This is a genomic window from Nocardioides panacis (genome assembly GCF_019039255.1).
In the GTDB taxonomy this organism is placed as follows: domain Bacteria; phylum Actinomycetota; class Actinomycetes; order Propionibacteriales; family Nocardioidaceae; genus Nocardioides_B; species Nocardioides_B panacis.
The window spans coordinates 4,788,442-4,844,753 of the sequence record NZ_CP077062.1; the positions used below are offsets into that span (position 1 = coordinate 4,788,442).

The window sequence follows — 56,312 nt, forward strand, 5'->3', positions numbered from 1 at the left end:
ACGGTCGCGGACGGCCGGGCGGTGATCCGCAGCCGGACCGTGCGGCTCTGCCCGGGGCGCAGCCGCACGGTCGCCGGGAAGGCCTGCACGTCGACGTCGGCGAGGCCGCGCTTGCGCACGGAGTAGGACTCCCGGCGGCTGCTCACGTTGGTGACCGTGCGGGTGACGGTGGTGGGGCCGACCAGGTCGCCGATCGCGAGGGACGGCGCGTTGACGTCGCTGGCGTCGATCCGCCCGGCGACGTACCGCTGCCAGGACGACGCCGGGGTGTCGAAGACCAGGCCCGGGTCGAGGAACGCCGACGGGTCGACGTGGCCGGCGCCCTCGACGAGCGGCCCGTGCGGGCCGTGCAGGTCGTAGGCGGTGGTCATCATCGCGGACTTGATGCGGGAGACCGACCAGTCCGGGTGCACGCCGGCGATGAACGCCGCCAGGCCCGCCACGTGCGGGGCGCTGGCCGACGTGCCGGACGCGAGGTCCCACGACCGGCCGGAGTCCGATGCCGGGGCCACCGCGCCGAGCACGCCCACGCCCGGGGCGGTCAGGTCGGGCTTGAGCACGTCGCCGCCGGCCTCGAGCGCCGGGCCGCGCCCGGAGAAGCCGGCCGCCGTGGGCACCCGGCTGTCGGAGCGGTCGCGCGGGTCGAGGCGGGCGGTCGCGCCGGGCTGCCGGGCATAGGCCCGGACCGCGGCCGACGCGGTCAGGTCCAGGTGCACGGTGGGCACGGCGTGCACGTCGGCGTCGGTGCTCTGCGGACGGGTGTTGGCCAGCACCATGCCGGCCCCGCCGGCGGTGGCGACGGTCGCGGACTTGTCCACGCGGGCGCCGTCGCCGCGGTCGCAGACCACGATCCGGCCCTGCGTCCGCGCGGCGTCGAGGCTGCCCGCCTCGCACAACCGGGCCGAGTCGGGGGTGGCGCCCGGGGCCGCGACGTCGGCGCCGAGCACCAGGCGGGTGGAGCGCACCGGCTGGTCGGAGACCATCGCGCCCACGAACGAGCGGCCGTCGCCGAGCCGGACCGCGCCCTGGAAGACGTGGTGGGTGCTCGCCGCCACCGTGGTGACCCACGGCGAGACGTGGCCGACGGAGTCCGCCGCGGGCCCGTCGTTACCGGCCGAGGTGGCCACGAAGACCCCGGCGGTGGCCGCACCCAGGAACGCGCGCTCGACGGCGTCGTCGACGCGGCGGCTGCCGGACACCGAGTAGTTCAGGACGTCGACGCCGTCGGACACCGCCTGGTCGACCGCGGCGACCGTGTCGGCGGTCGTGCAGCCGTCCTGGCTCGGGTCCGGGGCGGTCCAGCAGGCCTTGTAGACCGCGAGCCGGGCCGCCGGCGCCATCCCCGAGGTGGTGCCGAAGCGCTGCCCATCGACCTCGACGCGGACGTCGTGGTCGCCCGCGGCCGTCGACGCGACGTGCGAGCCGTGGCCGGTGCCGTCCCGGGGGGAGAGGTACTCCGCGCCGGCGACGTTCTCCTCGCCGAACCCGCTGACGAACCAGCGGGCCGAGACGACCTTGTCGTTGCAGTCCTCGGGCGCCCACTCCTCGCCGGCGGCGCAGGCGCCGTGGAAGCCGGGGAGCTGCGGCGCGGTGCCGGGGGTGCGCTGCGGCAGGCCGCTGAAGCTCGGGTTGTCCGGCCAGATGCCGGTGTCCACGACGCCGACCACGACCCCGTGCCCGGCGCGCTGCGGGCCGCCGTGCCGGGCCCAGACGCCGTCCGGGCCGGCGAGGCCGAGCAGGTTGCGCGAGCTGCTGCCGACGACCGGTGCGGCGGCGGCGCTCGACCGCACCCGGTCGACGTGCTGCTTGGTGCTGCGCTCGACGAGGGTGACCCCCGGCGTGACGCGCGCCTGCCGGACCTGGTCGCTGGTCAGCGTCGCCGCGAAGCCGTTCAGCGCGGTCGAGTAGCGGTAGAGCACCGCGGGGTCGCCCAGGGCGTGCACGACCCGGTCCTGCTCGGCGGTCAGCCGGGCGGTGTAGGCCGTGACGGCCGGCCGGGCCCGGTCGAAGCGCGCGCCGCCGGTGGGCCGGGTCGCGGCGTACGACGCGGCGGGCGGCGCGGTCAGCGTGACGACGTACACCCCGGGGGCCGTGGCCCGCAGCGGGTCGGGGATCGTGCCCTTGGCGGCGGCGGTGCCCGGTGCGGCGGCCAGGCCGGCCGTGAGCAGGGCGGATCCGGCGGCCAGCGCAGCGGCGCGGCGCACGAGGTGCGTTCGGGGGAACACCGGGCCGCCTCTCTGCGATCGCGGGGCGGGCGCCTCGCGGCCCCCCATCGTCGCAGGGGCCCCAGGCTGCTTCAACAGGAACCTCGACATACGCTCACCCCATGCCTGATCCCGCTCAGCTCGTCGTGGGTTTCGACCTCGACATGACGCTCATCGACACCCGCCCCGGGTTCGCGGCGACGCTGTCGGTGCTCGCGGAGGAGACCGGCACCGTCCTGGACGTCGAGGACCTCAGCAACCGGCTCGGCCCGCCGCTCGACCTGATGCTCGCGCCGCACTACCCCGCCGAGGACCTGCCGGGCCTGGTCGCGCGGTTCCGGGCGCACTACCCCGCGCACGCGATCGCGCCGACCGGGACGTTCCCCGGAGCGCACGCCGCCCTGGACGCCGTACGTCGGCACGGCGGTCGCAGCGTCGTGGTCACCGGGAAGTACCGCCCCAACGCGGCCCTGCACCTCGAGGCGCTCGACCTCGACGCGGACGCCCTGGTCGGCGAGGTCTGGGGGTCGGCAAGGGCGCGGTGCTGGTCGAGCACGGCGCGAGCGTCTACGTCGGTGACCACGTCCATGACGTCGAGGGTGCCCGCGCGGCCGGGGCGGTCAGCGTGTCGGTGCTGACCGGCGGCTGCACCGAGCAGGAGCTCCGGGACGCCGGGACCGACGTGGTGCTGCACGACCTGACCGAGCTGCCCGCCTGGCTGGACGCCCACGTCCTCGACGTCCGGCTGGCCGCGCTCGAGGCGGAGCTGCGGTCCTACGGGTCGGTGCTGGTCGCCTACAGCGGCGGAGCGGACAGCGCGTTCCTGCTCGCGGCGGCGGTCCGCGCCCTCGGCGCCGACCGGGTCGGTGCGGCCACCGCCTACTCCGACTCCCTGCCGCAGAGCGAGCGCTCCCCGGCCCTCGACCTCGCGGCGTCGCTCGGGGTCCGGGTCTTCACCCCGGAGACCCACGAGATGGACCGCGAGGGCTACCGCGCCAACGCCGGCGACCGCTGCTACTTCTGCAAGGCCGAGCTGCTCGACGTGCTCTGGCCGCTGGGCGAGGAGCACGGCTTCGCCCGGGTCGCCACCGGCACCAACGCCGACGACGCGGTGGCCGGGTTCCGGCCGGGCATCCGGGCCGCCGCCGAACGGGGCGCCGCCACCCCGCTGCGCGACGCCGGCCTCACCAAGGAGCAGATCCGGCTCGCGTCGCGGCGCTGGGACCTGCCCACCTGGGACAAGCCCGCCGCGGCGTGCCTGTCGAGCCGGGTCGCCTTCGGCATCGAGGTCAGCCCGTTCCGGCTGGCCCGCGTCGAGCGCGCCGAGGCCGGGGTGCGGGCGGCGCTCGACGCCGCCGGGATCGACGTACGGAACGTGCGGGTGCGCGACGTCGGGGACCGGGGCCGGCTCGAGGTCGACGCCGACCGGCTCGCCGAGGTGGACGCCTGCCCGGCGGTCCTCGAGGCGGTGCGGGACGCCGGCTTCGAGGAGGCCGAGGTGGACCGGCACGGGTTCCGGTCGGGCTCGATGAACGAGCTGCTGCCCGAGCCGGAGCAGTTCCGCTGACCTCCCGCCCAGCACAGCCCGACCCGGGCCTCAGCACAGCCCGACCCGGGTCTCGGACGTGCTGGATCGTCGACAGTGGGGGTGCCGGGAGGCATGGCGCTGCGCTCGGGGAACCGTTGACGAGGTGCGGCGACTCCGAAGCACTGTTCAGTGGGAGGAGATGGTGACGCGGTAGGTGCGCTGCAGGGGGCTGGTCCACTCGTAGGTGGTCTCGCCACCTGGCGGGTCGCTCAGCGGGTCCTCGGGGACGCGCCGGTAGGCCCAGCCGGCGAGGGTCTTCATCCGGTGGTGCCGCCGGCACAGGCAGGCCAGGTTCGCCGGGCTGGTCTGGCCGGGTGGTCCGCCCTGGTCGGGGGGGGAGGTAGGGCCGTAGGTGGTCCAGGTCGCAGGACCGGGCGTCGGTGCTGCAACCGGGGAACACGCAGTGCCGGTCGCGCAGCCGCACCAGCTCCCGCATCCACCCCGGCGCGTCGTGGCCGTCCACCGCGTCGGTGCGGGTCGGGACCAGGGCCGGTCGCACACTGACCCCGGCCAGCCGTTGCAGCCAGTCCCGCAGCAGGGCCAGGGTGGCGGTACCGAGCCGCTCCACCGACCCGCCACCGCGGGAGGGGTCGGCCAGGTCGGCGGCGTCCACGTGCAGGTAGAGGGTGCCGTGCGCCCCGTTGAGCCCCGGCGCGCCGGGGCCGGGCGACGTCTCGGGATCCGACTGCGGGCCGTGGGCCAGGGCGAGGGTGCGTTGCGGGTGGGCGAGCATCCCGAGCGCGGTGGCCCGCCGGAGGTCGAGGGGGCGGTGGTCGCCGAGCCGGCCCAGGGTGGAGGCGAGGTCGGCCAGGGTGGAGTCGAGGTCCAGGGCGTCCAGGGTGTCGAGCCGGGCGGTCATCGTGGTCACCGCGGTGGAGTCGCGGTGCTCGAACCAGACGCCGCGGTGCTCCAGGGCGAGCTGCTCGACGGCGGCGGCCTGGTCCGGGTCGCAGCGCAGCCGGGCCTCGTGCAGCACCGGGTTCAGCGCCGGAACCCGGTTGTGTCGGCCGGCCACCGCGAGGTGCCGGTCCACGAACGCCACCGACACGGAGCCCAGTCCGGTGGTGGCGCGGGCGACCTGGCGGGCCTTCCAGGCCTGCAGCCGGCCGTCTTGGACCAGCGCCACAGCCGGGGCAGCCGGAAGCACAGCTCGACGGCCTCACCGACCAGCCGCAGCCCGGCGGCGAAGGACAGGTCCAGTGCGGCGGCCAGCTCCTCCACGGCGTACTGCGCGATGCCCGGGGTGCCCGGCCCGGCCAGCGGGACCTCGCCGTCGAGGGCGAGCCCGTGCCCGAGCGGCCCGGGCCGGGTGCCGGCCCCGAACACCGCGGCCGGGGTCTGCTCGGTGACCGGGTGCAGGTCCACCCAGGCCACCGCCGCGGCCAGCAGCCGGGCCTCCTGCCGGTCCGCGGTGCGGCGCGCGGTGACCACCGCGTCCAGCACCGCGGACCGGTCCAGGTCCCGCAGCCCGGACACGTCGGTGTCCGGCTCGAACCCGGGATCTGCTGTCGTGGTCATGGGTCGAACCTAGACGCGACCACCGACAGTTTCTGTGCCGCGATGAGACAGAATTCCCTTGTCCACAAGGGGAAAGTCGAGAAGTCGTGGCATCGCCTCGGGGTGCTGGAGGATCCCGTGGAGCTTCAGGACCGAGTAGAGCATGACCAGACCAACGACGATCACCGCTCGCGGGCCCTGGCGGGCAGGGCGACGACTGGTTCCGTCGTCGGCGCCGTGTGTCTCCGGGTGGTCGACGGAACGCCGTAACGTGCCGATGACAGGTCGTTTGTGTGCAGTGTGACGTCCGGTCGCGTCCACCACGGGGACACTTTCGTCAACTCCGTGGCTGCCGGGTGCACCCCGGCCGTAGGCTCTTGCTGCTCGAGCAAAGAGCGACCGACTCACGTGATCACAAAGGGGTTCAGCCGTGCCGACTGGCAAGGTCAAGTGGTACGACGCCGACAAGGGCTTCGGCTTCCTGTCCAAGGACGACGGGGGCGATGTTTACGTCCGCGCCGACGCCCTGCCCGCGGGTGCCCCCGCGCTCAAGCCCGGCGCGCGCGTGGAGTTCGGACTGGTCCAGGGCCGCAAGGGCGACCAGGCCATGCAGGTCCGGCTGCTGGACCCGGTGCCCTCCGTGGCCAAGGCGGTCTCCAAGTCCCAGCGCAAGAAGCCGGCCGACATGGTCAACATCATCGAGGACCTCTACGGCCTGCTGGAGAACATCGAGCGGTCCTACCGCGGCGGCCGGCACCCCGACGGCAAGGTCGCCAAGCCGACGGCCAAGGTGCTGCGCGCCCTGGCCGACGAGCTCGAGCTCTAGGAGCCGGCGGCTGCGTGCCAGGCGCGCAGCAGCCGGGCCTCGTCCTCGGGCGCGCTGCCCCACTCCGCCACGGGCTCGGGCCCGGCCTGCTGCATCCACTCCCACGTGTCGGCGATGGTCTGCTCCAGCGGCCGCGTGCGCAGGCCGGCCGCGACCGCCCGGGCCGGGTCGGCGGCCATCACGTGCTCGGCCGCGCCCTCGGTCCACAGCGGCGCGCTCTGGTAGGTGCCGCCCTGCTCGGCGTACCACGCCGGGTCGACCCAGGTGAGCTGCGTGCCGGCCGGCCCGACCGCCGCGACGGTCGCGTCGAGCAGGTCGCCGAAGCCGTACGGCGGCGCCGGGGACGCCACGGTCAGCGGGCCGGCGGTGGCGTTCTCGCACACCCGGACGGCGAGGTCGCCCTGGTCGCGGGCGTCGATGACCTGCATCGGGGCGTCGTACGGTCCCGGCGCGAGCACCTCGCCGCCGGCCGCGACCCGGCGCACCCACCAGGTGAACCGGCCGGTGTAGTCGTGCGGGCCGACGACGTACGTCGGTCGGAGCACGGCGAGGTGATCGGCGCCGTAGGCCTCGGCGGCGGCCTCCTCGCAGAGCACCTTGAGCCCGCCGTACGTCTCGCCGGTGACCTCCTCGACGGTCGGGTCGTCCAGCCGGGCCAGCGGCGAGTCCTCGTCGTAGCCCGGGCCGGCCGGCTCGGCGTAGGCCGACACCGAGGAGACCAGCACGTGGTGGCCGCCGCGGCCGTCGAGGGCCGCGGCCAGCGTCCGCACATGGCGGGGGACGTAGGCGCAGACGTCGACGGTGGCGTCGAACTCCCGATCGGCGAGCACCGCCAGGTCGCCGTTGCGGTCGGCCAGCAGGTGCTCGACCCGGTCCAGGGCGGGGTCGTTGGTGACGCCCCGGTGCAGCAGGGTCACCTCGTGACCGGCGCTGAGGGCGGACTCGACCATGGCGCGGCCCACGAAACGGGTGCCGCCGACGAAGAGGATGCGCATGGCAGGACGGTAGCCGCCGCTCAGGAAACGCGGCGTGCGGCGGGCCCGCCGCGGCGCACCGCGCTGAGCGTCCACCCGCTCCACGCGACCAGGATCGCGGCGGCCACGCCCAGGCCGAGCTCGGGGTTCAGCGGCAGCACGATGCCGATGAACCCGCCCACGACCCAGGACAGCTGCAGCAGGGTCTCGGACTTCGCGAAGGTCCCGGCCCGGCGCCGCTCGGGGACCTCCCGCTGGATCAGCGCGTCGAGCGAGAGCTTGCCGAGTGACTGGGCGAGCCCGGCGGTCAGCCCCAGCAGCACCGCGGTCGGCAGCCCGTAGAACAGCGCGACCACCACCGCGACCGCCGCGTCGGCCAGCAGCATCACCACCACGGTCACCTGCGGGCTGATCCGGCGCAGCACCGAGCCGAGCGTGATGCCGATGGTGCTGCCCAGGCCGGCGGACCCGATCACCAGGCCGAGGAGCAGGGCGGGCTTGTCCTCCCAGCCCGGGAACGGCTCGTCGCGCAGCAGGAACGCCATGAACATCGTCAGGAAGCCGCTCAGCAGCCGCATCCCGGTGTTCGCCCGCAGCGCCACCTTCACGCTGTACGGGAGCGGCGGGCGCTTCGCCCGGCCCACTCCGGTCACCGCGGCGCCGTCCTCGCCGGCCGAGCTGTCCACCCGGGCCGGCAGCAGGATCGCCAGCACGGTCGCGCCGACGAAGACCAGGAAGGCGTAGCGCAGCGACCACTGCGGTCCGAAGGTCGACGCCCCGACCGCCAGCGGCGCGGAGATCGCGGCCCCGGCGACCGCGGACAGCGAGATGCGGGAGTTCGCCTTGACCAGGCTGAGCTGGCGCGGCAGCACCCGGGGCACCGCGGCGGCCCGGGTGACGCCGTACGCCTTGGACGCCACCAGGCAGCCCAGCGCCGCGGGGAACAGCGCGACCGAGTCGCCGGAGCGTACGGCGTCCGCGAGGACCCAGCAGAGGAACGCGCGCAGCGCCATCGTCGCGCCGATCGCCCACCGCCGGCCGTGGCTGAAGCGGTCCAGGAACGGGCCGATCAGGGGGGCGACGATCGCGAACGGCAGCATCGTCAGGCCCAGGAAGAGCGCGACCTGCCCACGGGCCTGGTCGGTGGGGACCTGGAAGAACAGGGTGCCGGCCAGCGAGATGGCCACCGCCGCGTCGCCGGCCCCGTTGAAGGCGTGCAGCTCGATCAGCCGGGACAGGCCGCTGTCGCCGGCGCCCTCGGCGTGGGTGGCGCGGCGGGCCTGGCGCAGCGTGTAGCCGGCCGCCCGGCCGGTGCCGGAACCTGCCCGGCGGGCGCCCCGGGCGGCGGCCCGGGCGGCGCGGCGGCTGCCGCCGGCGACCGAGCGGGCCCGCATCCTGGCCCCGGAGCGGCCGGGCAGCTCCTCGGTGTCGGCGTCCTCGCCGGGGCGCGGGCCCGCGCTCCCGCCGACGGTGCCGCCGGCGTGCCTGCTGTCCTCGGGCCGCATGTCCCCATCTTGCCTGTCGACACGACCCGGTCACGCCGGACGCCCCGAGGAGACATCCGGGCGCGCGTTAAGGAACAATCACGGACGTGATGACTGCAGCGAGGTCCGTCAAGCCCGACTCCGTGGGCGTGGGTGCGGTCGATGCTGCCCGCGAGGCGCTCCTCGAGCTCGTGGACGCCGCCGACGTGGGCGACACCCTGGGGTACGTCGCCGAGGCCGAGCGGGTCACCACGCACCTGTTCGCCTGCCTCCGGCCCGGCTACCGCGGCTGGCGCTGGGCGGTCACCGTCGCCCGGGCGCCGCGCATGAAGGTGGTCACCGTCGACGAGGTCGTGCTGCTGCCCGGCGACGACGCCATCATCGCGCCGCCGTGGCTGCCCTACCGCGACCGGATCCAGCCCGGCGACCTCAGCCCGGGCGACCTCCTGCCCACCGAGGAGGACGATCCGCGGCTGGTGCCCGGCTACCTCTCCGGCGACCCGGGCGACGACATCGTCGACCAGGACAGCGTGCGCGAGGTCATCTACGAGCTCGGCCTGAACCGGCTGCGGGTGCTGTCCCTCGAGGGCCGCGACCTGGCCGCCGAGCGCTGGCACGAGGGCAGCCACGGCCCGACGTCCCCGCTGGCGCTGGCCGCCCCGGCGACCTGCGAGACCTGCGGCTTCCTGGTCCGGCTGGCCGGCCCGCTGTCCCAGGCGTTCGGCGTGTGCGCCAACGCGCAGGCCAACGACGACGGCCGGGTGGTCTCCTGGGACCACGGCTGCGGCGCCCACTCCGAGGCGCAGCTGGCGGCCAAGAGCCAGCCGCAGCCGCTGCCCGACCCGGTGCTCGACACCCTCGGCTACGACGAGATCGAGACCTTCTGAGCCCGGGCTGAGCCGTGCTCAGCCCTGCTCCGGCTCCTGCTCGTGCTCCTGGCGGCGGTTCCTGCGCCGGCGGCAGTAGTCCCAGCCGATGACCCCGAGGCCGAACCCGGCCAGGCAGGTCCACAGCCACCAGGTCCGGTCGGCGTCGGCGAGCCGGCCGTAGAACGGCAGCAGCAGGAAGAACGCGACGAGGAACAGCACCGAGCCGACCGCCACGGTGCGGGTGCCGTCGACGTCGAGCGGGTCCACGTTCGCGACGATGTAGGTGCGGTTGCCGATCTCGTGGGTCTGGACGCCGTCGGTGGGCTGCTGGGGGTACTCGGGCTCCTGCACGCCTCGAACCTAGCCGACGACGGAGCCCGCGATCCGGCCGGGCAACATGCCCGTCACACCGCTCTGTCATGATCCGTCAGTGGACAATCTCACCAGGACCAGCACCAGTGGCTCGACGGTCGGCAGCCGGAGCGGCGTGGACAAGTACTTCAAGATCACCGAGCGCGGGTCGACCGTGGGCCGCGAGGTCCGCGGCGGCGTCGTCACCTTCTTCACGATGGCCTACATCATCGTTCTCAACCCGCTCATCCTCGGCTTCGCGCAGGACGCCGACGGCCAGTTCCTCGGCGGGGGGAGCGGCCCGAACCTGCCGCTGATCGCCGCGGCGACGGCCCTGGTCGCCGGCGTGATGACGATCCTGATGGGCGTCGTCGCCAACTACCCGCTCGCGCTGGCCACGGGCCTCGGGCTGAACGCCTTCGTGGCGTTCTCGATCGCCTCGGGCATGTCCTGGGCCGACGCGATGGGACTGGTGGTCCTCGAGGGCATCGTGATCCTGGTGCTGGTGCTCACCGGCTTCCGGAGCGCGGTCTTCCACGCCGTACCTGCCCAGCTGAAGACCGCGATCAGCGTCGGCATCGGCCTGTTCATCGCGCTCATCGGCCTGGTCGACGCCGGGTTCGTACGTCGCATCCCGGACGCCGCGAACACCACGGTCCCGGTGCAGCTGGGGGCCAACGGGTTCCTCGACGGCTGGCCGGTGCTGGTGTTCGCCTTCGGCCTGGTGCTGATGGTGACTCTCTACGTCCGCAAGGTGCGCGGCGCGATCCTGATCTCGATCATGATCACCACCGCGGTCGCGGTGGCCGTCGAGGCGATCGCCAAGGTCGGCCCGTCCGTGGACGGCAAGCAGGTCAACCCGAACGGCTGGAACCTCAACGTCCCGTCGCTGCCGGACAAGATCATCGCCGTCCCGGACTTCGGGCTGCTCGGCCAGTTCTCGCTGTTCGGGTCGTTCGAGCGGGTCGGCTTCGTCACCGCGGCGCTGTTCGTGTTCACCCTGATGCTCGCGGACTTCTTCGACACGATGGGCACGATGACCGCCATCGGCGCGGAGGCCGGCCTGCTCGACGAGGACGGCGTCCCCCCGAACAGCCAGCGCATCCTGATCGTCGACTCGCTCGCCGCGGCCGCCGGTGGCGCGGCCGGCGTCTCCAGCAACACCTCCTACATCGAGTCGGCCTCGGGCGTCGGCGAGGGGGCCCGCACCGGCCTGGCCAGCGTCGTGACCGGCGTGCTGTTCCTGCTGGCCACGATCTTCGCCCCGCTCGTCGCGATCATCCCCAACGAGGCGGCCGTCCCGGCCCTGGTCCTCGTCGGCTTCCTGATGATGCAGCAGGTCAAGAACATCGAGTGGGACGACCTGGAGATCGCGCTGCCGGCCTTCCTGACCATCGTGCTGATGCCGTTCACCTACTCCATCTCGGTGGGCATCGGTGCCGGGTTCCTGGCCTACGTGCTGATCAAGCTGGTCCGCGGCAAGCCCGGCGAGGTGCACCCGCTGATGTGGGTCGTCTCGGCGCTCTTCGTCGTCTACTTCTTCATCGACCCGATCCGGCAGCTCCTCGGCGCCTGACGTGTGACGCGCCCCGACCTGGGTAAGTCCTCCACGACGGCGCGCGCCGTCGCCCGACGACCAAGGGAGCCGCACATGAGCACCAGCCCGCAGGAACCCCTCAAGGACGAGGACATCGAGACCACCGGCTCCTCGCACGGGCCGGCCGACGCCGCTGACGCCGACGGCGCCGACGGCACGGACGCCGCGAACGACGGCGACGCCACGGACACCACCGACGGCGACTCGACCGACGGCGCGGACGCCGACGGCACCGACGGCGCGGACGCCGACGGCACGGACGGCTCGGACGCCGACGGCACCGACGCCTGACTCGTGTCCGCTCTCGACCTGCTCAGCGGTGACGCCCAGACCTTCCTCGCGAAGATCTGGGCGTCCCGCGTGCACGTGCACCGCACCGACCCGGCCGGGCTCGTCGACCTGCTGTCCTTCGACGACGTCGACCACCTGCTGACCGGCACGGCCATCCGCACGCCCGCCGTACGCATCGCGCAGGACGGCGCCGTGCTCCCCGCGTCGGCGTACACCCGGCACGCGACCCTCGCCGGGCAGACGATGACCGGGCTGCTCGACCCCGCGAAGGTCTTCGACCTCTTCGACGACGGCGCGACCGTCGTGCTGCAGGGGCTGCACCGCTACTGGGAGCCACTCGGTGCCCTGGTCGCCGAGCTGGAGCTCGCGCTCGGCCACCCCTGCCAGGCCAACGCCTACCTCACGCCGCCCGGCTCGCAGGGCTTCGCGGTGCACAGCGACTCCCACGACGTCTTCGTGTTCCAGACCCACGGCAGCAAGGTCTGGGAGGTGCACGAGCCCTCCGTCACGCAGGAGCCGCAGACCGTCGTGCTCGAGCCCGGCGTGAGCATGTACCTCCCCACCGGCACCCCGCACGCCGCCCGCGCCCAGGACACGGTCTCCCTGCACGTCACGATCGGGATCAACCAGGTCACCTGGAAGCAGGTCCTGGACCGGGCGCTGGCCGCGGCCCTCGACGAGGCCGGCGCCCAGCACCTGCCGGCCGGCTACCTCGACGAGCCCGGCCTGCTCGCAGACGGCCTGGCCGAGCGGCTGGAGACCCTCGCCGCCACCGTGCGCGGCCTGGACCCGGCCACGGTCGCGGACGCCGAGGTGCACCGGTTCCTCACCGGCCGCACGCTCTGGCAGCGCGGCGGGCTGCGCGACCGGATCGCGGCCCGCGACCTGTCCGACACCGCCCTGCTGCGCCGGCGCCCCGGCCACCCGTGCGTGCTGCGTCCCGCCGGCGACCGGGTCCGGCTGCTCCTCGGTGACCGCGAGCTCGTGCTGCCCGGCCACCTCGCACCGGTGCTCACCGTGGTCCGGGACGCCGGGCGGCTGCGCCCGGCCGACCTGGACCTCGACGAGCAGAGCCGGCTGGTGCTCTGCCGCCGGTTGGTCCGCGAGGGGCTCCTCGAAGTCGTCGGCTGATGGCCTTCCGCTGCGCCGCCGCCAGCCTGGCCCGCGACGAGCCGGCCGTCGGCACCGCCTCCACGGTGCGCGCGTTCCTGCTCGTCGAGAACGCCGGCCCGTGGGGCACCGAGGCCCTGCGGGACGCCCGGCTGCCCGCCGAGGTCAAGGACGGCCTGCAGGCCCGCTCGGCGGCCACCGGCGTTCGCGCGCTGCTGGTCCGCCGGCACGGCGGCGCCCCCACCGGTCCGGGGATCCGGGTGTTCGCGGCCTACGCCGACCCGGCCGCGCCCTGGATGGAGACCGCGACGCTCGCCGCCCCGGAGGTGCTGCTCGACCTCGACCTCGAGGCGCTCGGTCGCGGCCGTTCGCCGGGGCTGACGCCCACCGACGAGCCGGTGTTCTGCGTGTGCACGCACGGCCGGCACGACGCGTGCTGCGCCGAGCTCGGCCGGCCGACGGTGTCCGCGCTGGCGGCCCGGCACCCCGAGCAGACCTGGGAGGTCTCGCACATCGGCGGCGACCGGTTCGCCGCCAACCTGCTGGTGCTGCCCGCCGGCCTCTACTACGGCCGGGTCGCCCCGGCCGACGCGCCCACGGTGGCGGCGGCGCACCTCAGCGGGCACGTCGACCTCGACCTGCTCCGCGGCCGGTCCGGGTTCCCCTTCCCCGTGCAGGTCGCCGAGCTCGCCGTGCGTCGCGAGACCGGCGACACCCGGCTGGACGCGGTCCGGCTGGTCGGGCTCCGCACCGTCGGCGACGGCAGCGAGGTGACCCTCGACGTGGGCGGCGCGACGTACGACGTGCGGGTGCGGCGCACGACGGGGGAGCACGAGCGGCTCACCTGCCGGGCGACGCGGGACAGCCGGCCGGCGTCGTACGAGGTCGTCGGCCTCGCCCGGCGTTAGTCCCTTCGCCCGGGGCGTCCGGGGTGCCACGATGGATTCATGAGCGCTGCGATCTCGGTCTCCGGCCTGCGCAAGACCTTCGGGCGGACGGTCGCGCTCGACGGTCTGGACCTCGAGGTGACCACCGGTGAGGTGCACGGCTTCCTCGGCCCGAACGGTGCCGGGAAGTCCACGACCATCCGGGTGCTGCTCGGGCTGCTCCGGGCCGACGCGGGCGACGTACGGCTGCTGGAGGGGGACCCGTGGCGGGACGCCGCGACCCTGCACCGGCGGCTGGCCTACGTGCCCGGCGAGATGAACCTGTGGCCGAACCTCACCGGGGGCGAGGTCATCGACCTGCTCGGCCGGCTGCGCGGCAGCCACGACCCGCGGCGCCGGGCGGACCTGCTCGAGCGGTTCGACCTCGACCCGACCAAGAAGTCCCGCACCTACTCCAAGGGCAACCGGCAGAAGGTCGGCCTGGTCGCCGCGCTCGCCGCGGACGTGGAGCTGCTGCTGCTCGACGAGCCGACCTCCGGGCTCGACCCGCTGATGGAGGCGGTGTTCCAGGAGTGCATCCGCGAGGAGGCCGCCGCCGGGCGGACGGTGCTGCTGTCCAGCCACATCCTGGCCGAGGCCGAGGCGCTGTGCGACCGGGTCAGCATCGTGCGCTCCGGCCGGATCGTGCAGCACGGCACGCTCGCCGACCTGCGGCACCTGACCCGGACCACGGTGATCGCCGAGACCCGGCTGCACGCCGACGCCCTGGCCGCCGTACCCGGGGTGGGGCACGTGGACCGCCTCGACGGCCGGGTCAGCTTCGACGTCGACACCGAGCACCTCGACGAGGCGATGCGCTACCTGTCCTCGCTCGACATCCGGTCGCTGGTCAGCCACCCCCCGACCCTGGAGGAGCTGTTCCTGCGGCAGTACGGCGAGTCGGTGTGAGCACGCTCACCGGCACCACGGCCCTGGCCCGCCTCGTCGTCCGGCGGGACCGGGTCAGGATGGCGGTGTGGGTGCTCGCGATGACGCTGCTGACCTACTCCTCGGGCAGCGCGATGGGCACGACGTTCCCGACCCAGGCCTCGATCGACAGCTACGCCTCCTCGATGGCCACCTCGCCGGCGGTGATCTTCCTCGCCGGCCCGCCGGTCGCCCTGGACACGCTGCCGGGCATCGTGCTGAACAAGGTGTCCTTCCTGGGGCTGGTCGGCGTGTGCCTGATGACCGTCCTCCAGGTGGTGCGGCACACCCGCGCCGAGGAGGAGGAGGGGCGCGCCGAGCTGGTCCGGGCCGGGGTGGTGGGCCGCGACGCCGCGCTCGCGGCGACGGTGCTGGTGACCGGTGCCGCCGCGCTGCTCGTCGGGGCCGGGCAGGCGCTCGCGACGAACGCCGCGCAGGTGCCGCTCGGGGACGCGCTGCTGTACGGCGCGTCGGTGGCCGCCCTCGGCCTGGTGTTCGCCGGGATCGCGCTGTGCACCGCCCAGGTGTTCACCCACGCCCGGGCGGCGAGCGGGTCGGCCCTGGCGCTCTTCGGCGTCGCCTACGTCGTGCGGGGCGCCGGTGACGTGCAGGGCAACGGCCTGGTGTGGCTCTCGCCCATCGGGTGGTCCCAGGCGACGCACGCGACCGGCGCCGACGCGACCTGGTGGCCGCTGCTGGTCCCGGTCGTGGTGAGCGCCGTGCTCGTCGGTCTGGCCGCCTGGCTGCAGCGCCGGCGCGACGAGGGCGCCGGCCTGGTGTCCGGCCGGCCCGGCCGCGCGCAGGCCGCCCGCTCGCTGTCCGGGGCGTTCGGCCTGGCGCTGCGCACCCAGCGCCCGCTGCTGGTCGGCTGGGCCCTCGGCCTGTTCGCGCTCGGCGCGGTGTACGGCTCGCTGACCCAGGGCGTCGAGGACCTGGCCCGCAGCAACCCCACGCTGGAGGAGTTCTTCCGGGCGAGCGGGCAGGGCAGCCTGGTCGACTCGTTCCGCGCCACGATGCTGCTGGTGCTCGCCCTGCTGGCCGGCGCCTACGCCGTCGGCTCGGCGCTGCGGCTCACCTCCGAGGAGACCTCCGGCCGGCTCGAGCCGCTGCTCGCCACCGGGCTGTCGCGCGCCCGGTGGATGCTCGGCACCCTGGCGATGACCCTGGTCGGCAGCGCGACGGTGCTCCTCGCCGCCGGGGCGGGTCTCGGGTCGACGTACGCGATGTCGACGGGGGACCCGTCCCAGCTGCTCCGGATCGCCGGCCTGGAGCTGGTCTACCTCCCGGCCGTGCTGGTCCCGGCCGGCATCGCCGCGCTGGTGCACGGGTGGCGGCCGGGCTGGGCCCGGGTCGCCTGGGTGGTCCTCGCCGTCTGGTTCGTGCTCGGCTACCTCGGTGAGCTGCTGAACGCCCCCGAGTGGCTGGTGCGGACCTCTCCCTTCACCCGCACCCCCTCCGTCCCGGTGGCGTCGCTGTCCCTCACCGCCCCGCTGGTGATCACCCTGCTGGTGGCCCTGCTCACCGCCGTCGGCGTCACGGCCCTCCGCCACCGCGACCTCCAGACCCACTGAGGCGCCCCCACCCCGTCGGCGCGGGCCCGATGTCGGGGTGCGCCCGGGCACGGGCCGGCGGAGGGATGCCTCGATACGGAAATAGTTAGCAAGGGTAATGAGTTAGGCTAAGCACCATGCCATCCGTCGAGAAGGTCACCCGCACCGACAGCGGGCTCGCGTCCGCGCTGCGCATCTCCGTCGCGCGACTGCAGCGCCGGTTGCGCGGCGAGCGGGACCCGGACAACGAGCTGCTCCCGGTGGGGCAGCTGTCCGTCCTCGGTCTGCTGAACCGCTTCGGTGACAGCACCGTCGGCGAGCTCGCCGCCCTCGAGCGGGTCCAGCCGCCGTCGATGACCCGCACCGTCAACTGCCTCGACGACGGCGGCTACGTCGTACGTCGCAAGAACGAGTCCGACGGGCGCCAGGTCGTCGTCGCGCTGTCCGAGCAGGGCAAGCAGACCCTCGCCAACGACCGTCGCCGTCGCGACGCCTGGCTCGCGCAGCGGCTGCGCGAGCTCACCCCCGAAGAACGCTCCGTGCTGCGTCAGGCAGCTCCGATCATCGAAAGGCTGGCTCAGGCTTGAGTCCCACGTTCCGCTCACTGTCGAACCGCAACTACCGGCTGTACGCGTCCGGTGCCGTGGTGTCGAACGTCGGGACGTGGATGCAGCGCGTCGCCCAGGACTGGCTCGTCCTGCAGCTGACGCACAACAACGGCACCGCCCTGGGCATCACGACCGGCCTGCAGTTCCTGCCGATCCTGCTGCTCTCCCCGTACGCCGGCCTGATCGCCGACCGCTTCCCGAAGCGCCGGCTGCTGCAGGTCACCCAGCTGATGCTCGCCGTCCCGGCGATGCTGCTCGGCGTGCTCGCGGTGACCGGGGTCGCGCAGAGCTGGCACGTCTACGCCCTGGCGTTCGTCTTCGGCATCGGCTCGGCGTTCGATGCCCCGGCCCGCCAGTCGTTCGTCAGCGAGATCGTCGGTCCCGAGGACCTGACCAACGCGGTCGGCCTCAACTCGGCGTCGTTCAACCTGGCCCGGATGATCGGCCCGGCCCTGGCCGGCCTGCTGATCGCCGCCTTCGGCTCGGGCGTCCCCGCGACCGGCGCGGTGATCATGGTCAACGCGGTCAGCTACGGCGCGGTGATCCTGTCGCTGCAGCGGATGCGCGACAGCGAGCTCAACCGCGCCGCGCCGACCCCCCGGCACAAGGGGATGATCCGCGACGGCGTGCGCTACGTGCTGCGTCGCCCGGACCTGATGCTGATCCTCACCATCGTGTTCTTCGCCGGCACCTTCGGGCTGAACTTCCAGCTCACCTCCGCGCTGATGGCGACCGAGGTGTTCCACAAGGGCGCCAGCGAGTACGGCATCCTCGGTACGACGCTCGCGATCGGCTCCCTGTCGGGCGCGCTGCTCGCCGCGCGCCGCGGCCGGATCCGGCACCGCCTGGTGATCATCGCCGCCGTCGTGTTCGGCGTCGCCGAGATCGTCGCCGGCCTGCTGCCGACGTACGTCGCGTTCGCGATCTGGACGCCAGTGATCGGGATCGCCTCGCTGACGATGATCACGTCGGCCAACGCCACCTTCCAGATGAGCGTCGCGCCGGAGATGCGCGGCCGGGTGATGGCGCTCTACATGATGATCTTCATGGGCGGCACGCCGATCGGCTCGCCCATCGTCGGCTGGGTCGGGGAGACCTTCGGGGCGCGCTGGACGCTGATCGGCGGAGGGGTCGCCACGATCCTCGGCACCGTGCTGGCGGTGCTGGTGTTCAGCCGCGCCCAGGGCCTGATCGGGCACGCGCACGACCGGACCGCGCACCGACCGAGCGCCGAGCCCGAGCGGGCCGTGCGCGAGGTAGGCGCGGCCGGCGAGGTGGTTGCCGGCCGCGCCTAGAGCGGGTCCCCGTCTAGCGCGAGGCGAACCAGGGCTGGTGCAGGTCGAGGTAGCGCACGTCGTGCATCGCGGTCTCCATCGCCCGGCGTACCTCCTCGGGCATCGCGACCTGCTCGCCGCGGCGGGCCGACTCCTCGTCGGAGAACGAGACCGTCTCGATGAACGACCCGTCCGCCTCGATCGCCAGGGTGCCGCCGAGGATCTCCGGGCGCATCTCGTGCAGCTGCTCGGTGTCGGTCATCATCGCCTTGAGGGTGTCCACGTCGTCGACCTTGCCCCGGATCACCTGGACGAAGCCGGCGTCGTCGGAGCCGCCGTCCATCAGCAGCGTGACGTCGGCGCAGTCGTGGAACTCGACGGGTCCGTCGAACAGCCTCTCCATCTCCGACCACCAGGCGCCCTGCTCGGGGCGCGCGGCGTTCGCGGCCGCCGCCTCCTGCGACTCGAAGCGCACGATCGCGAGGAACTGGTCGTCGTCGGTGAACCCGTAGGTCCCGCCGAGCCAGCCGTCCGCCCCCGGTGCGAGCTCACGCAGCCAGCGCTCGCCCATCTCCCGGCACTCGTCCCGCCGGGTGCTCTTCCCCCTGGATGATCTGGATGAACATGGGGCCTCCTTGTGGGCAGGCCGCTTCGGGTGAAGTGGTCGTTCCCGACGCTAGTGAGGGCGCTCGGGTGGGGTCCATGGCCCGTTCGGGGCAGCCCGCCGCCTACCCTGGAGACATGAATCCCCGCTACCGACGGCTGGTGATCCCGGGCGCCCTGGTGGGGCTGATCCTGATCGTGGTCCTGACCGCCCTGCTCGGGCGGTAGCCGTGGCCGCCGAACCCCTCCTCCGGGCCCTGACGCGGATGCGCGGGCTGCTCCTGGACGACCAGCAGCTGGTCCGGGCCGTCGCCTCGGGCCGCCAGAAGGGCCAGACCCCGCGCTGGCGCCGCGTCGAGCTCCGGTACGTCGACCTGAAGGCCGGCCGACGCCTCCAGGTGACGGCCTACGACGACACCCAGGCGCACACCTCGAACCACGAGCCCGGGGACGCCGCGAAGGCCGCCGTCGACGACCTGCTGGACCTGCCCTTCGGCAACTGGCACGTCGAGACGCTGACCGAGACCCACCAGCTCCGGGTGACCAAGAGGCTCGAGGCGATGGTGCACACGCAGGCGAGTGGTCCCGACAGGCTCGACCAGCCGGGACCCGGGCTCGACCGGCCGGGATCCGGGCTCGACCAGTCGGGGGAGGACCCGGCGCGCGAGCACGACCGGCGCAAGCCCCGGCTGCTCCCGGAGGACGCGCCGGTGCTGGTGGCGCTGGGCATCTCCGACGCCGACGGCCGGGTCAAGCCGAGCCGGCAGGCGAAGTACCGCCAGGTCGACGAGTTCCTGCGCAGCCTCACCTCCGTGGTCGACGAGGCGCTGGCCTCCGGACGGCTGCGCACCCCCACCGCGGAGGAGCCGCTGCGGGTCGTGGACCTCGGCTGCGGCAACGCCTACCTCACGTTCGCGGCGCACGCCTACCTCGAGGGCGTCCGCGGCCTGCCGGTGCGGGTGGTCGGCATCGACCGGCAGCCGCAGCTGGTGGCCCGCAACAACGAGATCGCGCGGGACCTCGGGATCGAGGAGCGGATCTCGTTCTCGCCCGGCGACATCGGCACCGCCGAGCTCGACGAGCGGCCGGACGTGGTGCTGGCGCTGCACGCGTGCGACACCGCCACCGACGACGCGCTCGCCCGGGCGGTCACCTGGGAGGCCCCGCTGGTGCTCGCGGCGCCCTGCTGCCACCACGACATCGCCGCCCAGCTGCGGCGCACGCCGACCCCGGCGCCGTACTCCCTGCTCACGCGCAGCGGCATCCTGCGCGAGCGGTTCGCGGACACCCTCACCGACGCGGTGCGCGCCTCGGTGCTGCGCCAGGTCGGCTACCGGGTCGACGTGACCGACTTCGTGGACAGCCGGCACACCCCGCGCAACACGCTGCTGCGCGCGGTGCGGACCGGCGCCGCGCCCTCGCCGGACGCCCGGCGCGAGCTGGACGACGTCGTCAGCACCTGGGGCATCCACCCGCAGCTGGCGGAGCTCCTGCGTGACCGGCTGGCCTAGGACCCGCGCGGCCGCGCTGCTGGCCCCGTTCCTGACCGTGCTCGCGACGGGAGCCGGGGCGGCGTACGCCGCGCCGGACGACCCGGTCCCGAGCCGGACGCTGTTCACGATCGACGACGACGAGGTGTTCGAGTCCAGCGGGCTGGTCGACACCGGCCGGGTGGTCTACACGATCAACGACTCCGGCGACGACGCGGTCGTCTACGGCCTGGACCCGGGCACCGGCCGTCCGGTCAGCCGGACGACGTACGCCGGCTCCGTCGAGGACGTGGAGGCGATCGCCCCCGGCCGGGACGGCCGCGTCTGGGTCGGCGACATCGGTGACAACCGGCGCCGCCGCGACGACGTCACGGTCTACCGCGTCGACCCGCGCGACGGCGAGCACCCGGCCACACCGCACCGGCTGACCTACCCCGACGGCGCGCACGACGCCGAGACGCTGCTGGTCCACCCGCGGACCGGCCGGGTCTTCGTGGTGTCCAAGTCGCCCTTCGGCGGCACCGTGTACGCCGCCCCGCGCACCCTGTCCGGCGCCGCCACCGACCGGCTCACGTCCTTCGCGCGGGTCTCCGGGCTGGTCACCGACGGCACGTTCTTCGCGGGCGGCAGGCGGGTGCTGCTGCGCACCTACGGCACCGCCTCGGTCTACACGTTCCCCGGCTTCGCGCTCGTCGGCACCGTGCGGCTGCCCGCCCAGCGGCAGGGCGAGGGCATCTCGGTCTCGCCGCAGGGACGGGTGCTGGTCTCCAGCGAGGGGCCCCGGTCCGACGTGCTCGAGGTGACACTGCCGGCGGCGCTCACCGACCCGTCGGCCACCCCGGCGGCGGCGCCCCTGGGGCCCGGGCCCACCCGCGACCCGCAGCGCCCCGGGGACCGGCCGCCGCGCGACCGGACGGCCGAGGAGTGGGGCTGGGTCGCGCTGGCCTCCGTCGGCGTCCTGTCGCTGGGCTACCTGACGCTCAGAGCCGTTCGACCACGTGGTCCACGCAGGCGGTGAGCGCCTCGACGTCGGCCGGGTCGATCGCCGGGAACATCGCCACCCGCAGCTGGTTGCGGCCGAGCTTGCGGTAGGGCTCGACGTCCACCACACCGTTGGCGCGCAGCACCCTGGCGACCGCGGCGGCGTCGACGCCCTCGTCGAAGTCGATGGTGCCGATGACCAGCGAGCGCTCGTCCGGGTCGGCGACGTACGGGGTCGTGTAGGACGTCTTCTCGGCCCAGGTGTAGAGCCGGTTCGAGCTGTCGGTGGTCCGGGACACCGCGAAGTCCAGGCCGCCCTGGCCGTTGAGCCAGTCGAGCTGCTCGGCCATCAGGAACAGCGTCGCGACCGACGGGGTGTTGTAGGTCTGGTTCTTGGTCGAGTTGTCGATCGCCGTGGGCAGGTCGAGGAACGCCGGCACCCAGCGGTCGGACGCGCCGATCTCCGCGGCGCGTTCCAGTGCCGCCGGCGAGAGCAGCGCGACCCACAGGCCGCCGTCGGAGCCGAAGTTCTTCTGCGGCGCGAAGTAGTAGGCGTCGGTCTCGCTGACGTCGACGGGCAGGCCGCCGGCACCCGAGGTGGCGTCCACCAGCACGAGCGCGCCCTCGTCGGCGCCGGCCACCCGGCGGACCGGGGCCATCACGCCGGTGGAGGTCTCGTTGTGCGCCCAGGCGTAGACGTCGACGCCGGCCTCGGCGCGCGGCGAGGGGCGGGTGCCGGTGGGGGACTCGATGACCGTGGGGTCGCCGAGGAACGGCGCGGCCTGCGCGGCCTGGGCGAACTTGGAGGAGAACTCCCCGAAGACCAGGTGCTGGCTGCGCTCGCGGACCAGGCCGAACGTCGCGACGTCCCAGAACGCGGTCGCGCCGCCGTTGCCGAGGACCACCTCGTAGCCCTCGGGCAGCTCGAACAGCGCGGCGATCCCCTCACGGACCCGGCCCACGAGGTTCTTCACCGGGGCCTGGCGGTGGGAGGTGCCGAGCAGGGAGCTGCCGGTGGCGGCGAGCGCCTGCAGGGCCTCGACCCGGACCTTCGAGGGGCCGGCGCCGAAGCGGCCGTCGGCGGGCAGGAGTGCGGCGGGGAGGGTGATCGTCTCGGTCACGGTGGCTGCTACCTCGGGGAGTGTCGCGTGCGGGTGACCTGACCTCGTTGTCAGCGTGTGCACCACTATTCTGGCATCCGCCACCGCACCGGACACGAACGGGGACACCTGATGAGCATGCGCATCCTCGCGGTTGCGTTCACCCATCCCGACACCCAGCGGCTGGTCGCGGACGTGCAGGCGGAGTACGTCCGGCTCTACGGCAGCGAGGACTCCACCCCGCTGGACACCGGCGTCTTCGACCCGCCGCAGGGTGCCTTCTTCGTCGGTTACGTCGACGGGCAGCCCGTCGCGATGGGCGGCTGGCGGCTGCGCTCGGACGTCCCGGCCCTCGGGGCGACCCGGTCCGCCGAGGTGAAGCGGATGTACGTCGCACCGGCCGCCCGCCGCCAGGGGCTGGCCCGGGCGGTGCTCGCGCACCTGGAGGAGACCGCCGCGCGGGCCGGTGCCGAGGCGATGGTCCTGGAGACCGGCACCGAGCAGCCGGAGGCCATCGCGATGTACGAGCGGGCCGGCTACGAGCGGATCGAGGGCTTCGGCTACTACCGCTGGTCGCCCAAGTCGCGGTGCTACGGCAAGCGGCTGGTGCCCGGGTCCCGGGCCGGCCGCTAGGAGGCGACCGCGCGGGCGCTGACCGCCTCGTCCACGGTGTCGTGGATGGTGAACACCTTGTCCAGGCCGGTGATCCGGAAGATCTTCAGCATCTGTTGCTCGGTGCACACCAGGGACAGCGAGCCCTTGAGCGCGTAGGCCCGGCGGCGGCCGCCGATCAGCGCGCCCAGGCCGGTCGACTCGATGAAGTCGACGGCCAGCAGGTCGATGATCAGGTTGACGTCCCCGCCGACCAGGGTCTCGGTGATCGCGTCCTTGAGCTGGGGCCCGGTGGCGAAGTCGATCTCGCCCTGGGGGCTGAGGATCGCGTAGCCCTCACGCCGCTCGACGTCGATCTGCAGATGCATGCTTCCTCCGATGTACCGGTCCGGACGCCGCTGCATTGCTGAACGAGCCCCGGGCATTCTGTCAGAAACCGCCCGGAAGTCCATTCCGGGCCCCGGGGCCCACCGGTCAGGCCCAGGCGCTCTGCCAGCCCTCGACCTCGTCGGCCTTGCGCGGCGCGGGCCCGGAGTACTTCGCGGACGGCCGGATCAGCCGGCCGGTGCGCTTCTGCTCCAGGATGTGCGCCGACCAGCCACCCGTGCGGGCGCAGGTGAACATCGAGGTGAACATGTGCGGCGGCACCTCGGCGAAGTCCAGGACGATGGCCGCCCAGAACTCCACGTTGGTCTCCAGGACGCGGTCCGGGCGGCGCGCCTTGAGCTCGGCCAGCGCCGCCTTCTCCAGGGCCTCGGCGACCGCGTAGCGCGGCGCGCCGAGCTCCTTCGCCGTGCGCCGCAGCACCCGGGCGCGCGGGTCCTCGGCGCGGTAGACGCGGTGCCCGAAGCCCATCAGCCGCTCACCCCTGTCGAGCAGGGCCTTGACGTAGGCCTCGGCGTCGCCGGTCTTCTCGACCTCCTCGAGCATGCCGAGCACGCGGGAGGGCGCGCCGCCGTGCAGCGGGCCGCTCATCGCGCCGATCGCGCCGGAGAAGGCGGCGGCCACGTCGGCACCGGTGGAGGTGATCACCCGGGAGGTGAAGGTGGAGGCGTTCATGCCGTGCTCGGCCGCCGAGCTCCAGTAGGCGTCGATGGCCGCGACGTGCTTGGGGTCGGCCTCGCCCTTCCAGCGGATCAGGAACCGCTCGGCGAGGGTGTGCCCGGCGTCCACGTCCTTCTGGGGGACGACCGGCTGGTGCAGGCCGCGGGCGGCCTGGGCGGCGTAGGACAGCACCATCACCGCGACCCGGCTCAGGTCGTCGCGGGCCTGCTGGTCGGTGATGTCGTAGGTCTGCCGGAAGCCGAACGCGGGCGCGAGCATCGCGATGGCCGCCTGCACGTCCACGCGCACCTCGCCGGTGTGCACCGGGATGTTGTAGGCCTCGGCCGGCGGCAGGCCGGGGGAGTAGGTGCCGTCGACGAGCAGGCCCCAGACGTTCTCGAAGGGCACGTGCCCGACGATGTCCTCGATGTCGACGCCGCGGTAGCGCAGCGCGGACCCTTCCTTGTCGGGCTCGGCGATCTCGGTCTCGAAGGCGACAACGCCCTCCAGGCCGTGGTGGACCTCGGTCATGACGACTCCTCTGTGGCTGTTCGACGCACCCCAAACGAGCTCATCATGCCGTATGGGTAGGTTCGCAGGATGAGCGAGCACCCCCAGACCCAGGACCTCGGTGCGCTGCGCCGCGAGTACGGCGACCGCGGGCTCGACACCCCGGACCTGGAGCCCGACCCGGTCGAGATGTTCCGGCGGTGGCTGGACGAGACCGTGGAGTCCGGGGTGCACGAGCCCAACGCGATGGTGGTCTCGACGGTGTCGGCCGAGGGCAGGCCCTCCTCGCGGATGGTGCTGCTGAAGGGGCTCGACACCCGGGGCTTCGTGTTCTACACGAACTACGAGTCCCGCAAGGGCGAGGAGATCGACGCCAACCCGCACGTCTCGCTGCTGTTCCCGTGGCAGGACCTGCAGCGCCAGGTCCGGGTCGAGGGCACCGCCTCGCGGGTCTCCCGGGAGGAGAGCGCCGCCTACTTCGCCGAGCGACCCCGGGAGTCGCAGCTCGGCGCCTGGGCGTCGCCGCAGTCCCGGGTGGTGGCCTCGCGCGCCGCGCTCGACGAGCGGTACGGCGGCGTGCTGGCGCAGTTCGCCGACGTGGACGACGTACCCCTCCCGCCGTCGTGGGGCGGGTTCCGGGTGGAGCCCGAGCTCGTGGAGTTCTGGCAGGGCCGCAAGGGCCGGATGCACGACCGGCTGCGCTACCGCCGCACGCACGGCGACCCGCACGCGCCCTGGACCGTGGAGCGGCTGGCCCCGTAGCCGGAAAACCGCTTGTGAGTGAGCACTCACTCACCTAGCATGTGGGGGTGACCTCCTCCCGCCGCACCGGCCGCGCCGCGCCGATGGCCCCCGACGACCGCCGCCGCGCGATCGTCGACGTCGTCGTGCCGCTGCTGCTCCAGCACGGCGGCGGGGTGACCACCAAGCAGATCGCCGAGGCCGCCGGCATCGCCGAGGGCACGATCTTCCGGGTCTTCCCCGACAAGGCCGCGCTGCTGATGGCGGCCGCGGCGGAGACCATGGACCCCGCCGCCGGGAAGGCCGAGCTGGCCGACGCCCTGGCGGGCGTCACCGACCTGCGGGAGCGGGTGCTGGTCGCCACCGAGCGGATGCACGCACGCTCGGAGCGGGTCGTCGCGGTGATGATGGCGCTGCGCGAGGTCTGGATGTCCCAGCCGCCCGGGTCGCACGAGCACCCGCCGGGGCCGCCGCAGTTCGTCCTCGACTCGCACCGGGCGCTGCTCGACCGGCTCACCGAGGTCTTCGAGCCGCACCGCGACGAGCTCACCGTCGAGCCCCGCAAGGCCGCGCTGCTGCTGCGCACCCTGGTGCTCGGCGTGCGGCACCCCGGCGCCGAGCCGGAGCAGATGCTCACCCCCTCCGAGATCACCGACGCCCTGCTCGGTGGAATCCGCACCCGACCCACCCGCCAGGAGGCCTGACGTGCTGATCCGGATCCTGAAGGAGTACCTCGCGGCGTACCGCAGGCCGCTCTCGCTCGTCGTGCTGCTGCAGTTCGTCGGCACCATGGCGGCGCTCTACCTGCCCAGCCTGAACGCGGACATCATCGACAGCGGCGTCGCGCGCGGCGACACCGGCTACATCGTGCGGACCGGCGCGACGATGTTGATGGTCTCGCTGGTGCAGATCCTGTGCAGCGGCGCCGCGGTGTACGTCGGGGCGCGCACCGCGATGGCGTTCGGCCGCGACCTGCGCGCCGGCCTGTTCCAGCGGGTCGGCACCTACAGCAGCCGCGAGGTCGCGCAGATCGGGGCGCCGTCGCTGATCACCCGCAACACCAACGACGTCCAGCAGGTGCAGATGCTGGTGCTGATGACCTGCACGATGATGGTCGCGGCGCCGATCATGATGGTCGGCGGCGTGCTGATGGCGATGCGCGAGGACCTCGGGCTGTCCTGGCTGCTCGCGGTCTGCGTCCCGATGCTGTTCCTGGCGGTCGGCTTCATCATCTCCCGGATGGTCCCGGGGTTCCGGCTGATGCAGACCCGCATCGACGGGGTGAACCGGATCCTCCGCGAGCAGATCACCGGCATCCGGGTGGTCCGGGCCTTCGTCCGCGAGCCCGTCGAGACCCGCCGCTTCGCCCGGGCCAACGACGACCTCACCGACGTCGCGGTGCGCACCGGCCGCTGGATGGCCACGATGTTCCCGACCGTGATGCTGATCCTGAACCTCTCCAGCGTCGCCGTGCTGTGGTTCGGCGGTCACCGGGTCGACTCGGGCCAGATGCAGATCGGTGCGCTGACGGCCTTCCTGGCCTACCTCGTGCAGATCCTGATGTCGGTGATGATGGCGACGTTCATGCTGATGATGGTGCCCCGCGCGTCGGTGTGCGCCGACCGCATCGCGGAGGTCCTCGACACCGAGTCGTCCGTCGTACCCCCGGAGGAGGCGGTCACCGAGCTCGACGGCAGCGGCCTGCTGGAGTTCCGCGGCGTGCAGTTCACCTACCCCGGGGCCGACGACCCGGTGCTGCGCGACCTCTCGTTCACCGCGCTGCCCGGGCAGACCACCGCGATCATCGGGTCCACCGGTTCCGGCAAGTCCACGCTGGTGAACCTGGTGCCGCGGCTGTTCGACGTCACCGCCGGCGAGGTGTACGTCGACGGGGTCGACGTACGCCGGGTGCAGCCGGACGCGCTGTGGAGCCGGATCGGGCTGGTCCCGCAGAAGGCGTTCCTGTTCTCCGGCACGGTCCGCAGCAACCTCACCTACGGCAAGCCGGACGCGACCGAGGAGGAGATCTGGCGGGCGCTCGAGATCGCCCAGGCGCGGGACTTCGTCGAGGCGATGACCGACACGCTCGACGCGCCGATCACCCAGGGCGGCACGAACGTCTCCGGCGGCCAGCGGCAACGGCTGGCGATCGCCCGCGCGCTGATCCGGCAGCCGGAGATCTACTTGTTCGACGACTCGTTCTCCGCGCTCGACCTGGCCACGGACGCACGGCTGCGGGCGGCCCTCGCGCCGGTCACCACCCGCGCCACGGTGCTGCTCGTCGCGCAGCGGGTCTCCACGATCATCGACGCCGACCAGATCCTGGTGCTCGAGGACGGCGAGGTCGTCGGCCGCGGCCGCCACGCCGAGCTCCTCGAGACCTGCGAGACCTACCGGGAGATCGTCGAGTCCCAGCTGACGGCGGAGGAGGCGGCATGAGCGGCACCAACGCCCCGGTGGCGAAGCCCACGACGGGAGCCATGAAGGAGACCGAGCGGATCCAGGCGCCCGGCGGACCCGGACGCGGCGGCCCGATGGGCGGCGGCCTGGTCGGCCAGAAGTCCATGGACTTCGGCCCGTCCGCCAAGCGGCTGGTGCGCCGGCTGCGGCCCGACCGGGCCAGCGCGCTCGCGGTGGTGCTGCTCGCCGTGGTCAGCGTCTCGCTCAGCGTCGTCGGCCCCCGGATCCTCGGCCACGCCACCGACCTGATCTTCTCCGGCCTGTTCGGCCGGCGGCTCGCGGGCACCACCAAGGCCGACGCGGTCGCCGGTCTGCGTGCGCAGGGCGACGACAAGCTCGCCGACATGCTGTCCCACATGGACGTCGTCCCCGGCCGGGGCGTCGACTTCACCGCGGTCGGGCACGTGCTGCTGATCGTCCTGGCCGTGTACGTCGCCTCCTCGCTGCTCGCCTGGCTGCAGGGCTTCGTGCTCAACGGCGTCGTGCAGAACACCGTGCGGCGGATGCGCGCCGACGTCGAGGACAAGATCAACCGGCTGCCGCTGAGCTACTTCGACAAGCAGCCCCGCGGCGAGCTGCTGTCGCGGGTCACCAACGACATCGACAACGTCAGCCAGACCCTGCAGCAGACGATGAGCCAGCTGCTGGTCTCGCTGCTGACGGTGGTCGGGGTGCTGGCGATGATGTTCTCGATCTCCCCGACGCTGGCGCTCGTCGCGCTGGTCACGGTGCCGGTCACGATGGTCGTCACCGGTCAGATCATGAAGCGCTCGCAGGGCATGTTCATCGCCCAGTGGCGACGGACGGGTCAGCTCAACGCGCACATCGAGGAGACGTTCACCGGGCACGCGCTGGTGAAGGTGTTCGGCCGCCAGCAGGAGGTCGAGCAGCGGTTCGCCGAGGAGAACGACGAGCTGTTCAAGGCCAGCTTCGGGGCCCAGTTCGTGTCCGGGCTGATCATGCCGATGATGATGTTCATCGGGAACGTCAACTACGTCGTCATCGCGGTGCTCGGCGGTCTCCGGGTCGCGAGCGGGTCGATGAGCCTGGGCGACGTACAGGCGTTCATCCAGTACTCCCGGCAGTTCACCCAGCCGCTCACCCAGGTCGCCTCGATGGTCAACCTGCTGCAGTCCGGCGTCGCGTCGGCCGAGCGGGTCTTCGAGCTGCTCGACGCGGTCGAGGAGCCCGAGGAGCTGGCCGAGCCGCTCACCGTCGGCGGGCGCGGCGAGGTGCGATTCGAGCACGTGTCGTTCCGCTACGAGGAGGACCGCCCCCTGATCGAGGACCTGTCCCTGGTGGCGACGCCCGGGCAGACGGTCGCGATCGTCGGGCCCACCGGCGCCGGCAAGACCACCCTGGTGAACCTGGTGATGCGGTTCTACGACGTGGACGCCGGCCGGATCACCCTGGACGGCGTGGACATCGCCACGATGCGCCGCGGCGACCTGCGCGGCCGCACCGGCATGGTGCTCCAGGACACCTGGCTCTTCGAGGGCACGATCCGCGACAACATCGCCTACGGCCGCCCCGACGCGACCGAGGAGGAGATCCTCGAGGCCGCCAGGGCGACGTTCGTGGACCGGTTCGTGCACAACCTGCCCGACGGCTACGACACGGTGGTCGACGAGGACGGCTCGAACATCAGCGCCGGCGAGCGGCAGCTGGTCACGATCGCCCGCGCGTTCCTGGCCGACCCGGCGCTGCTGATCCTCGACGAGGCGACCAGCTCGGTGGACACCCGCACCGAGCTGCTGGTGCAGCACGCGATGGCGGCGCTGCGCACCGACCGGACCTCGTTCGTGATCGCGCACCGGCTCTCCACGATCCGGGACGCGGACCTGATCCTGGTGATGGAGTCCGGCGCGATCGTGGAGCAGGGCACCCACGAGGAGCTGCTCGCGGCCGACGGCGCCTACGCAGCGCTCTACAACTCCCAGTTCAGCGACGCACTGGTGTAGGGGTCAGGTGCCGGACAGGTTCGTGGCCTAGGTTCGCAGGGTGCCTCCTCGTTCCCGTCCCCTCCGCGTGCTGGTGGGCTGCGTCGTCGTGGTCGCCGCGGCCGGCGGCTGCTCGGCCCACCGGGAGACGCCGGAGAGCCCGGCCTCGCCGCCGGCCGCCACGTCGGAGGGCACGCCGCCCGCGCGGGTCACCGGCGCCCCGCGGGTCGTGCCCGCGCCGTTCCGGGACCCGCTCCCGGGAATGCCGCCGGCCGTCCCGGGACGGGTCTACGCCCACGCGGGCGCCGGCCAGGTCGCGCCGCAGGCGGCCGGCGACCCGGCGTACCTCTACGTCCCCAACGCGTACGGCGCCCCCGTCACCACCGTCATCGACCAGCGGACCCGCACGATCGTGCGGGTGCTGCACACCGGTGAGCTCTCGCAGCACGTCACGCCCTCGTGGGACCTGCGCACCCTCTACGTCGAGGCGAGCGCGTCGAACCAGCTGGTGGCGATCGACCCGGCCACCGGGCGCATCGAGCGCCGGATCCCGCAGCGCCGTCCCTACAACCTCTACTTCACGCCCGACGGTCGGCACGGGATCGTGATGGACGAGGAGCACGACGACATCGCGTTCACCGACCCGCGCACGTTCCGGCGCGGCGCCGTGGTCCACGACGGCAGCTGCCGCGGCCCGAACCACGCGGACTTCTCGGCGGACGGGCGGTACTTCTTGGTGAGCTGCGAGTTCTCCGGCTCGCTGCTCAAGGTCTCGACGACCTCGCACCGGGTCACCGGACGGCTCGATCTCGGCCCGGGCAGCAAGCCGCAGGACGTCCGGCTCTCCCCGGACGGACGGGTGTTCTACGTCGCCGACATGGCCCGCGACCGGCTGCTGCGGATCGGCTGGCGGCACCTGCGGGTCGTCGGGGTCACCCACCTGCCGTCGATGCCGCACGGCATCTACCCGAGCCGGGACGGCCGGCACCTCTACGTCTCCGACCGGATGGCCGGCGAGGTGAGCGTCGTCTCGGTGGCCAGCCACCAGGTCGTGGACACCTGGAAGGCGCCGGGCAGCCACCCGGACATGGGCGGCGTCTCGGCGGACGGGCGCACCCTGTGGCTGTCCGGGCGCTACGACGGCCACGTCTACGGCTGGGACACCCGCACCGGCAAGCTGGTCGCGAAGATCGACGTCGGCGGCAACCCGCACGGCCTGCTGGTCTGGCCGCAGCCCGGCCGCTACTCCCTGGGCCACACCGGGAACCTCCGGTGAGGCGGGCCGTCCTCCCGGCCGCGGTGCTGCTGCTGGTCACCGGGTGCACGGCGGACGGCGGCTCCGCGACACCCGCCGCCCCGGCGCCGTCGGTCTCCGTGTCCACGGTCGCGCCCTCGGCGACCCCGAGCCCCCTGCACCTCCGGGTGCGCCGGACGCGCTGGCGGCTGCCGCAGCCGCTGGGCCGGGAGGCGGTCGTCGCGCAGGGTCCCGGCTCCCCGGTGGCGGTGGCCGGCGGCCTCCTCGCCGGGAACGCGTCGAGCTCCGCGTCGTACACCCTCGACCTGGCCGACGGTCACGTCACGACGCTTCCCCGGCTGCCCGTCGACGTCCACGACACGGCGGGGGTGCGTCTCGGCGGCCGCACCCTGGTGCTCGGTGGCGGCAACGCGAGCGAGCAGGCGGTGGTGCAGGACCGGCGCCGGGGCCGCTGGCGCGTCGTGGGGCGGCTGCCGGCCGCCCGCTCGGACCTCACCGCGGTGGTGGCGGGCGGCCGGGCGTACGTCGTCGGCGGGTACGACGGCGGCAGCCCCGCCCTCGCCGACGTGCTGACGTCCCGCGACGGCCGGTCGTGGCGGGTGGCCGCGCACCTCCCGCTGCCGGTGCGGTACGCCGCCACCGTGCTCGTCGGCGGCGCCGTGTGGGTGCTCGGCGGCGAGCGGAACGGCGCGATGGTCGACGCCGTGCAGCGCATCGACCTCGGCACCGGGCGGGCGGGGCTCGTCGGGCACCTGCCCCGGCCCCTCGGCCACGCCGCCGCCGTCGTGCTCCACGGCCGGGTGCTGCTCGCGGGCGGGCGCACCGGCCCGGACACCGTCACGGACCGGCTGTGGTGGTTCTCCCCGGCGTCCGGCCGGTTCCGGCGGGCCGGCCGGCTGCCGACCGGCCTGGCCGACGCGACGCCGGTGGCCGCGGACCCCGACACGGCGTACCTCGTCGGGGGGCGAGACCCCGGCCCTCACCGACCGCGTCGTCCGGCTCACCCTCCACTGACGCCGACCCGTCACTCGTGCAGCGACACGCGGGGCGTGTCGCTGCGCGAGTGACGGGTCGGCGGGAGACGCAAGCGACCCGTGGGCGGTGCGGAACGAGTTCCGCGTCTCCGGTCGGATGATGTCCGGAGCGCCCACGGGCCGGGTGACTGCTTGGTAGTGACCAGCGCGCACTGCTCAATCAGCGTGGCTGGTTGGTGCGCTGCTAGCGAGCAGCCACCTCACGAATCCGTAAAGAATGCACTTTCGGACCACCTCCTTCCTCGTGTGGCTCAACGGTACGTCCGGCCGCCGGGGCCAGACAAGGGGATTTCCCGCGGCTCCGAGACGAGCGGCGGACGTCGCCGCGCCCGCCGCCCGGGCACCTGACACAGTTGGTGCGTGCAGACAACGGGTGAGGACCGCCGGTCCTGGTGGCGGTCGGTCGTCACCGACATCCGTCCGCTGCAGGTCTCCGCGCCGTACCGCCGGCTGTTCTTCGGCAACACCATCGCCCAGCTCGGGCAGCAGATGTCCAACGTGGCCGTGGCGATCCAGGTCTACGCACTGACCCACTCGTCGTTCTACGTCGGCCTGGTCGGCGTGTTCGCGCTGGTGCCGCTGGTCGTGCTCGGCCTGTACGGCGGGTCCATCGCGGACGCCGTGGACCGCCGGCTGCTGGCCCTCGTCGCGAGCGCGGGGCTGTGGTCGGTCTCGATCGCCCTGCTGGTGCAGGCGTACGTCGGCAACACCTCGGTCTGGCTGCTCTACGGCTGCATCGCCGTGCAGTCGGGCTTCTACGCCGTGAACAACCCGGCCCGCAGCGCGATGGTGCCCCGGTTGCTCGACCGCGAGCTGATCTCCGCGGCCGCGGCGCTGAACATGGCGTCCGCCAACCTGGGCATGACCCTCGGGCCGATGCTCGGGGCGCTCGCCGTCGGGTGGGGCGGCTTCGCGGTGGCCTACGGCGTGGACGTGGTGACGTTCGCGGCGGCGTACTACGCGCTGCTCCGGATGCCGCGGATGCCGCCGCTGCACGACAGCCCGCGCGCCGGGCTGAAGTCGGTGCTGGACGGGCTGCGGTTCCTCCGGCGCTCGCCCAACCTGCGGATGACGTTCGTCCTCGACCTCTGCGCGATGGTGCTCGCCCAGCCCCGCGCGCTGTTCCCGGCGCTCGCCTACAAGGTGTACGGCGGCGGGGCCGGCGTGGTGGGCCTGCTGCAGGCGGCGCCGGCCGCCGGGGCGATCGTGGCGTTCCTGTTCTCGGGGTGGATCACCAAGGTGCGCCTGCAGGGGCTGGCGATCGTGATCGCGGTGCTGGTCTACGGGGCCGCCGTCGGCGGGGTCGGGCTCACCGACGTGCTGTGGATCGGGGTGGCGTTCCTGGCGGTGTCGGGGATGGCCGACATGATCAGCTCGGCCTACCGCAACACGGTGCTGCAGGTCGCCGCCCCGGACCACCTGCGCGGCCGGCTGCAGGGCGTGTTCATCGTCGTGGTGGCCGGCGGGCCGCGGGCCGGCGACTTCCTGGCCGGGTCGGTGGCGAGCCACACGGGGGAGCAGCTCGCGCTGGTGCTCGGCGGAGCCGCGTGCATCGTCGGCGTGCTCACCGCGAGCGCGCTGTCGCGGCGGTTCCTGGAGTACGACGCGCGGCACCCGACCCCCTGACCGTGCCGTGGGCGGGATCACGTCCGCATGCCGGAAAATAGATGGTTGCAGAACGCAAGCATTGGGTACGCTGAGCGGGAACCCGACAGAGATACCGAGGACATGACAGACACCGCTCAGACCACCGCCACCCCGGCCCCGCACGTCGAGGAGCCGATGTCGCACCGCGAGGTCCTCGAGGCCCTCTCCGGGCTGCTGCTCGCCCTGTTCGTGGCGATGCTGTCCTCGACGGTGGTGACCAACGCCCTGCCGCGCATCGTCACCGACCTCAACGGCAGCGAGTCCGGCTACACCTGGATCGTGGTGGCCACGCTGCTGACGATGACCGCCTCGACGCCGGTCTGGGGCAAGCTCGCCGACCTGTTCAACAAGAAGATGCTCGTGCAGACGGCGCTGGTGATCTACTCGATCGGCTCCCTGATCGCGGCGGTCGCTCCCAACATGGGCTCGCTGATCGCGGCCCGCGCCGTCCAGGGCCTCGGTGTCGGCGGCCTGACCGCGCTGGTCCAGGTCGTGATCGCCTCGATCGTGTCCCCGCGCGAGCGCGGGCGCTACTCCGGCTACATCGGTGCGGTCTTCGCGCTCGCCACGGTCAGCGGACCGCTCATCGGTGGCGTGATCGTCGACTCGCCGCTCGGCTGGCGCGGCTGCTTCTTCGTCGGCCTGCCGATCGCGGTGATCGCCTTCGGCGTGCTGCAGAAGACCCTGCACGTGCAGACCGTCAAGCGCGAGGTCAGCATCGACTGCCTCGGCGCCCTGCTGCTCACCGGCGGCGTCTCCACCCTGCTGATCTGGGTGTCGCTGGCCGGCCACGACTTCGACTGGGCCTCGGTGACCACCGGCTGGATGATCGCGCTCGGCGTGCTGCTGCTCGTCGCCGCGGTCGTCACCGAGATGAGGGCCAAGGAGCCGATCATCCCGCTGCGCCTGTTCCGCGACCGTACGACGAGCCTCGCCACGTTCGCGTCGGTGATGATCGGCATCGCGATGTTCGGGTCCACGGTCTACCTGTCGCAGTACTTCCAGATCGCCCACGGCATGACCCCGACGCACGCCGGCCTGATGACCATCGCGATGGTCGGCGGCCTGATGGTCTCCAGCCTGACCACCGGCCGGATCATCAGCCGGACCGGGGTGTGGAAGCGCTACCTCGTCGGCGGCATGGTCCTGGTGATCATCGGCCTCGGGCTGCTCTCCACCATCGGCGCGGACACCAGCCTGGTGCGGGTCGGCGTGTTCATGGCGGTCCTCGGCGTGGGCCTCGGCGCCACGATGCAGAACCTCGTGCTCGCGGTGCAGAACAACACCGCCCAGCGCGACATGGGCTCGGCCAGCTCCGTGGTCGCGTTCTTCCGCTCGATGGGCGGCTCGATCGGGGTCTCGGTGCTCGGTGCGGTGCTCAGCCACCAGGTCGCCGGCAGCGTCGCCACCGGTCTCGCCAAGCTCGGCGTCCAGCCGGACGCCGCGGGCAGCAGCAGCGCCATCCCGGACATGGCCACCCTGCCGGCGCCGGTGCGCGCGGTCTTCGAGACCGCCTTCGGCGACGCGACCGGCCGGCTGTTCCTGATCGCCGCGCCCTGCGCGCTGGTCGCGCTGATCGCGGTGCTGTTCATCCACGAGGTCCCGCTGCGCACCACGATCGAGCGCGAGGACGAGGCCGTCGAGACCGTCTGACCACACGCTGACCCGGCGCGTCTGGCGGAGAATTCTCCGCCAGACCCGCCGGGTCAGGCTGCTTTCCGGCGCCAGAGGCGCCGGGTCACGCTGAGCGGAACCAGGCGGCGGTGTCCGGGGCGATCCGGCCGTCGACCGGGTCGGGCCCGCTGCTGAGCAGCAGCTCGCCGGCCTCGGCGGGCAGCCGGGAGCGGCGCGACCCGCAGTTCACCACGCACACCAGGTCGCCGCGCCGGAACCCGAACGTGCCGGGTGGGGTGCCGAGCACCTCGACGGCGTCGGGCAGCCCCGCGCGGACCTCCCGGCGGAGCTTCAGCATCCGCCGGAAGAAGCTCAGCGTGGAGCCCTCGTCGCCCTCCTGCGCCTCGACGGTGAGCCCGGCCCAGTCCGCCGGCTGCGGGAGCCACGGCTGGCCCTGACCCGGGCCGAAGCCGTACGGCGCCTCGCTGCCCGACCAGGGCATCGGCACCCGGCAGCCGTCCCGGCCGACCGGGTCGCCGCCGCGGTGGAAGGACGGGTCCTGGCGCAGCTCCGGCGGGACGTCGACCTGCTCGAGGCCGAGCTCCTCACCCTGGTAGACGTAGGCCGAGCCGGGCAGCGCCATCATCGTCAGCGCGGCGGCCCTGGCCCGGGCCCGACCCGCCTCGCCGCCGCCGTACCGGGTGGTCTCGCGCACCACGTCGTGGTTGGAGAGCACCCAGGTGGGGGAGCCGCCGACCAGGCCGACGGAGTCGAAGGTGTCGACGACGACCTTCTTGAACGCGGAGGCCGACCACCTCGCCTCGAGCCAGGTGAAGTTGAAGGTCTGCTGGAGCTCGTCCTCGCGGATGTAGCGCGCCATCGCCTCCGGGGTGCCGGCGCAGGCCTCGGCGACCGCCATCCGCTCGCCGTCGTAGGAGTCCAGGACGGTGCGCCAGTGCCGGTAGACCTCGTGCACCTCGGGCTGGTCCCACATCGGGTGCGGCAGCCGGTGGTGCCGCTCGCGGGGCATCAGGTCGGGGTGCTTGTAGAGCCCGTGCGCTGCGTCCACCCGGAAGCCGTCGACGCCGCGGTCCAGCCAGAACCGCAGGATCGCATCGAACTCGTCGTGGACCTCGCGGCTCCACCAGTTGAGGTCGGGCTGGCTGACGTCGAACAGGTGGAGGTACCACTGGCCGTCCTCGACGCGGGTCCACGCGGGACCGCCGAAGATCGAGACCCAGTTGTTCGGCGGCCTGGCGCCGTCGCGGCCGGTGCCGTCGCGGAACACGTAGCGCTCGCGGACCGGGTCGCCCGGCGCGGCGGCGAGCGCGGCCTGGAACCACGGGTGCTCGGTCGAGGAGTGGTTGGGCACCACGTCGACGATCACCCGGATGTCGAGGTCGTGGGCGGTCTTGAGCATCAGGTCGAAGTCCGCGAGCGTGCCGAACAGCGGGTCGACGTCGCGGTAGTCCGCGACGTCGTAGCCGTGGTCGTGCTGCGGGGAGGGGTAGAACGGGGTGATCCAGACCGAGTCCACGCCGAGGTCGGCGAGGTACGGCAGCCGCTGGGCGATGCCGGCCATGTCGCCGACGCCGTCGCCGTCCCCGTCGGCGAAGCTGCGGACGTAGATCTGGTAGCAGACGGAGTGCTGCCACCACGGGCTCGGGGTCGAGTTGATTTGCACGTTCCAATTGCAGGGCAGACAGGGGAATCGTGTCAAACGGGACCGCGCGCCCCGGTCTCGTTGAACACCGACGGGTCGACCTGGATCCAGGTGTGCCGTGCGGTGGCCACGACCCGGCCGTCGGCGTCGTACAGGGTGCTGGCGGTGAACGACTTGCGGCCCTCGGTCGACAGGTGCCGGCCGACCACCACGTGCGGCTCGCCCACGACCGGGAACGCGTCGACCCGGGCGGTCATCCGGCCCAGCACGCACGGTCGGCCCTCGAGGTCCTCCGACCAGCCGCCGACGCAGTCCAGCGCCGCCCAGGTCGTGCCGGAGCCGCAGCGCTCCACGCCGTCGACCAGGTCGCCGGACTCGGCGTCCTCGGCGTGCGGGACCCAGAGCGAGGCGACGTACCCGCGGTCCCCGGTCGCGCCGCCCACCGGGCCGGGGAAGATCCGCAGGCCGTCGCCCTCGGCGCGGTCCGGCCCGCACGCGAAGCAGGTCGGGAAGGGGTGGTTGCCCAGGCCGGGGTAGCCGAGCATCGCGGCCGCGGCGACGTCGGGTGCGACCTCGTCGACCGCGTCCAGCTCCAGGTCGACGACCCGGGCGGTGGCGACCGGGCCGGTCGCGTCGGCCAGCGTGGTGACGCCGTCGTCGGTCGCGACGGTCATCGCGGTCTCCAGCGGCGGCGGCCGGCGCAGCGTCACCTCGACCGTGCGGCCCCGGTGGCCGGGCACGCGCTCGGCCAGGGCGCCGGAGACGAAGCCGCCGTTGCCGGAGCGGGCGGGCCCGTTGAACCGGGCGGGGACCAGCAGGGTCTGGTTCACGAGCGGATCCTCTCGTAGCGGGCGAGCGCCTCGAGACGTTCGGCGGAGTGGTCCACGATCGGCTCGGGGTAGCCGTCCGGCACCCCGTCCGGGGACGCCGACGGCTGGTGCACGTGCTTGGCCGGCACGTCCGCGAGCTCGGGCACCCAGCGGCGCACGTAGCGGCCGTCCGGGTCGAACTTCGCGCCCTGGGTGGTCGGGTTGAACACCCGGAAGTACGGCGCCGCGTCGGTGCCGCAGCCGGCCACCCACTGCCAGCCGTGCATGTTCGAGGCCACGTCGCCGTCGACCAGCCACTGCATGAAGTGCCGCGCGCCGTGCTGCCACTCGACGTGCAGGTCCTTGACCAGGAAGCTCGCGACGATCATCCGGACCCGGTTGTGCATCCAGCCGGTGGCCCGCAGCTGCCGCATCCCGGCGTCCACGATCGGGAAGCCGGTGCGGCCCTCCCGCCAGGCGTCGAACGGCTCGCCCGGCTCGTCGTACGGCATCGCCCCGAACTCGGGGCGGAGGTACTCCCGCGCGCTGTCCGGCCGCTGGAAGAGCACGTCGGCGTAGAACTCCCGGAAGGCGAGCTCGCGGCGGTAGGCGGTGGCGCCCGCACCGGTGCGCCCGCGAAGGTCGGCGAGCATCGTGCGCGGGTGGATCTCGCCCCACTTCAGGTGCCGCGACATCCGGCTCGTGGTGTCCAGGTCGGGGCGGTCCCGCTCGTCGTCGTAGTCGGCCAGGTGCTCCTCGACGTACGCCGCCCACCTCTTGCGGGCGACCGCCTCGCCGGCCTCGGGGAGCTCCAGCCCGGGGGGCAGCTCCGGGTCGGGGATGTCGGCGGTCTCGTCGAGCGCCAGCCAGGTCGCGCCGGTCGGGGCGTCCACCGGGTCGCGCCAGCCGTGCTCCATCCAGCCCTTGGAGAAAGGCGTGTAGACCTTGTAGGGGTTGCCGGACTGGTTGCGGACCCGGTCCGGCGCCACGGCGTACGGCGAGCCGGTGCGGACCAGCTCGATGCCTGCGTCGGCGAGCGCCTGCTCGACCTCGAGGTCGCGGGCGTGCCCGTAGGGCGCGTAGTCGGCCGCCACGTGCACCCGGCTCGCGCCGACCTGCCGGGCGGCCAGGACGACCTGGCGCACCGGGTTCCCGCGTACGACGGACAGGGACGCCCGGCGCTGGCGGAGCGACGCGTCGAGCGCCCGCAGCGACGCGCCGAGGTAGGCCCGGCGGGTCACACCGGCCGGCCCCCACAGGGCCGGGTCCAGCACGAACAGCGGCAGCACGCCGTCGCTGTCGCAGGCGTCGAGGAGCGCGGGGTTGTCGGCGAGGCGGAGGTCCCGGCGGAACCACATCACGGCTGTCGTGGGCACGACGCCCACTCTGCCAGGGCGCGGAAACCGCGGCCGACCCCCGATGAGACAGAATGGTGCGGTGAGCGACCTGATCGACACCACCGAGATGTACCTCCGGACCATCTACGAGCTGGTCGAGGAGGACATCGTGCCGCTGCGCGCCCGGATCGCCGAGCGGCTGCACCAGAGCGGTCCGACGGTGAGCCAGACGGTCGCGCGGATGGAGCGCGACGGCCTGCTGGTCGTCCAGGGGGGACCGGCACCTCGAGCTCACCGAGGAGGGTCTGCGGCTCGCCGTACGCGTGATGCGCAAGCACCGGCTCGCCGAGCGGCTGCTCACCGACGTGATCGGCCTGGAGTGGGAGCACGTGCACGCCGAGGCCTGCCGCTGGGAGCACGTGATGTCCGAGACCGTCGAGCGCCGGCTCGTCGCGCTGCTCGACCACCCGACCGAGTCGCCCTACGGCAACCCGATCCCCGGACTCGCCGAGCTCGGCGAGCCGGCCCCGACCGCCGCCTCGACCGCCGAGGCGGAGCCCCTCGACACGGTCGCCAAGGGCCCGGAGGAGATCCGGGTGCTGGTCCGCCGCATCGGCGAGGAGATGCAGAAGGACGAGCTGGTGATGGCGGCGCTGCGCCGGGTCGGCGCGATGCCGGACAAGGTCGTGGTGGTGGCCGCCGGCGCCGAGGGCGTGCTGATCGGCAGCGGCGGCGAGACCGCCGAGATCGACCCCGAGCTCGCCGCGCACCTGTTCGTGCACCGCCTCTGACCTGCAGCGCGGCCGGTCGGGCTCGTTGAGGCCCCTCCCGCGCCACGGGTCTGCTTGGATGGCCGGATGCGCGAGGGACACCGGATCGACGTCGTCGGCCTGACCAAGCGGTTCGGCGCGGTCACCGCGCTCGACGACCTGACGTTCTCGGTGCAGCCCGGGGTGGTGACCGGGTTCCTGGGCCCCAACGGGGCCGGCAAGACCACCACGCTGCGCTGCCTGCTCGGCCTGGTCGCGCCGACGTCGGGGTCCGCGACGGTCGACGGGCGGCGCTACCGCGACCTGGAGCGGCCGCTGGCCACCGTCGGCGCGGCGCTCGAGGCCGCCGACTTCCACCCCGGCCGCACCGCCCGCGCGCACCTGCAGGTGATCGCCCTCGCCTCCGGCGTCCCGCGGGGGCGCGTGGACCAGCTGCTCGGCCTGGTCGGCCTCGAGGAGTTCGCCGACCCGTCGGGTCGGCGGCTACTCCCTCGGCATGCGGCAGCGGCTCGGCCTCGCCCAGGCGCTCCTCGGCGACCCGCCGGTGCTGATCCTCGACGAGCCCGCCAACGGCCTCGACCCGGCCGGCATCGCCTGGCTCCGGCAGTTCCTGCGCTCGCTGGCCGCCGACGGGCGCACCGTGCTGGTCTCCAGCCACGTGCTCTCCGAGGTCGAGCAGACCGTCGACGACATCGTGGTGATCGCCCGCGGCCGGCTGGTGCGGCAGGGGACCCTGGCGTCCCTGGAGGCCGGCCCCGCCGCCGTGCTCCTGCGCACGCCCACGCCCGAGCTGCTGGCCGACGCGCTCGCGCCGTACGCCGTGACGACCGTGGGGGACCGGCTCCGCGTCGAGGGCTGCTCGACGGACGAGGTCGGCCACCTGGCGCACGTGCACGGCGTCGAGCTGCACGAGCTGGCGGCGGAGGCGAGCGACCTGGAGAAGGTGTTCCTCGACCTGACGCGCGACGAGGGGGGCGGCGTGACCACCGCACTGGTGCGCTCGGAGCTGCGCAAGATCACTTCGACCCGGCTGTGGTGGGGGCTGCTGGTCGGGGCGGTCGTCTACACGGTGATCCAGGCCGCCGCGAACGCCGCGCTGGCCGGCAGCGACCCCGGGGCGGGGCAGCCCGCCACCGCCGCGCTGGACACCGCCGAGGCGATTCGGACGATCTACGCGAGCTCCCCGTTCCAGGGCAGCTACATCTTCGCGATGATCCTCGGCATCACCGGGATGACGGGGGAGTACCGCTACCAGACGATCACCCCGACCTTCCTCGCGACACCGCGCCGGGCCCGCGTGGTGCTCGGCAAGATGGCCGCGCACCTGGTGGTGGGCGTCGGCTACGGCGTCGTCTGTGTGCTGTTCGCGCTGCTCGTCGGCGGCGTGGTGATCGCGATCCGGGGCTACCCGCTCGGGTACGGCGCCGACCGGCTGTGGTCCTCGGTCCTGCTGGCGGTGCTCGCCGTCGGTCTCTGGACGATGCTCGGGATCGGCATCGGCACGCTGATCCGCAACCAGGTCGCGGCGGTGCTGGTCGCGGTCTTCGTGACGTTCCTGGTCGAGCCGCTGGCCACCTTCGTCCTCGCCGCCAACGACCTGGATGCGATCGTGGAAGTGGCTGCCGACCAACGCCTCGACGGCGCTGACGTCCCCGGGGAGCACGTTCGTGGAGTACCTCCCCTGGTGGGCCGGCGGCCTGGTCCTGCTCGGCTACGCGGCGGTCCTGGCCGGGGTGGGCGTCCGGCTGTCGGTGCGCCGCGACATCACCTGAGCCGAGTTGTCAGGCGGTGAGTCGGCTGGAGCCGACTCACCGCCTGACAACTCGGAGGGAGGGGACGCCCACGGCGACCAGGTCGGCCGCCAATCGCCGTTGGTGGTACCTCGCCTCGGTGGCGGTGCAGCGGAGCACGGTGCGTCCCGAGGCGACGATGCCCCGCTCGCGGGACAGGTCGGCCTCCCAGTGCTCCACCCGGGCGTGGTGGCTGCCGTCGACCTCGAGCACGACGATCCGGCCGTCCGCCAGCTCCCACTCGCAGTCGAGGTAGCGCCGGCGACCGGTCCGGTCCGGCCGGACCCGCTGCCGCTGCGGCGGGCGCAGGTCGAAGCGCCGGCACATCGCGGCGACGTCGATCTCGCCGAGCGCCTCGGCGCCGCCGGCGATGTCGTCGACCGCCAGCCGCATCGCCTGCTTGTGGCGCACCCGGCCGACCGACTGCAGCGCGGCGTCCAGGTCGCGCGCGCTGCACAGCCGCTGCTGTACGACGGCCGCGAGCACGCCGCAGGCGTAGCGGGGGAACGGCTGCCACGCGCCCGCGTCGACGGCCGACCGGGCTGCCGGCAGCCGGGGGACGCCGGGCGCGACCACGACGTCGGCGGGCGCGAACCGGCGCGACTCGTGCACCTTCACGCCGGGGAAGCGGTGGTAGCGGGCGCCGCGCGGGACGACGACGTGGATCAGCCGGGGCTCCTCGCCGAAGAAGGTGAACCCCCGGACCTCCAGGGCGCTGAAGCCGGCCAGCGCGGCCGGACCCCGGTGGTCGAGCACCGCGATCCACCGCCACTGGGCCCGGGTCGGGACGCTGTTGTGCGTGACGACGCAGCGGTCGCCGTACCTCGTCCAGCGGCGGGCGTCGACGTGCGCCCTGACGCCGTGCGCGGTGACCCCGGCGGCGACCAGCTGGGGCAGGGTCGCGACGCCGTCCTGCTGGGACAGCAGCCGCGCGAGCCGTGACGTCATCGCCCCAGCCTGACCTGGCGGGGTCCAGGGGAGACGGGGAAACCGGAGAGGTGTGGAAAACCCCGACCCCCGCCCGAGTTGTCAGGCGCTCACTCGGCCGGAGCCGATCCACCGCCTGACAACTCGGAGGGGGCGGTGGTGGCGAGGGTGGTGAGGAACTCCGTGGTGCCTGCTTCCACCTTCTCGATCTTCAGCTCGTCGGCTCTGGTGGCTCCTCGGTTCACGACCACGACGGGCACGCCCTGCTTGGTGGCGCGGCGCACGAAGCGGAAGCCGGACATCACCGTCAGCGAGGAGCCGAGCACCAGCAGCAGGTCCGCGTCGGGGTCGAGCGCGTCCACGGCGGCGTAGCACCGCTCGACCCGCGGCTTGGGGACGTTCTCCCCGAAGAACACCACGTCGGGCTTGAGCACCCCGCCGCAGGCCGCGCAGCCGGGGACCACGAAGCCGGCGGTGTCGTCGAGGTCGACGTCGCCGTCGGGGCGGACCTCGACGTCGGCGTGCCGCTCGCCCCAGCCGGGGTTCAGCTCGCCGAGCCGCCGGTGCAGCGCGGCCCGGCTGCTCTGCGCGCGGCAGTCCAGGCAGACGACGTCGGCGATCCGGCCGTGCAGCGCGCACACCGCGCGGGAGCCGGCCGCCTCGTGCAGGCCGTCGACGTTCTGGGTGATCAGCAGCCGCTGGCGCCCGGCGGCCTCCAGGGCGGCGAGCGCGCGGTGCCCGGCGTTCGGGGTCGCGCGCCGCATCCGCGACCAGCCGAGGTGCGAGCGGGCCCAGTAGCGCTGCTGCGCGCCGGGGCCCGAGACGAACTCCGAGAACGTCATCGGCATCCGGGCCGGCGAGCTCGGCCCTCGGTAGTCGGGGATCCCGGAGTCGGTGCTCATCCCGGCGCCGGTCAGCGCCACGAACGGCCGGGCGGCGACCAGCTCGAGGGCGGTGGCGACGGGGGTCGGGGCGGGCGTGAGCGTCATCGCAGCCAGGGTACGACCCAGCCGGGTGGTGCCCCTCTAGTCACAACCGCGCGCCACCGGGGCGAACCGGGTGGTTTCGGGCGGGGGGAACTCCCGCGGCCGGCTCGCACGGCCTAAAGTTCGCCCATGCGTTCCGACTGGGTCCCGTTGTCCGCCAGCGCCCTGGTGATCGGCGCGATGGCGCTGGTGTTCGGCTCGCTGCTGAACCCAGCTGACGCCGGCGCGAGCTCCGCGGAGACGCTCCGCGTGGTCAACGAGGACAGCGCCCGCTGGGTGGCGATGTCGGTGATGTTCGTGCTCGCCTCGCTCGGCCTCACCCTCGGCCTGCCGTCGGTGCTGATCCTGTTCCAGCGGCGCGCTCGCAAGCTGGGCCTCACGGCGCTGGCGGTCTTCACGATCGGCACGATCGGGACCGCCGGGTACGCCATGCTGATGGTGTTCTTCCGGGCCATCGTCGTGGCCGGGGCCCTGCGCGCCGGCGCGCTCGAGGAGGTCACCCACGAGCCCGGTCTCACGGTGTTCCTGAACGGCTGGATCGTCGGCTTCTACGGCGGCATCGCGCTGCTCGCCGTCGCCCTGTACGTCGCCCGCTCGGTGCCGCGGTGGGTGCCCGCGCTGCTCGCCCTGTTCGTGGCGCTGCTGCCGTTCTCCACCCACCTCGGACGGGTCGGCAGCGCGATCCAGGTGATGGCCCTCGCGGTCGCCTTCACCGGCATGGCGATGGCCGCCGTGACCGGCGAGCACCAGCGGGAGCTCTCCGACGCGCCCGCGTTCTGAGACCATGGGCGGCATGACGAGCCGCCTGCAGCCGCCCAAGCGCACGGTCCGAGCCTGGCTCTCCGACATGGACGGCGTGCTCGTCCACGAGGAGGAGCCGATCCCCGGCGCCGCGGACTTCATCGCACGGCTCACCGGGACCGGCCGGCCGTTCCTGCTGCTGACCAACAACTCCATCTACACCCCGCGCGACCTCCAGGCCCGGCTGCACCGGTCCGGGATCGACGTACCGGAGGACGCGATCTGGACCAGCGCGCTGGCCACCGCGCAGTTCCTCGACAACCAGCGCCCCGGCGGCTCGGCCTACGTGATCGGGGAGGCCGGGCTGACCACCGCGATGCACGAGATCGGCTACGTGCTGTCCGAGCGCGAGCCGGAGTACGTCGTCCTGGGCGAGACCCGGACCTACTCGTTCGAGGCGATCACCACCGCGATCCGGCTGATCGAGAAGGGTGCGCGGTTCATCGCCACCAACCCGGACGTGTCCGGGCCGAGCATCCACGGCCCGATCCCGGCGACCGGGTCGGTGGCCGCGCTGATCACCAAGGCGACCGGCGTCGAGCCGTACTTCGTCGGCAAGCCGAACCCGCTGATGATGCGGTCGGCGCTGAACCGCATCGACGCGCACTCCGAGACAACCGTGATGGTGGGTGACCGGATGGACACCGACGTGATCTCCGGGCTGGAGGCCGGCCTGCGCACGATCCTGGTGCTCACCGGGTCGACGAAGGCGGACCAGATCGAGCGGTTCCCCTACCGGCCCACCCACGTGGTCGACTCGGTGGCCGACCTCGTGGACCTCGTGGACGAGTGGAACGACGAGTCGCAGGAGGTCGTGGACTTCGCCCCCTAGGGCGGGTCGGTGACGAGCGGCACGAAGGAGTACGCCCCGTGCTCCACCAGGCGGGTCCGGCGGGCGTCCCGTCGGAGCTCGACGAGCGTGCCGGCCACGGGCACGACCAGGACCGCGTCGTCCGGGGCGAGCTGGGCCACCAGCCCGGCGGGCAGCTCGGGCGCCGCCGCGGAGACCAGCACACGGTCGAACGGCGCCTGCTCCGGGCAGCCCAGGACCCCGGGCTGCGCCTGCTCGACCCGGGCGTGGGTCAGCCGGAACGGCCGCAGGTTCGCCCGGCCCTGCTCCACCAGCTCCGGGACCAGCTCGACCCCGACGACCTCACCGCCGGGTCCCACCAGGGCGGCCAGCAGCGCCGTGGTCCAGGCCGACCCGCTGCCGACGTCGAGCACCCGCTGGCCGGTCCGGACGTCGAGGAGCGCGAGCATCCGGCGCACGGTCCGCGGCTGGCTGTTGGTCTGCCCGTGGCCGATCAGCAGCGGCCGGTCGAGGCGGGCGAAGCGTCGCTGGGAGGCGGGCAGGAAGGCCTCGCGGGGCGCAGCCGCGAACGCCGCGTCGAGTGCGCGGCGCGGGGTCCGTCCCGGCGCCACGTCCCTCAGGCGTAGCGGACGGCGGCCCGGGCGCGGGCCTTGGCGGCCTCGACGTCACGGTCCTTCGGCGGCGCCGAGGTGGTGAGCTCCTCGAGCAGCCGGCGGGTGGTCTCGGCGACCTCGAGCACGGCCCGGTCGAACGCGTCCTGGTTGGCCTGCGACGGCTTCGCCGTCCCGCTGACCTTGCGGACGTACTGCAGCGCCGCGGCGTGCACCTCGTCCCGGGTCGCCGGCGGCTCGAAGTTGTGCAGGGTCCTGATGTTGCGGCACATGCCTCTCACCGTACGTCGACCACGCGGACCACGTCACCGACCAGGGCGACCCGGCCTCCGCCCAGGGGCAGCGTGCGGGCGTCCTCGCCGCCGTACCCGCGGCTCACCCAGGAGCCGGTCTCGGTCAGCGAGCCGTCGGCCCCGACGCGCAGGGCCACGAACCGGGCCCCGCCGCGCGCCCAGTCCTGCACCGGCGTGACCAGCACCCGCACGTCGGGCAGGTAGCTGAACGCCCGCGGGTCGACGCCGGCGCTGACGTCCGTCGACGGCCCGAAGCCCAGGGTGTCCCGGCGGCGCACCGCGGACAGGTCGCGCAGGTCGAACGTCGCGGCCTGCGCGCCGAGGTCGGCGCCGTCCGCGCTCCCGTCGTGCCCGACGCCGACGAGCAGGTCGCCGCCGACCGGGTGCAGGTAGGAGGAGAAGCCCGGGATCCTCAGCTCGCCCACGACCCGCGGCCGGTCCGGGTCGGCGAGGTCCACGGTGTAGAGCGGGTCCGTCTCGCGGAACGTCACCACGATCGCCAGGTCGCCGAACCAGCGCACCGACCGGATCGACTCGCCGCGGCCCAGGCCGTCGACGCGACCGGTCTCCACCAGCCGCCCGTCCCGCTCGGTCAGCACCAGCACGCCGTTGTCGGCCGGGCCCTGGTCGCGGGGGAACTCCGCGGCGACGCGCAGCCGGCCGTCGTGCTCGCTGAACGACCAGCGGTCCTCGACGGTGCCGTGGAACGACCCCGACCCGGTGTACGTCGTCCCGCCACCGTCGAGGGCGAAGGCGTGCACCTCGGTCGTCGCGACGCGGGGGAGCGGGGCGTCGCCGGTGGTCAGCACCGGGCCGCCGGAGGTCGTCGCGACGTACAGCCTGGTCGCGGAGGAGTACACCAGGTCGCCGGCCGCCGTCACCGCCGTCGCCGTCGTCCGGCCGGGCTCGTCGAAGGGGAAGGTCAGCACGCTGATCGTGCCGAATCCCGAAGCCTGCAAGGGATGTCGCACCTCCGAGCAGGCAAGCAGCGGGTGCTCGGCGCCACCGTCCGAGCGGACCCCGGGCAGCCAGTCGTCGATGCCGGTGGCGCGCACGATCTCCCGGTTGCGCCGGGTCGCCTCGGCGGGGGTGCGGTCCCGGTTGGGCTGCACGAAGTCCAGCGGCGGGAAGTCGGTGGTCACCACGACCCGCACCGTGCCGTCGGCGTACTCCCGGGTGGACAGCGCACCGCCGTCCACCACCTGCTGGTCGGTCACGGTCGGCGCCGCGGGGTCGGCGAGGTCGAAGGAGATGACGTGGGCGCGGGTGTCGCCGGGCCGGCCCGGCAGGAACGTCCGGTCGATCGCGGCGCCCTCCGGCCAGCCCACGCCGGGGCCGGGCTCGTCGCCGACGACGACCACGTGGTCGTCGTGGAGCAGCAGCTCGGGCCGGACCAGCGCCGGTCCGGGCAGCCGGGTCCGGGACAGCTCGACGGGTGCGGCGCCGGACACGTCGGTGACCACCAGGGAGCGGTCGGCGAGGCGGACCACCAGGGACCCGTCGGTCTTCGCGACGTCCGACTCGTCGACGTCGGCCTCCTGGGTGTTCGTGCCGGTGCCGCTGCTGCCGACGGCCCCCGCGGCGTCCAGCGAGGCCGACGAACCGGAGCGCTCGGCGAACATCGGGACGACCGGGCCGCCCCCGAAGCCGTAGGGCCCGACCAGCGGGACCGCCCGGTCGACGTACCACTGGCGGAGCTGGGCGCAGTCGTCGAACGCCGGCAGCTCGCCGGCCACCGCCGCGGGGCCGACGAGGTCCGCGCCGCGGCCGAGCAGCCCGGTGGTCAGCAGCGCGCAGGCCGCCGCGCCCACCGTCACCCCGGCCGCGAAGCCGCCCAGACCTCGTCGTGCACCCATCGCCGTCCCCGATCTGCCGTCCCGCTCGTGGGGGTGGGACGTGGACGGGGCCCGTGCGGTTCCCGGCCGGCCCCTGGCAGAGTGAGGCCCTTCCCCCACGCCCGAGGAGACCCATGCCCGACCGCGAGTTCGACGTCGTCCTGTTCGGCGCCACCGGCTTCACCGGCGGGCTGACCGCCGACTACCTGGCCGGCGCCGTACCGGAGGGCTGCCGCTGGGCGCTGGCCGGCCGCACCCCCAGCAGGCTCGAGGCGGTGCGCGACCGGCTGGCGCGGACCGACCCGTCGCTGGCGGCGCTGCCGCTGCTGCACGCCGACGTCACGGACCCCGCCTCGATGGCCGACGTCGCGTCCCGAGCCCGGGTCGTGATCACCACGGTCGGCCCGTACGTCGAGCACGGCGGCCCGCTCGTCGCGGCCTGTGCCGAGGCCGGCACGGACTACGTCGACCTGACCGGCGAGCCGGAGTTCGTGGACCGCACCTACGTCGAGCACCACGCCCGGGCGGTCGAGACGGGTGCACGGATCGTGCACGCCTGCGGCTTCGACTCCGTGCCGCACGACCTCGGCGCGATGTTCACCGTGCAGCAGCTGCCGGCCGGGGTCCCGCTGCGGGTCCGCGGCATGGTGCGCAGCAACGCGACGCTGTCCGGCGGCACCCTCGCGTCCGCGCTCGGCGCGTTCTCCCGCTCGCGGCAGATGAAGCAGGCGCACGCCGCGCGGCGCAGGCTCGAGCCGCGCCCCGAGGGCCGTTCGGTCCGCACCACCGCGAAGCGGCCGCACCACGACCGGGACGCCGGCTTCTGGCTGGTCCCGCTGCCGACCATCGACCCCTTCGTCGTCCGCCGCTCGGCGGCCGCCCTGGAGTCCTACGGCCCGGACTTCACCTACAGCCACTACGCCGCGGTCAAGCGGCTGACCACCGTGGTGGGCGGGATCGGCCTGGTCGGCGGGGTCGCGGCCGCGGCGCAGGTCCCGCCGCTGCGCCGGCTGCTGATGAGCCGGCTGCCCCAGGGCGAGGGGCCCAGCGAGGAACGCCGCGCGGCGTCGTACTTCTCCGTGCGGTTCATCGGCGAGGGCGGCGGACGCCGGACCTACACCGAGGTCCGCGGCGGCGACCCGGGCTACACCGAGACCGCCAAGATGCTGTCGGAGTCGGCGCTCTGCCTGGCCTTCGACGACAACCCGCCGACCGCCGGCCAGGTCACCACGGCGGTCGCGATGGGCCAGAACCTGCTCGACCGGCTGGTCCGGGCGGGCCTGTCGTTCACCGTGCACCGCACCGTGGAGGCCTGAGCGGTTCCACGAGCTGGAACAATTGTCGGTTTTGCCGCGCGGGTCCCGATCCTCGAAATAGCCTGGCCCGGCAGGTGACGTAGAGGGTCTGGGAGACACGTTTCAACATGAGTGTGCGGTTGCGCCTGGGTGCGCGTTTCTCGGCTGCCGTCATGGTCGTCGCGGTGCCCGTCTCGATGACCGGTCTGTCCCCGGCGATCGTGCCGACCTCGCAGCCGGTGGCCCCCCGGGCCGTCGCCTCCGCGCACGTCAGCACCGCGCCGATCGCGCCCAGCGTCACCACCCTCCAGCGTCACTACGTGCGGACGCTGCCGGTCTCCCAGCGGCCCCAGGTGGTCGCCGAGCAGACCACGATCACCGGCGGCCTGGCGCTGCGCACCAAGGCGGAGCGGCACCGCAAGATCGCGGTCTCGAGCTCCAAGGGCAGCCACGTGTGGACCGCGAGCTCCCTGGCCGAGCACGACCTGCCGTCGGCCGCGCTGCGCGCCTACAAGCGGGCCGCCGCCTCGATCGACACGACCGACCCCGGCTGCCACCTCCCGTGGACGCTGCTGGCCGGCATCGGCCGCGTCGAGTCCGACCACGGCCGGTACGGCGGCTCGGTGCTCGGCAACGACGGCGTCCCACGCCCCGCGATCGTCGGCGTCGCGCTGAACGGCAAGGGCCCGGTCGCGGCGATCAGCGACACCGACCACGGCTCGTTCGACGGTGACAAGGTCTGGGACCGTGCCGTCGGCCCGATGCAGTTCATCCCCTCGACGTGGCTCGGCGGCGCCGGCCGCGACGGCGACGGTGACGGCGTGAAGTCCCCCAACGACATCGACGACGCGGCCCTCGCGGCTGCGGCGTACCTCTGCGGCGCGGGGGGCGACCTCTCCGACACCCCCGCGGAGAACGCCGCCGTGTTCCGCTACAACCCCTCGGACTACTACGTCGCGCTGGTCACGGCGTTCGCCCGCGGCTACCGCACCGGCGTGTTCGTGATCCCGTCCCCGGACGTCGCACCCGGCTCCGGCGACGGCGTCGACCGCGCGCAGGCTCGTCAGGACCGCCTCGCCAAGGCCCGGGCCGTCACGGCGCGGGCGGCGAAGGTCACGGCGGCCAAGGCCGTCCGGGTGGCCGCGAAGACCGCCCGGCTGAAGGCGGAGCAGCACGCCCGCGCGGCGAAGAAGGCCGCCGCCCTCGCCGCGGCCAAGGCCAAGAGGGCCGCGAAGGCGAAGGCCGCCCAGGCCGCCGCGCACCCCTCGCCGAGCGCGTCGCCCACCCGCAAGCCGAGCCCCGCGCCGAGCAAGACCCCGAGCAGGGCGCCGAGCCCCGCGCCGGCACCGGCGCCGTCGGCCACCCCGACGGCCCAGGCTCCCCAGCTGGTGCTGCGGCCGCTGACCGGCACCCTGACCGGGTCCGGCACCACGTGGAGCGTCGACGGCCGCGAGCTCGACCTCGGCCAGGACCGGGCGGGCACGCCTGCCGCCCGCGACTACGACGGCACGAACGGTGTCCAGACGCTCGGCGAGGAGCTGGCCGGCCTGGTCGACACCCAGGTCACGGTGCAGGTGAAGGACGGCACGACGGTCGTCTACCTGATCCAGGGCCTGGACTACCGCGGCGCCGACGGCAGCTTCACCACCCCCTGACCCTCAGGTGAGGAGGGTGTCGCCGAGGAAGCCGCCCTTGCGGACGCCCGGGGGGACGGCGAACAGGCCCGAGCCGGTGTGCCGGAGGTACTCCATCAGCCCGTCGTCACGGGAGAGCCTGGTCTGCATCGGGATGTACTGCGTGGCGGGGTCGCGCACGTAGGCGATGAAGAACAGGCCGGCGTCGAGGCGGCCGAGGTCGTCGTTGCCGTCGGTGAAGTTGTAGCCCCGGCGCAGCATCCGCACCCCGTTGTTCTGCGTGGGGTGCGCCAGCCGGACGTGCGAGCTCATCGCGACGAGCGGCTGGCCGTCGTTGCCCTTCAGGGACAGGTCCGGCTCGGTGAACTCGGTGCCGCCGGACAGCGGGGCGCCGACGTGCCGGTCGCGGCCGACCAGGGTCTCCTGCTCGCGCAGCGAGGTGCGGTCCCAGGTCTCGATCATCATGTTGATCCGGCGGGCCACCAGGAAGGACCCGTCCGCGAGCCACGCGGCGCCGTCGTCGTCACCCTGGCCGACCCAGACGTGCTCGTCGACGGCCTTCGGCTCCTCGGCCTTGAGGTTGGCGGTGCCGTCCTTGAACCCGAACAGGTTGCGCGGGGTGGCCTGCGAGGTCGACGTGGACGACGTACGCCCGAAGCCGAGCTGGGACCAGCGCAGCGCGGCGCTGCCGAACGCGATGCGGGAGAGGTTGCGGATCGCGTGCACCGCGACCTGGGGGTCGTCGGCGCAGGCCTGCACGCAGAGGTCGCCGTCGCTGCGCTGCTCCTGCAAGGCGTCGGCGGGGAAGTGCGGGAGCCGGCGCAGCGCCGCGGGCTGCCGGTCGGCGATCCCGAAGCGGTCCTTGCCGTCGGCGTCGCGGAACAGCGACGGGCCGAACCCGAACGTCAGGGTCAGCCTGCCGGGCGGCAGTCCGGCGGCCTCGCCGGTGTCCCCGGGCGGGGCGTCGTAGGGCAGCGGGACCCCGCCGCCCACGGGACGGCCCTGGGTCATCGCGGCGGCGGCCGCGGTCCAGGCCTTGAGCAGCAGCAGCAGCTCGGCGCGGGAGGTGGCGGTGACGTCGAACGCGGCGAAGTGCAGCCGGTCCTGGGCGGGCGTGACGATCCCGGCCTGGTGCGTGCCGTGGAAGGCGTAGCGGTCGACGCCCTCGCCGTGCGGTCCGTCGGTCGCGCGGGCCGCCCCGATGCCGCCGGCGAAACCGGCCGCGCCCACCGCGGCACCCGCCCCGGCGTACCCGAGGAGGCGCCGGCGGCTGACCGGGGGAGGGGTGGCGGAGGGCTCGGTCATCGGATCAGAGCGTCACGGCGGCGGTCAGCTTCGACAGCGGCTCGGACAGCGCGTTCACGGCGTCGGAGAGCTGCTTGACCTGGGTGGTGTCGAGCTTCTCGTAGCTGACGAACCCGTCGGCGCCGACGCGGTACTGCGCGAGCATCGACTCCAGCGCGGTGAACCGGTCGGCGATCTCGGACTCCAGCGCGGGGTCCTTCTGCTTCAGCACCGGCCGCAGGCCCTCGAAGGCGACCCGGGCGCCGTCGATGTTCGCCTGGAAGTCGTAGAGGTCGGTGTGCGACCAGATCTCCTCCTCGCCGGTGACCTTGCCGGTCGCGACCTCGTCGAGCAGGCTCTTGGCGCCGTTGCCGATCTGGTCGACGGTGAAGGTGAGCTTGCCGATCCGGCCGTGCAGCGTCTCGGTGTCGGCCAGCAGCTGGTCGGCGTACGTCGCCCGCTCGGCCTTGGTCAGCGCGGTGTAGGGCTGGTCGCTCGGCGGCCACAGGTCCTTCTCGATGCGGTGCCAGCCGGTCCACTTCTGGCCGGCCTCGAGGTCGGCCTCGCGGGCGTCCATCTTGGGGTCGAGGTCGCCGAACGACTCGGCCACGGGCTCGATGCGCTCCCAGTGCACCCGGACGGTGGGGTACAGCGTCCGGGCCCGCGCGTCGTCCCCGGAGGTGTAGGCCGCGACGAACCGCCGCGTGCCGGCCAGCAGCTGCCCGGACTCGTCCTCGACGTACTCCCGGTAGGCCGCGTTGGCCTGGTCGACCTGCTCCTGCACGGCTGCGGAGGCCTTGCCCGACCCGCCGGACTCGGTGACGGTGAGCTCGCTGCGGATGCCCGTGCCCTTCATGCCGGGCTTGCAGGCCGGCACGTACGTCGCGGCGTCGGCGTTGACCACGAGGGTGCGGGAGAGCCCCGGGCCGATGTTCTCGACCTCGGCCACGATCCGCTTGCCGTCGGCGGCGTAGAGGTAGAACTCGGTGACCTCCTGGCCGGTGTTCTTGATCGTGAAGACCAGGCGACCGGACGGGGCGGTGTCCGACGACAGGTCGCAGGCGTCGCTGCTCGACGTCACCGCGATGGTGCGACCGTCGGTCGCGTCGGAGGACGAGGAGGAGTTGTCGGTGCAGGCGGCCAGGGCGGGCAGGCTCACGCCGGCCACGAGGGCAGCAGCGAGTCGTCGGTTCTTCACGGGAGGGTTCCTTCGGGGGAGCTCAGGAGGGGGAGCCGGCGGGCGTGCGTGCCGGGGCGGTGGGGGCGGTGCTCGGGCGGTTGTTGCGCCGGATCTGCCGGAAGAAGAGCGTCATGGTGACCCCGACGTAGAGCACCCAGGCGACGGCCTGCAGCCAGGTGGTCGCCGGGGAGAAGTTCAGGGTGCCCTTGAGGATCGTGCCGATCCACGAGCCGGGCGCGATCACGTTGCTCACGTCGAAGGCGAGGCTGTCCAGGCCGGGCAGCACCCGGGCCTCCTGCAGGTCGTGCAGGCCGTAGCCGAGCACGCCCGCCGCGACCAGGATCAGGATCGCGCCGGTCCACGTGAAGAACTTCGCGAGGTTGATCTTCACCGCGCCCCTGTAGAACAGGTAGCCGAGCAGCACGGCGGTCCCGAGCCCGAGCGCGGCACCGAGCAGCGGGCCGGCGGTCGAGCCGCCCGTGCCGGCCGCGGCCTGGGTCGCGGCCCACAGGAACAGCGCGGTCTCCAGGCCCTCGCGACCGACGGCCAGCATCGCCACCAGGACCAGGCTCGCGCCGCCGGCCGCGGCGGCCACGTCGACGCGTCCCTTGAGGTCGCCGGACAGGCTGCGGGCGGAGCGCGCCATCCACATCACCATCCAGGTGACGAACCCGACCGCGACGATCGACAGCACGCCGCCGATGGTCTCCTGCGCCTCGAAGCTCAGGCCGCGCGGTCCGAAGGTGAGCAGGGCGCCGAAGGCCAGCGAGACCGCGACGGCGAGGGCGACGCCGCCCCAGACGCGGGGCAGCAGCTCGCGCCGGTCCGACTTGACCAGGTAGGCCACCAGGATGACGACGACGAGCGTGGCCTCGAGCCCTTCACGGAGCCCGATCAGGTAGTTCGCCAGCATGGGGGAAGTCCTTGCATCAGAGGTAAGCCTGCCCTAACTAAGCGCAGGCTAACACTGCTGCCGTGCTGCCGTCACTCCCGCGGTGCGGGCGCGCTCAGTGCTCCAGGTACGTCGCCGCCAGGTCCAGGTCGCCGTGCCCGGCGGCCAGGGCGCGGGCGAGGTGCTGCTGCACGAGCTCCAGGACCCCCAGGTCGGCGCCGGCGTCCCGGGCGGCCTCGACGATCAGCCCGGCGTCCTTCGCCGCCCCGTCCAGGCCGAACGACGGCGTGAAGTCGCCGGCCAGCATGGCCTTGCCCTTGAGCTGGACGTACGGCGCGTCCATCGCGCCGCCCTTGACCACGTCGAGGAACGCCTCCGGGTCGACGCCCAGCGCCCGGGCCAGGCTCAGCGACTCCGCGATGCCCTCGACGACCGTGAGCACCCACGAGTTCGCGACCAGCTTGAGGCGGGTGCCCTGGCCGGCCTCGCCGACCCACACCGTGCGCGAGCCGATCGCGTCGAACACCGGCTGGACGGTCGCGCGGGCCTCGTCCGGCCCCGAGGCGAGGACCACCAGGGCCCCGTCCTCGGCGGGCTTCCGGGTGCCCAGGACCGGCGCGTCGACGTACACCAGGCCGAGCTCGGCGGCCAGCTTGGCGAGCCGCTCGGCGCCGGCGACGCCGACCGTGGACTGCTGGACCAGCACGGTGCCGGGGGCCAGCCCGTCCCGCGCCCCGGCCAGCGCGGACTCCACGGACTCGACGTCGAAGAGCATGGTGACCACGACGGTGGCCCCGCGGACCGCGTCGGCGGCGGTGTCGGCGACCTGGGCGCCGGAGCCGGCGAGCGGCTCGGCCTTGGCGCGGGTGCGGTTCCACACCCGCAGCGGGAGGCCGGCGGCGGCGATGTTGCGGGCCATGCCGGCGCCCATCGTGCCGGTGCCGAGGAGTGCGACGGTCGGCTGGTCGGTCATGTGTCCACCTTGGGGTCGTCGGTCTGGTCTGGTCGGGTCCGTCTGGTCCCAGCGTCCGCGCGGGCTCGAAGATTCCCGCGACCTGCCGGCTGGCAGCATGAGGGGGGTGAGCGCACCCGGCACCGGCAGCGTCGTGGGGGACGTGTGGGACCAGGTCACCACGGCCTCGCCGGTGCCGTCCGCGGGCCTGGTGCTGGCCGCCGCCGCGGTAGCCCTCGTGCTGGTGCTGGTCCCCGGCGCGTGGCGGCGCACCCGGCACCTGGTCACGATCGCCCACGAGGGCGCGCACGGCGTGGCGGCGCTGCTCAGCGGCCGGCGGCTGGCCGGGATCCGGCTGCACTCGGACACGTCGGGGCTGACCGTCTCGAAGGGCCGCAGCAGCGGGCCGGGCATGGTGCTGACCGCCGGCGCCGGGTACGTCGGTCCCGCGCTGGTCGGGCTCGGGGCGGCGTACCTGCTCTCGCGGGGCTACGCCGTCGGCGTGCTCTGGGCCCTGCTCGTGCTGCTCGCCCTGCTGCTGCTGCAGATCCGCAACTTCTTCGGCCTGTGGTCGGTGCTGCTCGCGGGCGGGGGCCTGTTCGCGGTGACCTGGTGGGCCGGGGACGGGGTGCAGCTGGTCGTCGCCTACGTCGTGACCTGGTTCCTGCTGCTGGCCGCGCCCCGGCCGGTGGTCGAGCTCCAGCAGGAGCGCCGCCGCGGCCGGGCCCGGAGCTCGGACGCGGACGTGCTGGCCCGGCTCACCCGGGTGCCGGGGGTGCTGTGGGTCGGCGGGTTCCTGCTCGGCATCGCCGGCTGCCTGCTGCTCGGCGGCTCGCTGCTGGTCCGGCTGCCCTGACGTTGCGACCCTCAGAGGTCGGTGCGGTTGCGGACCAGCTTCCAGGTGTTCCGGTCCCCGATCCGGACGTACTGCAGGTCGTCGAGCGTGGCCTTGGCGAGCCACAGACCGCGGCCGCTCTCGGCCATCTCGTGGGGCAGCGTGTCCATGCCGGAGAGGTCCGGGGCGGCGACGCCCGTGTCGGCGAGGATCCCGACCAGCCGGTCGGGGCTGACCTCGAGCTCGAAGGCGTAGATCACCTGGCCGGGCGGGTGGCCGTGCTCGACGACGTTGCCGTGGATCTCCACGATCGCCGTCTCGAACATCGAGACGTCGGTCTCGTGCAGGTCGGGGTGCTCGCGACGTACCAGCTCGAGGAGGTCCTGGAGCAGGTCGAGGGACTCGGGCACGGCCAGCCCCCGGAGCGCGTACTCACCAGCCATCCGTGGCCGCCTCGACGGTGGGGTGCGCGCGCAGCACCCGGTCCAGGTTGGTCAGCG

At 73.6% G+C, this 56,312-nt stretch carries 53 protein-coding genes and 2 pseudogenes (2 of these 55 only partly in view); 31 read left to right on the forward strand and 24 right to left on the reverse strand.

Annotated features, from left to right (window positions below; genetic code table 11):
• Positions 1–2,225: the 5' portion of a S8 family serine peptidase gene (locus tag KRR39_RS23395; protein ID WP_216939738.1), read on the reverse strand. 688 nt of this gene lie to the left of the window's left edge; only the first 2,225 of its 2,913 coding nucleotides appear in the window; the start codon lies at positions 2,223–2,225; the stop codon falls past the left edge of the window.
• Between the two features lie 101 nt (positions 2,226–2,326).
• On the opposite strand from KRR39_RS23395, the gene KRR39_RS25420 reads away from it, so the two are divergent.
• Together KRR39_RS25420 and larE are read left to right on the forward strand one after the other, a co-directional pair.
• Positions 2,327–2,842 (forward strand): HAD family hydrolase, encoded by a 516-nt coding sequence (locus tag KRR39_RS25420; protein WP_254185378.1) that lies wholly within the window; start codon positions 2,327–2,329, stop codon positions 2,840–2,842.
• A complete protein-coding gene (larE, locus tag KRR39_RS23400; protein ID WP_254185379.1) occupies positions 2,746–3,771 on the forward strand; it encodes an ATP-dependent sacrificial sulfur transferase LarE in 1,026 nt (341 codons plus the stop codon). The genes KRR39_RS25420 and larE overlap by 97 nt, the downstream gene beginning before the upstream one ends.
• A gap of 147 nt (positions 3,772–3,918) precedes the next feature.
• Here larE and KRR39_RS25725 read toward each other — a convergent pair whose 3' ends face one another.
• Both KRR39_RS25725 and KRR39_RS23405 read right to left on the reverse strand, forming a co-directional pair.
• On the reverse strand, positions 3,919–4,053 hold the full coding sequence (locus KRR39_RS25725) for a hypothetical protein (RefSeq protein ID WP_302053526.1): 135 nt from the start codon (positions 4,051–4,053) through the stop codon (positions 3,919–3,921).
• A gap of 720 nt (positions 4,054–4,773) precedes the next feature.
• Complete coding sequence (locus tag KRR39_RS23405) at positions 4,774–5,310, reverse strand: hypothetical protein (RefSeq protein WP_216939739.1); 537 nt, start codon at positions 5,308–5,310, stop codon at positions 4,774–4,776.
• A 409-nt stretch (positions 5,311–5,719) separates the two neighbouring features.
• Here KRR39_RS23405 and KRR39_RS23410 point away from each other — a divergent pair, with 409 nt between their 5' ends.
• On the forward strand, positions 5,720–6,115 hold the full coding sequence (locus tag KRR39_RS23410; protein WP_216939740.1) for a cold-shock protein: 396 nt from the start codon (positions 5,720–5,722) through the stop codon (positions 6,113–6,115).
• Here KRR39_RS23410 and KRR39_RS23415 read toward each other — a convergent pair.
• On the reverse strand, positions 6,112–7,110 hold the full coding sequence (locus KRR39_RS23415) for an NAD-dependent epimerase/dehydratase family protein (RefSeq protein WP_216939741.1): 999 nt from the start codon (positions 7,108–7,110) through the stop codon (positions 6,112–6,114). The genes KRR39_RS23410 and KRR39_RS23415 overlap by 4 nt on opposite strands.
• A gap of 20 nt (positions 7,111–7,130) precedes the next feature.
• Positions 7,131–8,594, reverse strand: a complete 1,464-nt coding sequence (locus KRR39_RS23420) for an MFS transporter (RefSeq protein ID WP_254185380.1) — start codon at positions 8,592–8,594, stop codon at positions 7,131–7,133.
• An 89-nt stretch (positions 8,595–8,683) separates the two neighbouring features.
• Here KRR39_RS23420 and KRR39_RS23425 point away from each other — a divergent pair, with 89 nt between their 5' ends.
• The gene (locus KRR39_RS23425; protein ID WP_216939742.1) at positions 8,684–9,460 is read left to right on the forward strand and encodes a DUF3027 domain-containing protein; all 777 of its coding nucleotides are present in this window, start codon (positions 8,684–8,686) and stop codon (positions 9,458–9,460) included.
• Between the two features lie 18 nt (positions 9,461–9,478).
• Here KRR39_RS23425 and KRR39_RS23430 read toward each other — a convergent pair whose 3' ends face one another.
• Positions 9,479–9,793 carry a DUF2530 domain-containing protein gene (locus KRR39_RS23430; RefSeq protein WP_254185381.1) on the reverse strand — a complete coding sequence of 105 codons (315 nt, stop codon included), beginning with the start codon at positions 9,791–9,793 and terminating at the stop codon, positions 9,479–9,481.
• Between the two features lie 79 nt (positions 9,794–9,872).
• Here KRR39_RS23430 and KRR39_RS23435 point away from each other — a divergent pair, with 79 nt between their 5' ends.
• From KRR39_RS23435 to KRR39_RS23470, 8 genes are all read left to right on the forward strand, one after another.
• Positions 9,873–11,369 carry an NCS2 family permease gene (locus KRR39_RS23435; protein WP_254185382.1) on the forward strand — a complete coding sequence of 499 codons (1,497 nt, stop codon included), beginning with the start codon at positions 9,873–9,875 and terminating at the stop codon, positions 11,367–11,369.
• Positions 11,370–11,444: 75 nt separating this feature from the next.
• Positions 11,445–11,681 (forward strand): hypothetical protein, encoded by a 237-nt coding sequence (locus KRR39_RS23440; RefSeq protein WP_216939744.1) that lies wholly within the window; start codon positions 11,445–11,447, stop codon positions 11,679–11,681.
• Between the two features lie 3 nt (positions 11,682–11,684).
• The gene (locus KRR39_RS23445) at positions 11,685–12,812 is read left to right on the forward strand and encodes a cupin domain-containing protein (RefSeq protein ID WP_216939745.1); all 1,128 of its coding nucleotides are present in this window, start codon (positions 11,685–11,687) and stop codon (positions 12,810–12,812) included.
• A complete protein-coding gene (locus tag KRR39_RS23450; RefSeq protein ID WP_216939746.1) occupies positions 12,812–13,699 on the forward strand; it encodes a ferredoxin family protein in 888 nt (295 codons plus the stop codon). The genes KRR39_RS23445 and KRR39_RS23450 overlap by 1 nt, the downstream gene beginning before the upstream one ends.
• Before the next feature lie 39 nt (positions 13,700–13,738).
• Positions 13,739–14,626 (forward strand): ABC transporter ATP-binding protein, encoded by an 888-nt coding sequence (locus KRR39_RS23455; protein ID WP_216939747.1) that lies wholly within the window; start codon positions 13,739–13,741, stop codon positions 14,624–14,626.
• Complete coding sequence (locus KRR39_RS23460; RefSeq protein ID WP_216939748.1) at positions 14,623–16,215, forward strand: ABC transporter permease; 1,593 nt, start codon at positions 14,623–14,625, stop codon at positions 16,213–16,215. Before KRR39_RS23455 ends, KRR39_RS23460 begins: the two co-directional genes overlap by 4 nt.
• A gap of 116 nt (positions 16,216–16,331) precedes the next feature.
• Positions 16,332–16,781, forward strand: coding sequence for a MarR family winged helix-turn-helix transcriptional regulator (locus tag KRR39_RS23465; RefSeq protein ID WP_216939749.1), 450 nt, complete (start codon positions 16,332–16,334; stop codon positions 16,779–16,781).
• The gene (locus tag KRR39_RS23470; protein WP_216939750.1) at positions 16,778–18,097 is read left to right on the forward strand and encodes an MFS transporter; all 1,320 of its coding nucleotides are present in this window, start codon (positions 16,778–16,780) and stop codon (positions 18,095–18,097) included. Before KRR39_RS23465 ends, KRR39_RS23470 begins: the two co-directional genes overlap by 4 nt.
• 13 nt (positions 18,098–18,110) lie before the next feature.
• Here the strand turns inward: KRR39_RS23470 and KRR39_RS23475 are convergent, their stop codons facing one another.
• Complete coding sequence (locus KRR39_RS23475) at positions 18,111–18,647, reverse strand: hypothetical protein (protein ID WP_216939751.1); 537 nt, start codon at positions 18,645–18,647, stop codon at positions 18,111–18,113.
• A 262-nt stretch (positions 18,648–18,909) separates the two neighbouring features.
• Between KRR39_RS23475 and KRR39_RS23480 the strand changes: the two genes are divergently transcribed.
• Together KRR39_RS23480 and KRR39_RS23485 are read left to right on the forward strand one after the other, a co-directional pair.
• On the forward strand, positions 18,910–20,190 hold the full coding sequence (locus tag KRR39_RS23480) for a class I SAM-dependent methyltransferase (RefSeq protein ID WP_254185383.1): 1,281 nt from the start codon (positions 18,910–18,912) through the stop codon (positions 20,188–20,190).
• Positions 20,174–21,187, forward strand: a complete 1,014-nt coding sequence (locus KRR39_RS23485; protein WP_216939752.1) for an esterase-like activity of phytase family protein — start codon at positions 20,174–20,176, stop codon at positions 21,185–21,187. Before KRR39_RS23480 ends, KRR39_RS23485 begins: the two co-directional genes overlap by 17 nt.
• Here KRR39_RS23485 and serC read toward each other — a convergent pair.
• Positions 21,150–22,271 (reverse strand): phosphoserine transaminase, encoded by a 1,122-nt coding sequence (gene serC / locus KRR39_RS23490; RefSeq protein WP_254185384.1) that lies wholly within the window; start codon positions 22,269–22,271, stop codon positions 21,150–21,152. The genes KRR39_RS23485 and serC overlap by 38 nt on opposite strands.
• 111 nt (positions 22,272–22,382) lie before the next feature.
• Between serC and KRR39_RS23495 the strand changes: the two genes are divergently transcribed.
• Positions 22,383–22,883, forward strand: coding sequence for a GNAT family N-acetyltransferase (locus KRR39_RS23495; RefSeq protein ID WP_216939754.1), 501 nt, complete (start codon positions 22,383–22,385; stop codon positions 22,881–22,883).
• On the opposite strand, the gene KRR39_RS23500 is transcribed toward KRR39_RS23495, so the two are convergent.
• Entirely contained in the window at positions 22,880–23,230 is a 351-nt protein-coding gene (locus KRR39_RS23500; RefSeq protein WP_216939755.1) for an STAS domain-containing protein, read from the reverse strand. The two genes, KRR39_RS23495 and KRR39_RS23500, sit on opposite strands and share 4 nt — an antisense overlap.
• A 106-nt stretch (positions 23,231–23,336) precedes the next feature.
• Entirely contained in the window at positions 23,337–24,437 is a 1,101-nt protein-coding gene (locus KRR39_RS23505) for a citrate synthase 2 (protein WP_216939756.1), read from the reverse strand.
• A gap of 69 nt (positions 24,438–24,506) precedes the next feature.
• On the opposite strand from KRR39_RS23505, the gene pdxH reads away from it, so the two are divergent.
• The 8 genes from pdxH to KRR39_RS23545 all read left to right on the forward strand — a co-directional run bounded on the left by pdxH (position 24,507) and on the right by KRR39_RS23545 (position 35,146).
• Positions 24,507–25,178, forward strand: coding sequence for a pyridoxamine 5'-phosphate oxidase (gene pdxH, locus KRR39_RS23510; protein WP_216939757.1), 672 nt, complete (start codon positions 24,507–24,509; stop codon positions 25,176–25,178).
• 47 nt (positions 25,179–25,225) lie between these two features.
• Positions 25,226–25,861: a TetR/AcrR family transcriptional regulator gene (locus KRR39_RS23515; RefSeq protein WP_216939758.1), complete on the forward strand. Its 636-nt coding sequence runs from the start codon at positions 25,226–25,228 to the stop codon at positions 25,859–25,861.
• Position 25,862: 1 nt separating this feature from the next.
• Entirely contained in the window at positions 25,863–27,596 is a 1,734-nt protein-coding gene (locus tag KRR39_RS23520; protein ID WP_216939759.1) for an ABC transporter ATP-binding protein, read from the forward strand.
• 41 nt (positions 27,597–27,637) lie between these two features.
• Entirely contained in the window at positions 27,638–29,578 is a 1,941-nt protein-coding gene (locus KRR39_RS23525; protein WP_436972068.1) for an ABC transporter ATP-binding protein, read from the forward strand.
• Between the two features lie 40 nt (positions 29,579–29,618).
• The gene (locus KRR39_RS23530; RefSeq protein WP_216939761.1) at positions 29,619–30,833 is read left to right on the forward strand and encodes a YncE family protein; all 1,215 of its coding nucleotides are present in this window, start codon (positions 29,619–29,621) and stop codon (positions 30,831–30,833) included.
• On the forward strand, positions 30,830–31,879 hold the full coding sequence (locus tag KRR39_RS23535) for a Kelch repeat-containing protein (RefSeq protein ID WP_216939762.1): 1,050 nt from the start codon (positions 30,830–30,832) through the stop codon (positions 31,877–31,879). Before KRR39_RS23530 ends, KRR39_RS23535 begins: the two co-directional genes overlap by 4 nt.
• Positions 31,880–32,206: 327 nt before the next feature.
• Positions 32,207–33,472 carry an MFS transporter gene (locus KRR39_RS23540; RefSeq protein ID WP_216939763.1) on the forward strand — a complete coding sequence of 422 codons (1,266 nt, stop codon included), beginning with the start codon at positions 32,207–32,209 and terminating at the stop codon, positions 33,470–33,472.
• A gap of 102 nt (positions 33,473–33,574) precedes the next feature.
• The gene (locus KRR39_RS23545; protein WP_254185385.1) at positions 33,575–35,146 is read left to right on the forward strand and encodes an MDR family MFS transporter; all 1,572 of its coding nucleotides are present in this window, start codon (positions 33,575–33,577) and stop codon (positions 35,144–35,146) included.
• An 85-nt stretch (positions 35,147–35,231) separates the two neighbouring features.
• On the opposite strand, the gene KRR39_RS23550 is transcribed toward KRR39_RS23545, so the two are convergent.
• From KRR39_RS23550 to KRR39_RS23560, 3 genes are read right to left on the reverse strand one after another with little or no spacing between them, the layout of a single operon-like run.
• Positions 35,232–36,791, reverse strand: coding sequence for a glycoside hydrolase family 13 protein (locus tag KRR39_RS23550; RefSeq protein WP_367303696.1), 1,560 nt, complete (start codon positions 36,789–36,791; stop codon positions 35,232–35,234).
• A gap of 32 nt (positions 36,792–36,823) precedes the next feature.
• Positions 36,824–37,600, reverse strand: a complete 777-nt coding sequence (locus KRR39_RS23555) for a hotdog family protein (protein ID WP_216939764.1) — start codon at positions 37,598–37,600, stop codon at positions 36,824–36,826.
• Entirely contained in the window at positions 37,597–38,955 is a 1,359-nt protein-coding gene (locus KRR39_RS23560) for a cryptochrome/photolyase family protein (protein WP_254185386.1), read from the reverse strand. Before KRR39_RS23560 ends, KRR39_RS23555 begins: the two co-directional genes overlap by 4 nt.
• Before the next feature lie 61 nt (positions 38,956–39,016).
• On the opposite strand from KRR39_RS23560, the pseudogene KRR39_RS23565 reads away from it, so the two are divergent.
• The 3 genes and pseudogenes from KRR39_RS23565 (at position 39,017) to KRR39_RS26440 (ending at position 41,478) form a co-directional block, all read left to right on the forward strand.
• Positions 39,017–39,707 (forward strand): annotated as a pseudogene (locus KRR39_RS23565) (iron-dependent transcriptional repressor DtxR).
• Positions 39,708–39,773: 66 nt separating this feature from the next.
• Positions 39,774–40,197: pseudogene (locus KRR39_RS26435) on the forward strand (ATP-binding cassette domain-containing protein); the annotation flags it as partial.
• Positions 40,183–41,478 (forward strand): DUF8746 domain-containing protein, encoded by a 1,296-nt coding sequence (locus KRR39_RS26440; protein WP_367303697.1) that lies wholly within the window; start codon positions 40,183–40,185, stop codon positions 41,476–41,478. The pseudogene KRR39_RS26435 and the gene KRR39_RS26440, both read left to right, overlap by 15 nt.
• A 16-nt stretch (positions 41,479–41,494) precedes the next feature.
• Here the strand turns inward: KRR39_RS26440 and KRR39_RS23575 are convergent, their stop codons facing one another.
• Positions 41,495–42,424 carry an endonuclease domain-containing protein gene (locus KRR39_RS23575; protein ID WP_216939765.1) on the reverse strand — a complete coding sequence of 310 codons (930 nt, stop codon included), beginning with the start codon at positions 42,422–42,424 and terminating at the stop codon, positions 41,495–41,497.
• A gap of 89 nt (positions 42,425–42,513) precedes the next feature.
• Positions 42,514–43,392 (reverse strand): NAD-dependent protein deacetylase, encoded by an 879-nt coding sequence (locus KRR39_RS23580; RefSeq protein ID WP_216939766.1) that lies wholly within the window; start codon positions 43,390–43,392, stop codon positions 42,514–42,516.
• A 126-nt stretch (positions 43,393–43,518) separates the two neighbouring features.
• On the opposite strand from KRR39_RS23580, the gene KRR39_RS23585 reads away from it, so the two are divergent.
• Complete coding sequence (locus KRR39_RS23585; RefSeq protein WP_216939767.1) at positions 43,519–44,169, forward strand: hypothetical protein; 651 nt, start codon at positions 43,519–43,521, stop codon at positions 44,167–44,169.
• 13 nt (positions 44,170–44,182) lie between these two features.
• Entirely contained in the window at positions 44,183–45,022 is an 840-nt protein-coding gene (locus tag KRR39_RS23590; RefSeq protein WP_254185387.1) for an HAD-IIA family hydrolase, read from the forward strand.
• Here KRR39_RS23590 and KRR39_RS23595 read toward each other — a convergent pair.
• The 3 genes from KRR39_RS23595 to KRR39_RS23605 are packed head-to-tail and all read right to left on the reverse strand — an operon-like array spanning position 45,019 to position 47,761.
• On the reverse strand, positions 45,019–45,612 hold the full coding sequence (locus KRR39_RS23595) for a protein-L-isoaspartate O-methyltransferase family protein (RefSeq protein WP_216939769.1): 594 nt from the start codon (positions 45,610–45,612) through the stop codon (positions 45,019–45,021). The two genes, KRR39_RS23590 and KRR39_RS23595, sit on opposite strands and share 4 nt — an antisense overlap.
• 5 nt (positions 45,613–45,617) lie before the next feature.
• The gene (locus KRR39_RS23600) at positions 45,618–45,884 is read right to left on the reverse strand and encodes a DUF2277 domain-containing protein (protein ID WP_216939770.1); all 267 of its coding nucleotides are present in this window, start codon (positions 45,882–45,884) and stop codon (positions 45,618–45,620) included.
• A 5-nt stretch (positions 45,885–45,889) separates the two neighbouring features.
• Positions 45,890–47,761: a beta-propeller domain-containing protein gene (locus KRR39_RS23605; RefSeq protein WP_216939771.1), complete on the reverse strand. Its 1,872-nt coding sequence runs from the start codon at positions 47,759–47,761 to the stop codon at positions 45,890–45,892.
• Between the two features lie 113 nt (positions 47,762–47,874).
• Here KRR39_RS23605 and KRR39_RS23610 point away from each other — a divergent pair, with 113 nt between their 5' ends.
• Positions 47,875–49,056: a saccharopine dehydrogenase family protein gene (locus KRR39_RS23610; protein ID WP_216939772.1), complete on the forward strand. Its 1,182-nt coding sequence runs from the start codon at positions 47,875–47,877 to the stop codon at positions 49,054–49,056.
• Positions 49,057–49,208: 152 nt separating this feature from the next.
• Positions 49,209–50,690, forward strand: a complete 1,482-nt coding sequence (locus tag KRR39_RS25730; RefSeq protein WP_302053527.1) for a lysozyme family protein — start codon at positions 49,209–49,211, stop codon at positions 50,688–50,690.
• Positions 50,691–50,693: 3 nt separating this feature from the next.
• On the opposite strand, the gene efeB is transcribed toward KRR39_RS25730, so the two are convergent.
• From efeB to KRR39_RS23635, 4 genes are all read right to left on the reverse strand, one after another.
• Positions 50,694–51,974: an iron uptake transporter deferrochelatase/peroxidase subunit gene (gene efeB / locus KRR39_RS23620; protein WP_216939773.1), complete on the reverse strand. Its 1,281-nt coding sequence runs from the start codon at positions 51,972–51,974 to the stop codon at positions 50,694–50,696.
• Positions 51,975–51,978: 4 nt separating this feature from the next.
• Positions 51,979–53,151, reverse strand: coding sequence for an iron uptake system protein EfeO (efeO, locus tag KRR39_RS23625; RefSeq protein WP_216939774.1), 1,173 nt, complete (start codon positions 53,149–53,151; stop codon positions 51,979–51,981).
• 22 nt (positions 53,152–53,173) lie between these two features.
• Entirely contained in the window at positions 53,174–54,046 is an 873-nt protein-coding gene (efeU, locus tag KRR39_RS23630; RefSeq protein ID WP_216939775.1) for an iron uptake transporter permease EfeU, read from the reverse strand.
• Between the two features lie 94 nt (positions 54,047–54,140).
• Positions 54,141–54,998, reverse strand: coding sequence for an NAD(P)-dependent oxidoreductase (locus tag KRR39_RS23635; protein ID WP_216939776.1), 858 nt, complete (start codon positions 54,996–54,998; stop codon positions 54,141–54,143).
• Positions 54,999–55,104: 106 nt separating this feature from the next.
• Between KRR39_RS23635 and KRR39_RS23640 the strand changes: the two genes are divergently transcribed.
• Positions 55,105–55,833 carry a M50 family metallopeptidase gene (locus KRR39_RS23640; RefSeq protein ID WP_254185388.1) on the forward strand — a complete coding sequence of 243 codons (729 nt, stop codon included), beginning with the start codon at positions 55,105–55,107 and terminating at the stop codon, positions 55,831–55,833.
• 11 nt (positions 55,834–55,844) lie between these two features.
• On the opposite strand, the gene KRR39_RS23645 is transcribed toward KRR39_RS23640, so the two are convergent.
• Positions 55,845–56,255, reverse strand: coding sequence for an ATP-binding protein (locus KRR39_RS23645; RefSeq protein ID WP_216939778.1), 411 nt, complete (start codon positions 56,253–56,255; stop codon positions 55,845–55,847).
• Positions 56,245–56,312, reverse strand: the end of a protein-coding gene (locus KRR39_RS23650) for an STAS domain-containing protein (RefSeq protein WP_216939779.1). 268 nt of this gene lie beyond the right edge of the window; only the last 68 of its 336 coding nucleotides appear in the window; its start codon lies beyond the right edge, outside the window; it ends in the stop codon at positions 56,245–56,247. The genes KRR39_RS23645 and KRR39_RS23650 overlap by 11 nt, the downstream gene beginning before the upstream one ends.

What these genes read in the sequence shown, in the direction of transcription:
- KRR39_RS25420 (WP_254185378.1), top strand. Translation starts at nt 2,327, where the DNA reads ATGCCTGATCCCGCTCAGCTCGTCGTGGGTTTCGACCTCGACATGACG.
- KRR39_RS25725 (WP_302053526.1), bottom strand. Translation starts at nt 4,053, where the DNA reads ATGAAGACCCTCGCCGGCTGGGCCTACCGGCGCGTCCCCGAGGACCCG.
- KRR39_RS23405 (WP_216939739.1), bottom strand. Translation starts at nt 5,310, where the DNA reads ATGACCACGACAGCAGATCCCGGGTTCGAGCCGGACACCGACGTGTCC.
- KRR39_RS23415 (WP_216939741.1), bottom strand. Translation starts at nt 7,110, where the DNA reads ATGCGCATCCTCTTCGTCGGCGGCACCCGTTTCGTGGGCCGCGCCATG.
- KRR39_RS23420 (WP_254185380.1), bottom strand. Translation starts at nt 8,594, where the DNA reads ATGCGGCCCGAGGACAGCAGGCACGCCGGCGGCACCGTCGGCGGGAGC.
- KRR39_RS23425 (WP_216939742.1), top strand. Translation starts at nt 8,684, where the DNA reads ATGACTGCAGCGAGGTCCGTCAAGCCCGACTCCGTGGGCGTGGGTGCG.
- KRR39_RS23440 (WP_216939744.1), top strand. Translation starts at nt 11,445, where the DNA reads ATGAGCACCAGCCCGCAGGAACCCCTCAAGGACGAGGACATCGAGACC.
- KRR39_RS23450 (WP_216939746.1), top strand. Translation starts at nt 12,812, where the DNA reads ATGGCCTTCCGCTGCGCCGCCGCCAGCCTGGCCCGCGACGAGCCGGCC.
- KRR39_RS23455 (WP_216939747.1), top strand. Translation starts at nt 13,739, where the DNA reads ATGAGCGCTGCGATCTCGGTCTCCGGCCTGCGCAAGACCTTCGGGCGG.
- KRR39_RS23465 (WP_216939749.1), top strand. Translation starts at nt 16,332, where the DNA reads ATGCCATCCGTCGAGAAGGTCACCCGCACCGACAGCGGGCTCGCGTCC.
- KRR39_RS23475 (WP_216939751.1), bottom strand. Translation starts at nt 18,647, where the DNA reads ATGGGCGAGCGCTGGCTGCGTGAGCTCGCACCGGGGGCGGACGGCTGG.
- KRR39_RS23495 (WP_216939754.1), top strand. Translation starts at nt 22,383, where the DNA reads ATGAGCATGCGCATCCTCGCGGTTGCGTTCACCCATCCCGACACCCAG.
- KRR39_RS23500 (WP_216939755.1), bottom strand. Translation starts at nt 23,230, where the DNA reads ATGCATCTGCAGATCGACGTCGAGCGGCGTGAGGGCTACGCGATCCTC.
- KRR39_RS23505 (WP_216939756.1), bottom strand. Translation starts at nt 24,437, where the DNA reads ATGACCGAGGTCCACCACGGCCTGGAGGGCGTTGTCGCCTTCGAGACC.
- pdxH (WP_216939757.1), top strand. Translation starts at nt 24,507, where the DNA reads ATGAGCGAGCACCCCCAGACCCAGGACCTCGGTGCGCTGCGCCGCGAG.
- KRR39_RS23525 (WP_436972068.1), top strand. Translation starts at nt 27,638, where the DNA reads ATGAAGGAGACCGAGCGGATCCAGGCGCCCGGCGGACCCGGACGCGGC.
- KRR39_RS23545 (WP_254185385.1), top strand. Translation starts at nt 33,575, where the DNA reads ATGACAGACACCGCTCAGACCACCGCCACCCCGGCCCCGCACGTCGAG.
- KRR39_RS26440 (WP_367303697.1), top strand. Translation starts at nt 40,183, where the DNA reads ATGCGGCAGCGGCTCGGCCTCGCCCAGGCGCTCCTCGGCGACCCGCCG.
- KRR39_RS23575 (WP_216939765.1), bottom strand. Translation starts at nt 42,424, where the DNA reads ATGACGTCACGGCTCGCGCGGCTGCTGTCCCAGCAGGACGGCGTCGCG.
- KRR39_RS23580 (WP_216939766.1), bottom strand. Translation starts at nt 43,392, where the DNA reads ATGACGCTCACGCCCGCCCCGACCCCCGTCGCCACCGCCCTCGAGCTG.
- KRR39_RS23585 (WP_216939767.1), top strand. Translation starts at nt 43,519, where the DNA reads ATGCGTTCCGACTGGGTCCCGTTGTCCGCCAGCGCCCTGGTGATCGGC.
- KRR39_RS23590 (WP_254185387.1), top strand. Translation starts at nt 44,183, where the DNA reads ATGACGAGCCGCCTGCAGCCGCCCAAGCGCACGGTCCGAGCCTGGCTC.
- KRR39_RS23600 (WP_216939770.1), bottom strand. Translation starts at nt 45,884, where the DNA reads ATGTGCCGCAACATCAGGACCCTGCACAACTTCGAGCCGCCGGCGACC.
- KRR39_RS23605 (WP_216939771.1), bottom strand. Translation starts at nt 47,761, where the DNA reads ATGGGTGCACGACGAGGTCTGGGCGGCTTCGCGGCCGGGGTGACGGTG.
- KRR39_RS23610 (WP_216939772.1), top strand. Translation starts at nt 47,875, where the DNA reads ATGCCCGACCGCGAGTTCGACGTCGTCCTGTTCGGCGCCACCGGCTTC.
- KRR39_RS25730 (WP_302053527.1), top strand. Translation starts at nt 49,209, where the DNA reads ATGGTCGTCGCGGTGCCCGTCTCGATGACCGGTCTGTCCCCGGCGATC.
- efeB (WP_216939773.1), bottom strand. Translation starts at nt 51,974, where the DNA reads ATGACCGAGCCCTCCGCCACCCCTCCCCCGGTCAGCCGCCGGCGCCTC.
- efeU (WP_216939775.1), bottom strand. Translation starts at nt 54,046, where the DNA reads ATGCTGGCGAACTACCTGATCGGGCTCCGTGAAGGGCTCGAGGCCACG.
- KRR39_RS23635 (WP_216939776.1), bottom strand. Translation starts at nt 54,998, where the DNA reads ATGACCGACCAGCCGACCGTCGCACTCCTCGGCACCGGCACGATGGGC.
- KRR39_RS23645 (WP_216939778.1), bottom strand. Translation starts at nt 56,255, where the DNA reads ATGGCTGGTGAGTACGCGCTCCGGGGGCTGGCCGTGCCCGAGTCCCTC.